Source organism: Bradyrhizobium sp. BWA-3-5, from assembly GCF_032917985.1.
GTDB lineage: Bacteria > Pseudomonadota > Alphaproteobacteria > Rhizobiales > Xanthobacteraceae > Bradyrhizobium.
The window spans coordinates 3328896-3385737 of record NZ_CP136626.1 but is presented as its reverse complement, the minus strand read 5'-3'; the positions used below and the strand labels follow the sequence as shown (position 1 = coordinate 3385737).

Below are 56842 nucleotides of genomic sequence, written 5' to 3'. Positions count from 1 at the left end.
CCGCCATCTGCTTCGCGTTCGCGATCTTTGCGTAAGGCTTCTTGTGAACCTCGGACGCCGTTTCGAGATTGCGGTCATAATTGGTGGTGTAGATCGTCGGAAAGTCGAGTTCGACGATGAGCTTGTGAAGCTGCGAGGCCGCGACGCGATCCGCAGCGACTTTCCAGTTTCGATCCAGCCGGATTCGTAACGGACCCATCCCACCCTGCTTCAGGCGATAGAACTCGGCCAGCAATTGATACCCGTCGCTCATCCCATCGATTACATCGGGACTGAGATCGAGCTCTTTCAGCAAGTGGTCGATCAGGCTTTGCCAATACGGCAACCCCACAGCCATCGAAACGCCTGCACCAACGAATAGGATCGCGTGACGCCGCTTGATTGCATCTGCCAAGAGATGCCTGGGAGATGAATTTCGCTGCTCTAGGTCTGCTTCTGAATTTTTCATCAGTTTCAACAGGTCCGGATTCCTCCGTTCATATTCGCAGTGTGATCAGGACCACCAAGCTTCAGTCCATGTTGTTGGTTCGTAAGGCGGCTCGGTGATTGCATAGGCCGCGAAGCACCGACATATGATGCTCCAGCGAGGAACGTTCGACGCAGATCAGAGTATTCAGCTGAAAGGAGCAAGAGAGCGATGGCTTACGCCCTTTTCAAGGACGACCAGAAATTGAGCCGCACCTTTCCTACAAAGGAAGAGACGCTGAAGAAGGCTGAAGAGGCAGGCTTGGTCGATACGATCAACGACAAGCCAGTCCTCGAGGACAATCTGACCGTCAAGCCGTGCGCACCCGATGCCGAAGGCAAGGGCGACGAGGACCTTGACTGGGCGCCTGACAAGCCTTGACCTGCTGATCGGGCCAATTCCTGCAGGAACGCCCTTATCCGCTCGCCGTTTAAGCGGGATGAAGAAGACTTTGGCTCACGAATTCGCAGCCTTTACCCAGCCTGGCGCGCTAATCGCGATGTTACTGGTATTGCTGATGATGGCAGCCGGCGGCGCGGCAATGGCAATAGCTGCGCGGGGATGGCCGTTATAATTCCTGCAAGAACCAGCCGTCCAGCACACTCGTAACCTCAAACATGGCGCGGTGCGCTCCGCATGAGCGCTCCCGATAAATTGGAACCTTCGTACCTCTGCGCGGTTTCGCCGGTCCGTTGCAGATGAGTTCGGGACAAAATGGCTGTCTGGTTGAGATCGGGTGTCGCAGTTACCGCCACTTGCGTCCTCACGTCCTGTACGGGATGGCAGTCGTCCCTCAACGCGCAGGCCGCTCAATCGGCGGAGATCAAGCGCATCCTTTTGATCTTCTTTGCGATATCCACCGTGATCTGGATCGGCGTAATGCTGGTCCTGTTGTTCGGCCTGATCCGCCGCAAGGCCATCCGCGAGCAGCCGCTCGAGCTCCATGAGGCCTTTGAGCGCCACGCCGGGAGCGTCATCCTCATAGCCGGGATTGCCACAACAATTACAGTGCTTGCTCTCTCCGTCGTGAGCTATGGCGCACAGCGAACCGTATTCGCCAATGACCCCGGCGCGGTGACGGTAAAGGTGACCGGACATCAATGGTGGTGGGAGGTCCAGTACCAGGCCGACAGCCCTCACCTGAGCTTTGCGACGGCCAACGAAATCCGGGTGCCGGTCGGCCAGCCGATGACGATCGAGCTGGAGAGCGCCGACGTCATCCACAGTTTCTGGGTACCGAGCCTGACCGGGAAGATGGACTTGGTTACCGGTCAGCAGAACACAGTACAGTTCACCGCGACAAATCCAGGCATTTACCGTGGACAATGCGCTGAATTTTGCGGCGTACAGCACGCCCATATGGCGTTCACCGTCACCGCGCTGGCGCCGGACGACTATCGCCGCTGGCGCGATCACCAAAACCAGAGCGCGCCAAGCCCGAGCGATCCGCTCAGCATCCGCGGGGAGCAGCTGTTTCGCGGCCGCGGCTGTGGGCTCTGCCATACGGTCCGCGGCACGCTGGCCGGCGGCCAGCTCGGCCCGGACCTGACGCACGTCGCCAGCCGAGAAACGATTGCTGCCGGCACGCTGCCGCGAAATACCGGCAATCTCGCCGCGTGGATCGCCGACCCCCAGCACATCAAGCCGGGCAACCTCATGCCGAAGATGTCGCTGCCGTCGGACGAGTTGATCGCCATCGTTCACTATCTGGAGCAGTTGCAGTGAGCGACCTTGCAAGAGAAGCCGGCGATGTGCGCGACAACGGCTTGGAGCAACCCGAACTCGCGGCGGTCCTGCAGCGGATGTGGCAGACGCCGGCTGGCTGGCTCGGGTCATTGACGTCGGTCGATCACAAGGTGATCGGCAGGCGTTACATCCTCACCGCCTTTGCATTTCTGATTCTCGGCGGTTTACTTGCCGTGCTGATGCGGCTGCAGCTTGCTGGCGCCGAGCGCAGTCTGCTTTCGCCGGACCTCTACAATCAAGTCTTTACGATGCACGGCTCGACGATGATGTTTCTGTTCGCCGTTCCTGTCATGGAAGCTTTCGCCGTCTACTTCGTGCCGCTGATGGTCGGCACGCGCAACATCGCCTTTCCCCGGCTCAATGCGTTCAGCTATTGGATTTTCCTGTTCGGCGGATGCTTCCTGTGGATCGCGTTCCTGTTCAATCTCGGTCCTGACGTCGGCTGGTTCGCCTACGTGCCGCTGTCGAGCCTTCAATACAATCCGACCAAGCGCGCCGATGTCTGGGCGCAGATGATCACCTTCACCGAGGTCGCGGCGCTCGCGGTCGCCGTCGAGATCGTCGTTACCGTATTCAAGCAGCGCGCCGTCGGCATGACCCTCGATCGGATCCCGATCTTCGTCTGGGCGATGCTGGTGACCTCGTTCCTTGTCCTGTTTGCAATGCCTTCGATCATGGTCGCCTCGACGACGCTGATCCTGGACCGGCTCGTGAGTACGCATTTTTACGACACGGCGTCGGGAGGAAACGTGCTGCTGTGGCAGCATCTGTTCTGGTTCTTCGGTCATCCGGAGGTGTACATCATCTTCATTCCGGGCACCGGCATGGTCTCGATGATCATCGCCACCTTCGCCGGGCGTCCGGTGGTCGGCTATACCATCATCGTACTTTCGCTGATTGCCACTGGCTTTCTGTCGTTCGGGCTGTGGGTGCACCACATGTTCGTGACTGGCTTGCCGCAGCTCGGCGCCAGCATGTTCACGGCCTCGAGCATGCTGATTGCCGTGCCAAGCGGGCTACAGATCTTCTGCTGGCTTGCAACGCTCTGGGATGGACGTCCCGTCTACCGCACGCCTCTGTTATTCGTGCTCGGTTTTTTCGTGATCTTTGTCGTGGGTGGTCTCTCCGGGGTCATGGTCGCCTCGGTGCCGATCGATATGCAGGTGCATGACACCTACTTCGTCATTGCGCATTTTCATTACGTCCTGATCGGCGGGGCAGTATTTCCGCTCGTCGGCGCGGTCTACTACTGGTTTCCGAAGATCACGGGGCGGATGCTCGGTGAGACGTTCGGGCGCTGGAATTTCTGGCTCGCCTTCATCGGCTTCAACGTCGCGTTCTTCCCAATGCACATTCTCGGGCTGATGGGCATGCCGCGGCGCGTCTACACCTATACGCCGGAGATGGGATGGGATCATCTGAACTACCTGTCGAGTGCCGGCGCCGCGCTGTTTGCCGTTAGCTTTGCGGTGCTGATAGCCAATGTCATTTTCAGCCTGCGCCGCGGTGAGCTCGCAGGCGACAATCCCTGGGGTGCATCGACGCTCGAATGGGCGACCAGCTCGCCCCCGCCGGCCTACAACTTCTCGCGAATTCCCGTGGTGACCCATCGCGATCCGCTGTGGGCCGACGCCGGCAACCTGCCTGTGGTTGCGGGCTTGAGCGTCGAACGGCGCGAGGTGCTGCTCAGTTCGATCGCGGATGCCGAGCCGCACACCCGCGAGGCATCGCCGGAGCCGAGTATCTGGCCGCTACTCACGGCAATCACCACCACAATATTCTTCATCGGCTCGATCTTCACACCATGGGCGGTGGTCTGGGGTACGCCGCCGATCGCCATCGCGCTGATCGGCTGGTTCTGGCCGACCGGCAGCAAGGAGGACGAGGCGTGAGGCAAACCATCGTCCGCGACGTCAAAGAGATTCCGACTTACGGCTTCGGCTCCCAAACCGGCCCCTGGTGGGGGGCGATGGCCTTCATCGCGCTCGAAGGCATGGGATTCGCCGTGGCGATGGCAGCATATCTTTATTTGTACGCTGTGAACTCCCAATGGCCGCTCAATTCGCCGCCACCTGATCTATGGCCGGGAACGCTCGCGACCGCCGTGTACCTTCTCAGCATCATCCCGAACCTGATCACGGACCGCTGGGCGCGAAGGCTCGATCTGCGCGGCGCGCGGATCGGCCTCGTCATCATGTCGCTGATCGGCCTGGTCCTGCTGGTAATCCGCGGCTTCGAATTCGCACATCTCAACACGCGATGGGATCTCGACGCCTACGGCTCCATCGTGTGGTTCGTGCTCGCCCTGCATACGACGCACCTGGCGACGGATGTTGGCGACACGCTGGTGCTGACAGTCCTCATGTTTACGCATCATGCCACACCGCGGCGGTTCAGCGACGTCACCGACAATGTGTTCTACTGGAACTTTGTCGTGATCGCGTGGCTGCCGCTGTACGTTCTGCTGGATTGGATCCCACGGCTATGAACGCGAGCAGCGCACCGAGAATTCCGCTCTATTGGCTGGGGGTGGCGCTCGGCCCCGCAGCCTGGGGGATCAATCTGCAAGCGATATACGCGCTCACGCCCCACGTTTGTGCCAAGCCAAGCTCGACCACGATCGTTCTTTCGATCGTCATGGCGATTGCTGCAGCCTCCGGGTCGTTGATTTCATTGCGCGCCATCCGCAGCGACGCGGCGGCGGAGTGGACCGAAGCGCAGGGCGGCCGCGCGCGCAACTTCATGGCCTGGCTCGGGGTCGGCAGCGGCGTGATATTTGCGCTTGTTATCCTGAACCAACTGGTCGCGGCGCTGATGATCAGCCCGTGTTTGCGATGAGATCGCTCGTAACCGTCCTGCTGATGCTGGCTGCCACGCCTGCGACCGCCCATGATGTATCGGGCGCGCTCAACTCCGCCTCGGCGTGGAGCTACGATCCCTGGCTGCTGACGCCACTCTATGTCGTCGGCATCGCCTTCTACGTCGGGACGCAAAGGGTCTGGCACGTAGCCGGATTCGGTCATGGCGTGAAGGTCGCGCAAGCTGCCGCATTCTGGACGGGTTGGCTGGTGCTCGCGCTTGCCATCACCTCCCCGCTGCACTGGCTCGGCGAGAGACTGTTCAGCGCACATATGATCGAGCATGAGCTGATGATGGTCGTAGCCGCGCCGCTCATGGCGTACGCACGGATCAATGGCGCGCTGCTGTGGAGCTTGCCTCGGCGTTGGCGACCTTCGGTGGGGCGCCTTGTCACCACCGGCGGGATTGCAGGCTGTTGGCGTGCGATCAGCCACCCCATTACCGCAACTGCACTGCATGGCCTTGCGCTGTGGCTGTGGCATGCCCCTCCGCTCTATCGCCTGGTGCTCGAAAACAGCGCCGTGCACCGCACGCAGCACATCAGCTTCTTTCTCACCGCACTGTTGTTCTGGTGGGTGCTGTTCTACGGCCGAGGCGCGGGCCGCAGCACGCACATCCGCGATGGAATCGGCGTCGCCTGCCTGTTCGTCACCGTACTCCATTCCGGCCTTCTGGGTGCCCTGCTCACGCTCTCACCCCGCCTCTGGTTCCCGCAACAGGGGCTCCTCGCTCCAGAGTTCGGCTTGACGCCGCTGGAAGATCAGCAGCTTGCGGGACTGCTGATGTGGATTCCGATGGGCACGCTCTACACCTGCGCCGGCCTGCTTTTTGCGCATCGCTGGTTGTCGCGATCGAGTATGGCCACCCGCCCAACCGTTCTTCGCGAACAGGAACATTGCCCTACTGATTTTGTTCAACCCGCGTCCGCACAAACCTTCACAGGAGTTTGATACCATGCGCAAGGTTGTCATCCTGGGCGCGCTGCTTGCAATCGTCACTGCAACGTCTGCGGCCGCGCAGGCGCCGAGCAACCCTTCATGCCCGGTGGAACATGATCGCCTCGCCGACATCCTGAAGAAGAGCGTCAAGCCGAGCGGCGGACCGAGCAATGGCGGTCTCGACAACAACGAATGGGCCGCCGTCGTCAACCGCGAGGGGATCGTGTGCGCGGTAGCCTTCAGCGGCAACAAGGCCGACGATCAGTGGCCCGGCAGCCGCGCCATCGCAGCCGAGAAGGCCAACACGGCGAATGCTTTCAGCCTGCCGAACAAGGCGATTGCGACCGCCAACCTCTACGCCCAGGCCCAGCCCGGCGGATATTTGTTCGGCGCCGCCCTGAGTAGCCCGCCGAACCCCGCCACGCTGTATGCCGGCCAGTCTTCGGAATTTGGCACCGCGCAGGATCCCTTCGTCGGCAAGCCGCTTGGCGGCGCCATCGTGTTCGGCGGTGGCCTGGCGCTTTACGACAGCAATGGGGTGGCAGGCGGACTTGGCGTGAGTGGCGACAGCGCATGCGCGGATCACAATGTGGCGTGGCGCGTGCGGCATCTCCTCGGATTGGACAAGGTCCCGGCCGGCGTCAGTCCAAACATGAAGGATGCGATCATTTACGATATTGGCCCGGACGGAAAGAGCACGTCGGGCTTCGGCCATCCAAAATGCGATGGCAGAGAAGACCAGATCGCCGTCGATCTCGGTGCAGGGGTCAATTCGAATGCGGTGAGATAGCAAAACACGGGATCGCGGGGTTTGCGCGTTAGGAACGATCGTCGCCAAAAAGGATTGTAGGTTCCGTCTGGACGGAGCTTCCGTCGGATGTTGCGTGTCCTGCGGAGTACCCTCGATGATCTGGACCTGCCTTCGAGATGCAGCTTTGGCGGCAGTCTGGATAGCGCTGATCCTAATATCCTGGCGGGCGGATCCAGCTTCCGCCCAGGCGCCACCAAACGAACTGGCAGCGCGGATGAAGGATGCCGGCCAGTGGCCGATGGCCGCGCGCGACTATGCCAATACCCGCTACAGCGAACTGGACCAGATCAACACATCAAACGCTTCCCAGCTTCAGATCGCCTGGACATTCTCGGTCGGCGCCGATCGCGGACAGGAGGCTGCGCCGATCATCGTCGACGGCACTATGTATGTCGTCGGCCCGTATGACGGCCCCTATCCGAACCGGGTATTCGCGCTCGATGCCACGACCGGCGAATTGAAGTGGTCCTATGCCCCGCGCCCTGAGCCCGCGGCAAAGGGCGTGGCATGCTGCGACGTCGTCAACCGCGGATTGGCCTTCAACAACGGCAAAGTCTTTCTCAATACGCTCGACAATCACACCGTCGCCATCGATGCGAAGACCGGCAAGGAGCTCTGGCACACGAAACTGGGCGAGATCAACCGAGGCGAAACGATCACGATGGCGCCGGTGGTCGTAAAGGGAAAGGTGCTGGTCGGCAACAGCGGCGGTGAGCTCGGCGTTCGCGGCCGGCTCACCGCGCTCGATGAGGAAACCGGGACGATCAAATGGCGGGCGTATTCGACCGGACCGGACAGCGACGTGTTGATCGGCGATGACTTCAAGCCCTTCTACGACAGTCTCAAGGGAAAGGATCTCGGCGTCACAAGCTGGCCGGCCGATCGCTGGCAGGTCGGCGGCGGCACGGTGTGGGGCTGGATCTCCTATGATGCTGAGCTGAACCTGATCTACTACGGTACTGCCAACCCAAGTCCATGGAATGCCAATCAGCGTAGCGGCGATAACCTCTGGACGACCGCGATCTTCGCGCGCGACCCGGACACGGGGCGTGCCAAATGGGCCTACCAGATCAATCCGCACGACCTCTTCGATCATGACGAAATCAACGAAAATCTGCTTGTCAATCTGGAGATCAACGGCACAACGCGAAAGGTGCTGATCCATCCTGGCCGCAATGGATACATGTATGTGATGGATCGTGCGACCGGTGAAGTGATATCCGCCGACGCCTACGATGACGTCAACTCGTACAAGGGCGTCGACCTGAAGACGGGCCGCATCATTCCCAACGGCGAGAAAACGCCAATCCTTGGCAAGACCATTAACGACATCTGCCCAGCGGCGCCGGGCGCCAAGGACTGGCAACCGTCAGCCTGGTCGCCACGGACCAAGCTGCTGTACGTACCGCACCAGCATCTGTGCATGGATTTCAAGTCCAGCGAGGTCGGCTACATCGCGGGAACGCCCTTTGTCGGGGCTTCCGTCGACATGTATGCCGGGCCGGGAGGTTACCGCGGCGAATTCATGGCGTGGGATCCGGTCGCCAAAAAGAAAGTCTGGGAAATTCACGAGAAGCTTCCAGTCTGGACTGGCACGCTCGTCACCGCGGGCGACGTGACGTTTTATGGCACGATGGATCGGCTGTTCAAGGCCGTCGACGCCAAAAATGGAAACGTGCTCTGGCAGTTCCGCGCCGGCTCCGGCTTCATTGGCCAGCCGGTCACCTATCGCGGCTCCGACGGTCAGCAATATGTAGCGATCCTGTCTGGCGTCGGCGGCTGGCCCGGCGTGGTCGCGAACGCCGAAGTGGATCCGCGCGTGCGTAACGCCGCCCTGGGGTTCACCGGCGCAACACAGGACCTCCCTTTCTATACCGCAGGCGGCAGCGACCTCCTCGTGTTTAAGCTTGGTCCTGCCGGACCAAAGGACGGCAACAATGCGCAGCCGCGTTAGCTCGCTATTCGTGCTTGCGATGTCGGCGTTGCCGCTGTCCGTGCTCGCGGCCAAGCCCGATACTTTACGCGTCTGCGCCGATCCCAACAACATGCCGTTCTCGAACCAGGCAGAAGAAGGCTTCGAAAACAAGCTCGCCGGGATGGTGGCGAAGCAATTCGGCAAAGCCGTTTCCTACACGTGGTGGGCACAGCGTCGTGGCTTTATCCGACAAACGCTGAAGGCCGGGGTTTGCGATCTGGTCATGGGCATTCCCGCAGGATATGACCTTGTGGAAACCACCCGCCCCTATTATCGCTCGACCTATGTTTTCGTCAGCCAGGCCGCGCGCCACCTGCAACTCGATGCCATCGATGACCCGCAGCTACGCAGGCTCACGATCGGCGTGCATCTGATCGGCGCTGACGGCAACAACACCCCGCCCGCGCATGCACTGGGGCGGCAAGGCATCGTCGACAATGTTCGTGGCTTCATGATCTATGGCGATTACCGCGAACCGGACCCGCCGGCTCGCCTTATCGAGGCCGTCGAGAACGGAGAGATCGATATCGCCGCGGCGTGGGGGCCGCTGGCCGGGTACGCCGCGAAACGATCCGGCGTTCCACTGACGGTTACCCCCATTATTGCGAGCGAGCAATTTTCCCCCCAGCAATTCCAGTTCGAAATTGCCATGGGCGTGCGGAAGGGCGATCACGCTCTCCGCGACGGGTTGAACGATTTCATTGACGAACACGGTGCGGAGATCAGGACCTTGCTACAAGACTACGGCGTTCCGCTTGTGGAGCATCGGCATTCTTCGGCAGGAGAGCATCGATGAGCGCACGATTGGCAGCATGCAATCTGGCATTGTTCCTTTTCGCGCTTGCCTCTGCCGCACCACCTGCCCTCAGTCAACAGAGCCTGCCCCAATCGCAGCAGGCCCAGCAACCCGCCGTCGCGGTGCGACCCGATTTCGGCGAGGCAGCCGGGAATTTTCAAGCCGGCCTGTTCATGCAGGTGCCAATCAGCCCGCTCGCACCCGGCGCATCGCCGGCCCGCCCCATCATTAAGAACCCAGCTCAGGGCGATCAGCAGGCTACCACCCGCGGCATGCAATACTTCATCAGCTTCAACTGCAACGGATGCCATGCTGATAACGGCGGTGGCGGCATGGGGCCTGCGCTCAGCAACAACATCTTCATCTACGGCTCGGAGCCGGAAAACATCTATCTTTCGATCTACCAGGGACGTCCGAACGGGATGCCGGCATGGGGCGCCGTTCTTCCCGATGCCGTAATCTGGGATCTCGTCACCTACATCGGAAAGCTGAGCAACGAGCCTAACCGGCAATGGGGACGCACTTTCGCGCAGCAGCCACTGATGCCGGATGTGGAGCAGCTTCCATCACAACAGACTACAACGCCAGATCCATGGTCAGGCACACGGAAGTTCGGGTTCGGACAGAAGCCCTGAGAATGGCACAGGAGTCACGGAGGCCTGGGCCGCATGAGGACAACGCCGCGCAGAGCTTCTTCCGATTGGCGGAAGCGGACGCCTTACAGGGATATCTCCGGTAACCCTGCGCGCCTCGTCGCTGTCCGAGCGCTACGATCGCTTCCCGCCCTCGCCTGCGCCTGCCTCGTGCTGGCAGGCTGTTATGCCAAATCGGAGCAGGGTCCGCCGAATTTCGGAGATGCAAAGCGGGGTATGGCCCTGATCAAGCACTATGGCTGCGGTGGCTGTCATCTCATTCCGCAGATCGCAGATGCAAAGGGGAACGTCGGCCCGCCGTTGCTGCATGTCGGAACGCGCACCTATCTGGCGGGCTTCATCAGCAACTCCCCTGAAAACATGGCGCGGTGGATTCAGAATCCACAAAAGGCCCTCCCAGGGAATGCCATGCCGCAAATGGGCGTGACGCCGCAGGAGTCTCGCGACATCACCGCGTTCCTTTATACGCTCAAATAGTGGCGCGAGGAACCAGCGTACCTCGTCGCCATTGTTTGGGCGGGCGACGACCGATGGTCCCCGTGCACGGCTCTGTTTGTGAACCGTGCCCTCGACTTGGAGCAACCGATGACGCAGCCGACAGAGAAGGAAATCAAAGCTCGCGCTTATGAAATCTGGGAGCGCAATGGCAGGCCTGAAGGCCGCGAAGACGAGTTCTGGCAACAGGCGGAGCAGGAGCTTCGCAATGAGGACAAGTCTTCGCCTTTACGGACTCCGGATACGCTTTAAGCGAACCGAAGTACGCACAGATTCGAACAGGGCGCCTTGACCGGCTGCTGCAGTCGCTTTCGCTCTGAGCAGCCTTGCACAGCGCCATCGTGGAACGAATGCCACCGGCCGTTGTTCAACAGTTTCACCGACCGAGACCTACAACGCTGCGGAGATCGTCATGAAGGCACTGGTTTGGCATGGCACCACCGACGTCCGCTGCGACAGCGTTCCCGATCCCACTATCGAACACGAGCGCGACGCGATCATTAAAGTCACGAGTTGCGCAATCTGCGGCTCGGACCTTCATCTCTACGATCACTTCATGCCCGGGATGAAATCCGGCGACGTGATGGGCCACGAGACCATGGGCGAAGTCGTCGAGGTCGGACCGGCGGCGCGCAAATCGCTCAAGGTCGGCGACCGCGTGGTCATCCCCTTCACCATCATTTGCGGCGAATGCGAGCAATGCAGGCGGGGAAACTTTTCGGTCTGCGAAACGACCAACCGCAACAAGGATCTTGCCGACAAGGCTTTCGGGCACGCCACCGCTGGGCTATTCGGCTACACCCATTTGACCGGAGGTTATCCCGGCGGTCAGGCGGAGTACCTGCGCGTTCCCTTCGCCGATACCACACACATCAAGGTCCCGGACGGGATTCCCGATGAGAAATTGCTCTTCCTGTCGGACATCTTCCCCACCGGCTGGCAGGCCGCCGTGCAATGCGACATCCAGCCGACGGACACGGTGGCAATCTGGGGCTGCGGCCCTGTCGGCCAGATGACCATCCGAAGCGCGGTGCTGCTCGGCGCTAGGCAGGTGATAGCGATCGACCGGCTTCCGGAGCGTCTTTCGATGGCAAAAGCGGGCGGCGCCATCACAATCAACTTCGAAGAGGAGAGCGTTGTTGAAAGGCTGAACGAGCTCACCGGCGGCAAGGGTCCGGAGAAATGCATCGACGCCGTCGGCCTGGAAGCGCATGCGACCGGTTCGGTGGACGCGATGTACGACCGGGCGAAGCAGGCCATGATGCTGGAGACCGATCGCCCGCATGTGCTTCGCGAAATGATGTATGTCTGCCGTCCCGCCGGCACGCTCTCGATCCCTGGGGTTTATGGCGGGTTGCTGGACAAGATTCCACTCGGCGCGGTCATGAATAAGGGACTGACCATCCGGACAGGCCAGACCCACGTGAACCGTTGGACCGACGACCTGCTCAGCCGCGTCCTCGAAAATCAGATCGATCCATCTTTCGTCATCACACATACCGAGCCGCTGGAAAGCGGACCCGAGATGTACAAGACGTTCCGCGACAAACAGGACGGCTGCATCAAGGTGGTGCTGAAACCCGGAATGAACGGAGGGCTCCATGCTTGATGTGGTTGGTAGAAGCGCATTGCCAGTGCGTTCGCAATCGCCGAACGACAGATTGGCACGGGGGCTCGGCTATTTCTCCATTGCACTTGGCGTGGCTGAATTGGTCGCCCCTGCAGCAATCTGCAGGGCAGCCGGCATGAGGGATCTTGAAACCGTCGTTCGCAGCTATGGCGCGCGCGAGATCGCAACCGGCGTCGCTATTCTGGGCAGTCACGATCCTGAGCCTTGGATATGGACCCGGGTAGCTGGCGATCTTGCCGACATCGCAACCGTCGCCGCCGGCGCTCAGCAGGATAGTCATAGCAGGGGAAGAAGCGCGTTTGCGCTCGCCACGCTCGGAGCCGTGGCGTTGGTGGATCTGGCCTGTGCCACCGGATTGCAATCGGAGAAAGGCAACCGGCGCACGGCAACGCGGGATTACAGTTATCGCAGCGGATTTCCACGAGGCCTGCAGGCCGCGCGCGGGGCCGCTCGGGATTTTCAGGTGCCGCCCGACATGCGGACGCCCGAATTGCTACGCCCGTGGGACCGCTAACGGCGCCCTAATCGTGAGGGAGCCGGCAAGACGCCGAGCGATCAAGAACGATTTGGCGACCAGCAGTGACCAACCCGTGGGGCTCGGGTTAGCGTCTTCGGGCTCCGGCAGCACACCTGAGCCAGGCGTCTTGTCCGGATCTGTCAGCTTGGGATCGGCATGCGGCCCGGGACTTGGTAATCTTCTTCTCGGGCTGCCGGCGCTCGGGTTGTTTGTCGTGATCCATCTCGGGCAGTGCACAGGAAACGCTCTCGTTCCTGCGCCGCATCGTGTACGGCACTAGCCAACCTATGTACGCCGCGCGACAACGAGTTCATCTCTTGAGTTCAGCCCGATCGCATGTTCCATGTCGAGTATGCGGGCGTTTTTCGCATGGAGCGCAGGTCATAGAAGCTGCTGCCGGAACCTTCAGGATTTGTATTTAGCGCGAGCCGCCGGATGCCGAACTTGCATGTAGACTGTCTGCTCGTGTCAGGTCGGCAACGACGACAACGTGAGGCTGACATGTTTCGTGGTTGATATGTCCACTACATAACACAGCCCCATGGCCGCTAATGAACGTCGGGCCATGCGCTCCGTGCTTTCCTCGCTATCCGCTGCTTCAAGCGGCGCTTTGGAACGTTCATACAAATCTGGCGTTCCTGCGGAAGTTAGCTGAGTGCACACCAAGGCGTAACCATGAATCGTTCGAAGCGCATCACGGCGTTCTGCTTCTCCGGCAAGACGGACCGTTGCATTGCCTCCAGGTAAGGCCGGCCATGGAGACCGGCCGCCCCTACTCACGACTGCTGCTTCGCCTTGAACGGCTGAACGCGCTCTCGGCTGATGACAGGCAGCGGATCGCCGACCTTCCCTTTAAGCTGGTCAACTACCCTGCCGGCCGCGACGTCGTCTCGCATGGCTACTCGCCATCACAGTGCACCCTCGTGCTGGACGGCTTCCTGTGTGGCCACAAGCCCGCCTCCGGATCCCGCCGTCAGATCACCTCGTTCTTCGTTGCTGGCGACATTGCCGACCTCGCGACGTTGCACCTGCCGGCCGTCGATTACAGCATCACGACCGTCGGACCCGCGGTGGTGGCGTTCGTGCCACATGCAGCGCTCAAGGAAGCAGCGAACGGATCAACGGCACTGGCACAGGCATTCTGGCGGGAGACATTGATGCAAGCGGCCATCTCTCAAGAATGGATCGTCAACCTGGGGCGTCGCGACGCCTTTGCACGGATCGCACATATCGTCTGTGAACTTACCGTCCGCCTGCAAGCCTCGGGGCTGGCGCGCGACCTCTCGTTCGCCATGCCGTGGACCCAGATGGACGTCGCCGACGCCTGCGGCATTTCAAACGTTCATGCCAATCGCGTCATTCAGGACCTGAGGCATTTGGGACTGGTGGATTGGGATTCGCGACGACTAAAAATCCGTGACTGGAACTCGCTGACCCGATTGGGGGATTTCAATGACGACTATCTGCACTATCGGTCAAACACGAACAGAATCTCTTCGCTTGCGAGCCAAAATGTCGTCGACGCTGATCCGATAAGGACAACGCCGTCAACCCCGGTCAGAGGAGTGACGGGTGCTGCCAAAACGGATGGTTGACAGCGCAACGAGCAAGCTCGGCGCGGAACTTCGAAGCACTACCGAACAAACCTTTGTCAGATAGCGAACAGACGAGCTAGACCGCCGACCTCTAGCGTGCAATCGGGGACGGACTAGCATCATGGCGATCGCAATGGAGGGCAGTGCTGTAATGCCTCGAGTAACCTCCCGCAGTTGGACTGCTGACCAGATCAATCTCCTTTGCGCGCTTGTCGAGCGCGGCGTTTCGCCAGCCCGCGCATCCGTTGTGTTGAAGCGTCCGCGGCTTGCTGTTCAAAGCAAAGCGCGTGCAATCGGCAAGCCCTTCGCGGATGCCAGGGTCGTAAGGATGGCCCGGTTGACAAGGGAAACCGACGAACGAAAGGCGATCGAAGCGCGTGAAGCAAAGATCGTTCAATATTGACGGTCGCCCGGCCCTCTCCTTTTAATGCGGAGAGAACGCTCCACCAACCACTTTCGAACTACAGGTCAGCTCCTGATGACAGACGACGCTGCAAAATGCAGTGGCCGGCAGCTGTTGTCGCTGCTGGCAGCATCGTACTGATTAAGCCGACTTGCGCATGCATATCCGATCGAGCACGCTCCGCTCGGCCGCAATGAAATCCCCATGAGTAATGCCGCCGTGCGCGCGCTTCAGATCAGCTTCTTGGCGCCCGCTCGGCCAGAGCCGAACCGACAGCCTCGATGACGTGCGCCCAGTCGCCGGATTGGCGCTGGTGGAACAATCTTGCGCGGGGATACCAGACCGAGGTCCCGGCATGGGCGGGCCAACGCCAGTCGCAATCCCGATGTAGCATCACCCATGGCTCGCAGCCGAGCGCACCTGCCAGATGTACCACCATGGTGTCCACGCTGATCAGGAGATCGAGCTCCCTTAGGCGATACCCGAGCTCCACGATATCGGGCGTGCTGATATCTTTTGCGCCCGGCTGGTCGGGCGCTCCGGGCGCTATGTTAAGTTGCAGCGAGTAAAGCTGGATTTCGTCGCAGCGGAGGCCTTTGAGCAACCGCGCTGGGATGGCTCGGCGCTTGTCCCAGTTCCCGACTTCCCAGACCAGCCCCACCGCAAGCGCTCTCTGTCTGCCGATACATTCCGATCCTTGGCGTGGCGGCAGCGTCAGATAAGGCTTCCGCAGTTCGATGAGATCCCGGCTCGCTCTGAGCGCATGGGGGATTTCCATGATCTCGATGTCGACCTCGAAATCGGCATCGGGCGTGCCGTCATGGAGTGGTATCGCCCGACCGACACCCTCGATCGGTTCGATGAGAGGTATCAGTTCCGGCTGACACCATACTGTGAGCGTCCGGACCCTCTCCGCAAGCGGCGCCAGAAACCGGGCGAACTGGATGGTATCTCCAAGGCCGTGATAGCACCGCACCAGAACCTTCCTGTTGCGCAGTTCCTCGCCTCGCCAGATGCGCTGCAGATGCCGTGGCCCAACATGCTTGTCGCCACTTGCCCAACGACAGCTGGCGAGATCCCGATCGGTGACCACCCACGCTTGCTCGAATTGCCCGGCGCGCATGGCTGAAACCCAGTCACCGTCACTTCCGCGAACATGGCTCATTTGGCGGAACGCCGGACGAACTTGTGAAACCGGCTCAGCTTTCCGTCTTTCGTCCGGTCCTGGTACAGGAACGCGAGTTCGGACTCATCGAACTTGCGAAAGAACTCCTCCCATTCGATTTCTTCCAGACTGTCTTCCTTGGGGCCGAAGTCGATCCGAAGGATACCGGCATCGCCGTGCTCCTCGGTTGCGCGCACGGTAGCCGGCCGGCCATCGCGCTGTTCGACCCATTGCCTTATCAGCTTGTGATCCGTTGTCCTCTCGCCTTCGCTCATTTGCGATCTCCGTTCTACGGTTACGATGTTCGATGATCGTGACGATCGTCTTTGCCTGTGAAACGCCGCAGCCGGTCGTTCGTTCTTCGCAGGGAGCGACCAGCATCTTCTTCATCATCTACTTCTACCGCTCCCTTCGTTCCTGCCGAGACCACCGCCGCGTTAAACCAAGTTAATGTTTTTGATTTTTTCCCCACGAAATCGTTTGTCGTCCTGATGGATCATCGCCAAGGCAGGAACGAACATATCGAAAGCACGTTCGGCCGACGTACTTACGTTTGTGGTCGAACTCCCGGAGGCACTGATCGATGCATTCACGTCTTCAAGAGAGGCGGCGCGTTCGCGTCGGCGTCGTCGGTGTCGGCAATTGCGCAAGCTCGTTCGTTCAAGGCCTTACCTATTATCGTGACGCGCAGTCCAACGAGCCGGTACCTGGACTGATGAATGCAGATCTCGGCGGCTATCACATCAGCGACGTCGAGATTTCGTCGGCGTTCGACGTCAATGCCAACAAGGTCGGCCTCGACGTCTCGAGCGCCATCTTTGCCAGACCAAACAACACCCATCGCTTTGCCAGCGTTCAGGAGTCCGGCGTGATTGTCCGGCGCGGGCCGGTGCTCGATGGCATCGGCCGCTATCTCGAGGATGACGTGCCGATTTCCGACGAACCCGAAGCCGATGTGTCGGATGTACTGAGGAAATCGAGAACCGACGTGGTGGTTTCCTACCTGCCCGTCGGATCGCAAAAAGCGAGCGAGTGGTATGCAAAGCGGGCGATCGAAGCCGGCTGCGGCTTCGTCAATTGCATTCCCGTGTTCATCGCTTCCGATCCCGCCTGGCGGCGCCGCTTCGAGGAAGCAGGCCTTCCCGTGATCGGGGACGATATCAAGAGCCAGGTCGGCGCCACGATTCTGCATCGCGTGCTCACCAACCTGTTCCGCGAACGCGGTGTGCGGCTTGATCGGACCTATCAGCTCAACGTCGGTGGCAACACCGATTTCAAGAACATGCTGGAGCGAGAGCGGCTGACTTCTAAGAAGATATCGAAGACCCAGGCCGTCACCAGCCAGTTCGACGTTCCGCTCGAGGCCGACAATATCCACGTCGGGCCCAGCGACCATGTCCCTTGGCTGACCGATCGCAAGCTCGCCTATATCCGTCTGGAAGGTACCACGTTTGGCGGCGTGCCGCTCAGCGCAGAAGTGCGCCTCGAAGTCTGGGATTCGCCGAATTCAGCCGGCGTGGTGATTGACGCCGTGCGCTGCGCCAAGCTTGCGATGGATAGGGGTCTCGGTGGCGCGCTGACGGGCCCATCCAGCTATTTCATGAAATCTCCGCCGGCGCAATTCACCGACGAGGAAGCGCGCCGCCGGACGCGCGCGTTCATCAAGGACGAGGCTTGAGACCACATGACAAAAGCGATTCAGCTCGTCCGCCACGGTCATCACGGACTGCTCGGCGATCGGCTTTGCGGCAGGATGCCCGGCGCGCAGCTTGACGATCTTGGTTGCCGCCAGATGTCGCGTTGCGCCGAGATGATCGAGCGACCAGCGGTGATCCAGTCGAGCCCGCAACGACGGGCACAGCAATCCGCCTCCATTCTCGCCTGGCACTTCGGCCTGCCGGTAGAGATCGCTCCTGAAGCCGATGAGATCGACTATGGAGAATGGACGTCATGTACCTTTGCCGAGCTTGAACGCGATCCGAGATGGCGTCGATGGAATACGCGGCGCAGTGCAAATCGCCCGCCGGGCGGTGAGAGCATGCAGGCGCTGCAGCGGCGGATCGTTCGCCATCTGGAGCAGCTTCGTGGCATTCGGGCCGATGGCGCAGTTGTCATCGTCAGCCATGCCGAGCCAATCAGAGCGGCTCTGCTGTACTACTCGCGCATTCCACTGAATGATTTCCTCTCGATCGACGTCGCGCCGGCGAGCGTTAGCACGCTTGCGGTGGATGGATCGGGCATTCGTATCTCGCGGATCAATCAACAGGTGCCGGCGTGAGAATTGTCATATTCGGTTTGACCATCTCGTCCTCATGGGCAAACGGTCACGCGACGCTATGGCGTGGGCTCTGCAAGCACCTCGTTCACGCCGGCCATTCAGTCACGTTCTTTGAGCGTGACGTGCCTTACTATGCGGGCGCCCGAGACCTTTTCGAAATTCCGGGCGGACGGCTCGTGCTGTACGGATCCTGGGACGAAGTACGTTCGATCGCACGCAGCAGCATAGCCGAATGTGACGCCGCGATCGTGACCTCCTATTGCGCCGACGCGCTGGCCGCAACCGACCTGATCCTGTCGCAGGATCGTGCCACCCCTGTCTTCTATGACCTCGACACGCCAATCACGCTCGCAAGGTTGCAGGCGGGAGAGCCCGTCCCCTACATTGGGCCGGCAGGTCTCCAGGACTTTGCGCTGGTATTGAGCTTCACGGGCGGACAGCGGCTCTTCGACGAATTCCGCCGCAAGCTCGGTGCGCGGGATATCAGGCCGCTGTACGGCCACGTCGACGCCGACGTTCATCGCCCTGTTGCCGCCAAGCCGCACTATCTGGCCGATCTGTCCTATCTCGGAACCTACTCGGAAGACCGACAATCCGCCGTAGAAGAACTGTTCGTCGCGCCAGCCCGTCTGCGGCAGGATCTCCGCTTCCTGATTGGCGGAGCACAGTATCCACCGGATTTTCCATGGTCCTCGAATATCTATTTCGTCCGCCACCTGCCGCCGTCCGAGCACGCGCCATTCTTTGCCTCCGCGCGCCTGACGCTCAATGTGACCCGTCGCGCGATGGCGGATATGGGATGGTGCCCATCCGGCCGCTTGTTTGAAGCCGCGGCCTGCGGCGCGCCTCTGCTCAGCGATCGCTGGGCGGGGCTGGAGGATTTCTTCGAGCCTGGCGAAGAGATCCTGCTGGCGAGCCAATCCAGCGATACGCTGGCGGCGCTGGAGTTCAATCCGGAACAACTAGCGACGATCGCCAGACGCGCACGCGAGCGAACGCTGGATCAGCATAGTTCGAGCAAGCGCGCCCTCGAACTCGTCGAACTGCTCGAACAGGCGACGAGCCGCAGCCTCTGCCAAATCGAAACTCAGGGAGTATAGCATGTGGGGCATCGTTCCAGCCGCCGGCCGTGGCAGCCGCATTCAACCCCTGGCATTCTCCAAGGAGCTCCTGCCCGTTGGCAGCCGCAGCGAGAGCGGAATGGACCGTCCTTGCGCCGTATCGGAATATCTTATCGAACGCCTGATTCTGGGCGGAGCCGACAAGATCTGCTTTGTTATCTCGGCCGGAAAATCCGACATCCTCGAATATTATGGTGATCGCTACGGCGACGCCGAACTCGCCTATGTTGTTCAGCCACAGGCCTCTGGATTGTGCGATGCCGTGTTCAGGGCGCGCACCGTGGTCGGTCCCCGAGAGGACGTGCTTGTTGGTCTTCCCGACACGGTCTGGTTTCCCAAGAACGCGCTGAGCGCGCTGCCCAATGCCGAGCTCTCATTCCTGCTATTCCCGGTGGAGCATCCGGAATTCTTCGATGCAGTGGTGCTCGATGGCGAGCGCGTGCGTGAAATCCAGGTCAAGCAGGCGGGTGGGAAGTCGCACTGGATCTGGGGCGCCTTCAGGATGTCCGCTACCGGCTTCCATGATCTGCACCTGCTCTGGCGGCAGCGCGGCTGTCGGGACGAATATTTCGGCACGCTGGTGAACGGCTACATCGAGGCCGGCGGGCGCGGCATCGGCGTCAAGGCCGGTGAATCCTATGTCGATGTCGGCACCGTCAACGGCTATCGAGCCGCGATGGCGCTGCTGGCCGATATGCAGTCTAGCCGGGAAAGGCTGGATGCGGCGCCGATCATCGGCATGGATGGCGAAACACGGTCGTCCGCCGGGAACGGAGGCATATCATGACGACCGTGCTCTCCAGGGAGGAAATCCGCCGCCGGGTTGATGCACTCGGTCCCTGGTTTCACAACCTCGACCTGAGGGGCGTCAGCACCGCGCCGTCGCACTTCCTCGGCGACTATCCCCGCGTGAAATGGCGCCGTTTCGCCGGCGTTGTCCCTGACGATCTTCAGGGCAAGACCGTCCTCGACATTGGCTGCAATGCGGGCTTCTACGCCATGGAGATGAAGCGGCGGGGCGCCGATCGCGTGCTCGGTCTCGATACCGACGATGAATATCTGGCGCAAGCCAGGTTCGCAGCCGATGTCAGCGGACTTGAGGTCGAATTCCGCAAGATGTCGACATACGATGTCGGGCAGCTCGGCGAAAAATTCGATCTCGTGATCTTCATGGGTGTTCTATACCACCTTCGTCACCCGCTGCTCGCGCTGGACCTGATTCATGAACATGTCGCGCGCGACCTGCTGCTATTTCAATCCATGCTGCGCGGCTCCAGTGAGGTGGACACCATTGAGCGGGACTACGATTTCTGGACGACCTCGCATTTCGACAGTCCCGGCTATCCCAAGATGCATTTCATCGAACACAAATACGCCGACGACCCCACCAATTGGTGGGCACCGAACCGCGCTTGCGTGGAGGCCATGCTGCGCAGCGCGGGTTTTGCAATCGCCGCTCACCCCGAGGAAGAGGTCTATCTGTGCAGGAGGGCCAGACCAGGCGCGGCGATGCCGGTTGTGCCGCGAGGTGCCGTCCGATGATCGAAGCAGTGAAAATCTGGAACGAGCCCAACAACAAATCGCATTGGGACCTTCAGCTTGATCCGGACTGGGAAAAGTTCGCCGATCTGGCGATCGCCGCTGGAAAGTCCATTCGCGCCGTTCATCCGACGCTACCCCGGGTGCTCGGCGGAATCTCCCCGATCGATCCTTCATTCATTGAAAACATGAAGGCCAAAGGAGTTCTCGATCATGTCGACGTGATCGCCTTGCACGGCTTCCCGCTCGACTGGAACCTGTGGCAGATCGACGAATGGCCGGACAAGCTCGCGGAAATCCAGTCGCTCGTCGCGTTGCCGGTCTGGGTGACCGAAGTCGGCGTGTCCTCGTTCGGCGCAGAGGAGGTGCAAGACTGGGGCGTCCGCCGAACTGCCGAGTTGCTGTGCGGCCGTGCGCCGCGGATCCACTGGTACAGCCTTTATGACCTTCCCTCGACGTGGGAGGCGACGACGCGACACCGGGAAGCCGAGGGATCGTCCTACTACCGACACTTCCACATGGGACTGCTGCGCCAGGACGGCAAGCCAAAGCTCGCCTGCAAGACGTTCGAGCAGTATTCTGACATGATGGGTCTATGCCAGTGGTTTCACTTCGAGGATCACCGTCTCGATGAAGCCGTACGCTGGATGCGCCGCCTCGGCGTAACCCATCTCAGGACCGGGCTATCCTGGGCCGACAGCTTTCGTCCCAATGCGATGGACTGGTTCGACCGGCAGATGGACGCGTTGGCGGAGTTCAAAGTGACGCTGACGTTCTGCTTCACGCCGGAACATCGCGGCATCGCTCCACACCACACCAGCCCACCGCTGGCGCCCCTCGAATTCGCCGAATTTTGCGGCCGCATGCTTGAACGTTACTGCGAGATGCCAGCGGCAATCCCTTCCATGCCGCCGCAGCTCGAACCCGCAAAGGACGCGATATGCGCGCCCTGATCCTCGTCATGGACTCGGTCGGAATTGGCGCTGCCCCGGACGCAGCGGCGTATGGGGACGATGGCGCGGATACGATCGGTCACATTGCCGACGCCTGCGCCGGCGGCGATGCCGATAATGACGTGCGCCAGGGCCCCCTGCATCTGCCACATCTCGTCGAACTCGGCCTTGGCGAGGCCCATCGCCTTGCGACCGGCCGTCAACTTACGGGATTGGCTTATCGCGGCGAGGTACGTCCGCAATATGGATGTGCCAGTGAACTGTCCAAAGGAAAGGACACACCGTCGGGCCATTGGGAGATCGCCGGCGTCCCTGTCCGGTTCAATTGGGGCTACTTTCCAAGGACTGAGCCCTGTTTTCCGCCGGGTCTCATTGACGCCTTCGTGCAACAAGCCGGTCTGCCGGGGGTTCTTGGCAATCGTCACGCCTCGGGCACCGATATCATCGAAGAACTCGGCGAGGCGCATCTGCAGTCCGGAAAGCCGATCTGTTACACCTCGGCCGATAGCGTGTTCCAGATCGCGGCCCACGAGGAAACCTTCGGGCTCGAGCGGCTCTACGAGGTCTGTGCGGTGGCGCGCGGGCTGGTCGATCACCTCAACATTGGTCGCGTGATCGCGCGCCCCTTCACTGGTGCATCCAGCCGGAATTTCAAGCGAACCTCGCATCGGCGTGATTTCGCGGTGCCGCCCCCGGAACCGACCATTCTTGATATCGCCAAGGCGGAACATCGCGAAATCGTCTCGATCGGCAAGATCGACGACATTTTCGCGCATCGAGGAACTGGCCTCAACAAGCGCGGTGACGGCAACGACGCGCTGTTCGATTGCATGCTCGAGGGTTGGGATCATCTGGCAGACGGCGGGCTGTTGTTTGCCAATTTCGTTGATTTCGACAGCGTCTATGGTCACCGGCGCGACGTCGCGGGGTACGCAGCCGCCCTCGAGGCATTCGATGCCCGCGTTCCCGAGCTGATGGAGCGACTGAAGTCCGGCGACCTGCTGGTGATCACCGCCGATCACGGCTGTGATCCGACTTGGCGCGGCAGCGATCATACCCGCGAGCAGGTCCCTGTGCTCGTTTCCGGCGCGCCACGTGGGTCACCGATCGGCAAGCGCCGTGGATTCGCCGACATCGGCGCGACGGTCGCACGCCATCTTGACCTGCCGCCACTCGCGCATGGCTCGCCCTTCTAAAGCGATTGAGCTCACGCGATTCACCCATGTTATTGATCCAGGTTAGCAGAATTTTTGTTTGTACATTTTCGAGGAACGAACATTCCTTGCCCTGCTTCTGATTCATCATGTGATTAGCGCGCGGTCAGCCGACCTGAATTTGCAAAGTGCGCTTTCCACTCCACCGTTGACCGGTTGCAAGACCGTTCTGATGTCGAGCAAGGAGAGCCAGGAATGGCAAGGGTATTGATTACCGGAGGGGCCGGCTTCATCGGCTCACATGCGGCGAGTGCCCTATTATCCGCCGGCTACGAAGTCGGGCTGCTCGACAATCTCGCGCCGCAGGTCCACGGGACGGAACGTCACCGTCCGTCATATCTGAACAGAGACGCCGAGCTCATCGTAGGTGACATCACGGATAGTCTCGCCGTCGAGCGTGCGTTGCGGGGGGCTGATATGGTCCTGCATTTGGCTTCCTGCGTCGGCGTCGGGCAGAGCATGTATGACATCGCGGCTTACGTGCGGACCAATGAGCTTGGCACCGCCGTCTTGCTGGAGGCTCTTTCAAGACGTCCGGTCGAACGTCTCGTGGTGGCATCGTCGATGAGCATCTACGGCGAAGGGCTTTGCCGCTCGATTGATGGCCTCACGCTTGCGCCTGCCGAGCGCCCCGTTGCACAACTCAAGCAGTCACAGTGGGAGCTGACGGATGAGCAGGGGCGCCTCCTCGACCCCATACCGACGCCGGAAACCAAGCAGCCAACGCTCAGTTCGATCTATGCGCTGAATAAATATGCGCAGGAGCGGATGTGCCTGATCATGGGCAAGGCATATGGCATTCCGGTTCTCGCGCTACGCTTCTTCAACGTGTTCGGGCCCCACCAGGCGCTATCCAATCCCTACACCGGCGTATTGGCGATTTTCGCAGCGCGGCTCCTGAACAAGCGTCGGCCGCTGGTGTTCGAGGATGGCCTTCAACGACGCGATTTCGTCCACGTCCAGGACGTCGCGCGCGCCTGCCTGCTGGCGCTGGAGAGCCGCCATGGCGACGATGTTTTCAACGTCGGATCGGGACAGAGCCGAACCATTCAATCCGTGGCATGCGATCTCGCGCGCGTCATGGGTCGGCCGGACCTCACACCTGATATCACGGGCAAATATCGCGCCGGCGATATCAGGCATTGCTTCGCCGATATCGAAAAAGGCCGCGGGGTCCTCGGTTTCGAACCGCAGGTAGCTTTCGATGACGGCCTTGACGAACTGGCCGGCTATCTCGCCGACCAGATTGCCGAAGACCGCGCCGAGAAAGCTACCGAGGAGCTATTGCAACGAGGGTTGGTGGCATGACGGAAACCCTGAACAGGCCCGTTCTCGTCACAGGCGGCTGCGGCTTTATCGGCTGCAACATCGCCGATCGCCTTGCGAGCCGGGGTCGCAACGTAGTCGTCCTGGATAACCTCGTCCGGCCCGGGGTCCGCGAGAACGCGCAATGGCTGAAGTCGCGACACGGCGAACGCATCGCTATCGTTATAGCCGACATTCGCGACCCGATATCGGTCATCGACGCCGTCCGTGATGCCAGCGCCGTCATTCACCTTGCCGCCCAAGTGGCGGTCACCGACAGCATCGCAGACCCCGTCGCCGATTTCGAGATCAACGCACGCGGGACGGTAAACGTTCTGGAGGCTATCAGGCTCCACAATCCATCGGCGCCGCTGCTGTTTGCATCGACCAACAAGGTCTACGGCAGGCTGATCGACGACACCGAGATCGTTCGCGAAGGAGAACGCTACCGACCTGCCAGCCCCGTATTAGCCGATGGCATCTCGGAGAACGCGCCGCTCGACTTCTATAGCCCCTATGGCTGCTCCAAGGGAACGGCCGATCAGTATGTGCGCGACTATGCCCGTGTCTTCGGATTGAAGGCCGTCGTGATGCGCATGAGCTGCATCTATGGCCCGCGGCAATTCGGCACCGAGGACCAGGGCTGGATCGCGCACTTTCTGCTCAGTGCGCTGCGCGGTGAGCGCCTGACGATCTACGGCGACGGATATCAGGTCCGCGACGCGCTTCACGTTTCGGATGCAGTCGATGCCTGGCTTGCCGCGCTGGACCACATCGCGTTGGTCCGAGGCCGGGTGTTCAACCTCGGCGGCGGACCTGCGAACTCGATCAGCCTGCGTGAACTGATCGGGCTGCTAAGCGAGCTGACGGGCCACGAGATTGCCTATTCCTTCTCAGACTGGCGTCCGGGTGACCAGCCTTGGTACGTGACCGATACGCGCGCGCTTCACACCGCGCTCGGCTGGCAGCCGAAGACATCGCTGCAGGACGGCTTGCTCTCGCTACACCAATGGCTTGCCCTCCGCTTCATCGACGCTTCCAAGCGCGAGGCCTTGGCATGACCCGTGTCGCGCTGATCAATCCAAACTGGAGTTTCGACCGGAGCATCTATTTCGGCTGCCGTTCGCCGCATCTGCCGCTCGAACTCGGGATCAGCGGGCACTATCTGCAGCAAGCCGGACATCCGATGCTGTTGCTCGACGCGCACATGTTCGACCTCTCCTTCGCCGATCTCGAAGCCGAACTCCGTGCCTTTCGGCCCGACATAATCGTGCTCACGACGGCGCCGACCTATCTGTTCTGGCGCTGCGCACCGCCAGAACTGCGCGTGCCGCAGGCGCTGGCATTGGCGGTGCGCGATCTGGCGCCCATGCTCGTTGCCGTCGGGCCGCACGGATCGACGACGCCGAGGGCCGCCCTGAAGAAGCTCGCCGTCGATATCGTCGTCATGGGCGAGTGCGAACAGTCGCTGCTGCGTCTTGCGAACGGCGAGCGGGATTTTGCCGGGCTATGTTTCGCCCAAGACAGCACGATCCGTGTCATTGGCGGACCGCAAGCCGCGAGCTTTAGAGATCAGCCTGCGCTCGCTTGGCCCGATGGAATGGTTAGGCGCCACCATCACCACCACCACCGGTTTGAAGCCGAACCGGTCGGCCCGGGCGCCGAGATCGAAGCATCACGCGGCTGTCCCTATAACTGCACGTTCTGCGCCAAAGAGAATTTCCGAAATCTGTACCGCAGGCGGCCAACCGATGTCCTTCTTCAGGAAATCGACCGGCTTGGCGAACAGGGCGTCGAATACATCTATTTCATCGACGAGATCTTCCTGCCCAACGCGGAGCTGCTCGAAGGACTGGTATCTCGCGCATTGAAGTTCGGCGTGCAGACCCGCATCGATCTCTGGAAACCCGACATGCTGGAGCTGCTCGGCCGGTCGGGATGCGTCTCGATCGAGGCCGGCGTCGAGAGCCTGACGCCTGAAGGCCGCGCCGCGCTCGCCAAGAACTGCAAGATGACGACGGACCAACTCGCAGACCGGCTCGTCGAGGCACGACAACATGTGCCGTTCGTGCAGGCGAACCTGATCGAGGTTCCTGAGGATGACGACCCCGTCGTGCAGAGCTGGCGGAGGCGTATGCAGAACGCCGGCGTCTGGGCCAATGATCCCGTACCACTCTACCCGTATCCCGGCTCGCCTGATTACCGAAAGCTGTGGGGCGAGCCGGACGATTTCGCCTGGGAGCGCGCGCACAAACACTATCTAGCGATGTTCGATAAGTTCAGCGACGTCCAGGAACAGCGCCCCGCTCCCCTTAGTGCGCTTGAACTGCAGGTCGCGCCATGAGCCCACCTGCCTCAATCAGAGTTCTGATGACGACCGACGCTGTGGGGGGCGTGTGGACCTACGCCACGGGTTTGGCCTCCGCCTTGGCCGCCATGGAAGTCGAGGTCCATCTCGTGACGATGGGCCCGCCGCCGCAAGGCGAGAAGCGCGGCATGCTGAGCGACAGACGCGTTCGCCTGATCGAGAGCCGCCTCGCCCTCGAATGGCAGGACCCGGCCGGTGACGATTTTTGCAACGCCCGGATTTTTCTTGAGGATCTTGAGGACGCGATCGAGCCCGACATCGTTCACCTCAACAGCTTTCGCGAAGCCAGTTTCGATTGGCTGGCGCCCATCGTTGTGGTCGCCCATTCCTGCTGCAACTCTTGGGGCGTCGCCTGTAACGATACCGCGTGGTTGTCGGAGCCGAGATGGCAGTATTACACGCGCGCCGTCAGCTCTGGCCTGAACAGGGCAACGGCTTGGGTCAGCCCAAGCCAAGCGCTTCATGACGTGATTTGCGACCTTTATCGGCCGGGCTCGCCCGGCGCCGTGATCTGGAACGGCGTGTCCCCGGCCGCCTCGTCTGCCAAGCAAAAACGCCGTTTCATCCTGGCGGCAGGCCGGATGTGGGATTCAGCCAAGAATCTCACAACGCTCGCACGAGCGTCCAACGAACTGGATTGGCCTGTCTTTGTCGCCGGACCGACGCCGAACTCAGCGGCAAAGGATTTCCGCGAACTCACTTTGATAGGCGATCTCTCGCACAACGCCCTGCTCGACCGCATGCAGCACGCCGCCATCTTTGTCAGCCCAGCTTTGTATGAGCCGTTTGGCCTCTCCGTTCTCGAAGCCGCTTCGGCCGGTTGTGCCCTGGTCCTTTCCGACATCCCTACGTTTCGGGAGTTCTGGAGCCAAGCCGCGCTGTTCGTCGATCCGAAAGACGATCGCGCTCTGCACGATGCCCTCGGCAGGCTATGCCGCGACGATAGCGAACGCGCACGGTTACAGCTCGCTGCACGGGAGCGCTCGCAACACTACTCGCTCAACCGAACTGCGGACGCCTATCGGACGCTCTACCGACGCCTGCAGGCCCTGCATCCACGTTCCATTCCAGCCCAAGCGCGGGAGGTGCATGTATGAAGTTCGTATTCTTCTGTCACGCGCTGACGTCCTGCTGGAACAATGGCAACGCCCATTTCCTGCGCGGCATTGCACGTGAGCTGCGGGCGCTTGGCCACGATGTGACGGTTTACGAGCCGGACAACGGATGGAGCCGCCTCAATGCCATCAGAGATGGCGGCATCGGATCGCTGCAGCAGGCGCAGGCGCTACTGCCCGGGATCGATATCAGGCAATACGAAACGGCTCCTGACCTCGATCAGGCGCTCGACGTCGCGGATGTCGTGATCGTGCACGAATGGAATGCTCCGGACCTGATCGGAGATATCGGCCGGCGGCGCATCGAAGGTGCCCCATTCACCCTGCTCTTCCACGATACACACCATCGCGCGGTCACCGCGCCGGAGCAGCTTGATCGCTTTGATTTGCAGGGCTTTGACGGCGTGCTCGCCTTCGGCGAGGTGCTGCGGCAGATCTACCTCAGACTTGGCTGGGCCAACCGCGCCTTCACTTGGCATGAAGCCGCAGATACCGAGTTGTATCGGCCGCATTGCGAGATCGAGCCGACGCACGATGTGATCTGGATCGGCAATTGGGGTGACAATGAGCGAAGCGCCGAGCTGAACGAATTCTTGCTCAGGCCGGTTGCCGAGCTTGGCCTGCGCGCCCGGATTCATGGAGTCCGCTACTCGCTCGACGCCCTACGCGCGATTGAAGCGGCCGGCATCGAGTATTGCGGTTGGCTGCCGGCCCATCAGGCGCCCATTGCCTTTGCCAGCGCCCGCTTCACCGTCCACGTACCGCGAGGACCATATGCCCGGTCGCTGCCGGGCATCCCGACCATCCGGATGTTCGAAGCGATGGCGTGCGGCATCCCCATCGTATCGGCACCTTGGGATGACGCCGAACTTCTTTTCCCTTCCGGATCATATCTGCGTGCCGCAGATGGCACGCAAATGAAAGAGGCCATGCGGACTCTCCTCGAGGATCAGGCACTTGCAGCTGACTTGGTCAAGACCGGCCTCGAGGCTATCCAAAATCGGCACACCTGTCGGCACCGCGCGGCCGAACTGATCGAAATCGTCTCATCGGTACGTGGCGCACGACGCGCCCCGCCAACAGCTCAGTTCGAGGAGGCTATGCCATGAAGATCTGCTTCTTCGGGTCGAGCCTCGTATCGTCCTATTGGAACGGCGCTGCCACCTATTATCGTGGCATGCTGAAGGAAATCGCAGCGCTCGGGCACGAGATCACGTTTTTCGAACCCGATGCCTTTGAGCGCCAGGCCCATCGCGACATTGAAGATCCTACCTATGCACGGGTCAGCGTCTATCCGGCATCGCAAGACGGCTGGCAGCGTTCGCTGGCGGAGGCGAGCCGATCCGCCGATCTCCTGATCAAGGCAAGCGGCGTCGGAGTGTTCGACCGGGAACTGGAAATCGCAATAGCGCAAGCGCGACCAGCCGCCATTCGCATCTATTGGGATGTGGATGCACCGGCCACTCTGGATGCGATCGAGAACGATCCCCACCATCACCTGCGAGATGCCATTCCGCGCTACGATATGGTTCTGACCTATGGCGGGGGTGACCCTGTCGCGTCGGCTTACTGCAAAGTCGGAGCGCGCGGCTGCGCGCCGCTGTATAACGCGCTCGATCCCGAAACGCACTTCCCTGTCGCGCCAAGTGCGCGGTTCGCCTGTGACCTCGGTTTGCTTGCTAACCGACTTCCCGACCGGGAATCGCGCGTCGACGACTTCTTTCTTGATGCTGCAAGACATTTGCCTGCGCAGCAATTTGTCCTCGGCGGCTCGGGGTGGAACACCAAGCAGACTCCGCCAAACGTCCGAAAGCTCGGCCATGTCGGCACCGGCGACCACAACGCCTTCTTCGGATCATGCCTGGCGACGCTCAACGTCAATCGTAACAGCATGGCCAAGTACGGGTTTTCTCCGCCCACCCGGGTGTTCGAAGCTATCGGCGCTGGCGCATGCCTGATCACGGATGAATGGCAAGGGATCGATTGCTTCCTCGAACCAGATCGCGAGGTTCTAGTCGCAGTTGATGGTGCCGAGGTCGCCGAGCATTTGCGTACGCTTGATGGAGGCAGGGGCCGCGTCATTGCCGAGCGCGCCCGCGCTCGCGTTTTGGCGCACCACACCTACGCGCAACGCGCACGACAATTCAACCAACTGCTCGAAGGGATGAGCGCAAGGATCGAGGCGGCGGAATGACTCTCAACATCGTGATCATTGGGCTTTCGGTAACCTCCTCCTGGGGCAACGGCCATGCCACGACATATCGCGCGCTTATCGAGGCACTGACCAACCGCGGCCATGAGGTCACGTTCCTCGAGCGAGACGTTCGATGGTACCGCGACAACCGCGATCTCATCAAACCTTCCGGCTGGAACGTTGAGCTCTATCACTCGCTGCAGGATCTGCCTCGGCGGTTCACCCCGCACGTTCGCGACGCAAACCTCGTCATTGTCGGATCCTACGTTCCAGATGGCGTTGCGATTGCCGAATGGGTAACGGCGCACGCCGAGGGGATAACCGCCTTCTACGACATCGACACGCCGGTGACGCTGGCCGGGCTTGATCAGGGCCTCGAATACCTTTCGGCAGCCATGATACCGCGCTTCGACCTCTACCTTTCCTTTTCGGGCGGGCCGGTGCCCGACATGATCGAAGACAGCTACGGCAGTCCGATGGCGCGCGTGCTCTACTGCAGCGCCGATCCCAACTTGTACCGCCCTCACCGCGCTGAAAAGCAGTGGGAATTGGGATATCTCGGCACCTACAGTGGCGATCGCCAACCCTCCGTCGAGCGCCTACTGCTGGCCCCCGCGAAGGCAATTCCGGATCGACGGTTCGTGGTGGGGGGATCCAAATATCCCACGCATCTCATCTGGCCCGACAACCTCGAGCGGATTGATCATCTGCCTCAGCACGCGCACGCGCCGTTCTACTCGCGGCAGCGATTTACCCTCAATGTCACGCGGGCGGACATGCGTGCATTGGGCTTCTCGCCAAGCGTACGGCTGTTCGAGGCCGCGGCATGCGGAACGCCGGTGATCTCGGATCGCTGGCCCGGCATCGAGACGATCTTCGAACCCACGACCGAGATCCTGCTGGTTTCGGATGCGCGCGAGGTGATCCAGATCCTGCGCGACCTTTCGGAAGAACGCCGGCTGGCGATTGCCGACCGGGCACGGCGGCGGATCCTTGCGGAGCACACACCCGACCACCGCGCCCGGCAGCTCGAAGCCTACTACCTGGAAGCGGCCGGTCGGCGGCAGCGCAAGCTGTCTTGTTCCGCTGCAAGCCGCGGCGCCATTCAGGTTGCCGAGATGTGAACGGAGACGACGTGACCATGCAACCTCGCATCAATGGCCAAAAATATCCCTCCCGCCCTCGCCGCACCATCGTCACCGGTGGCGCTGGCTTCATCGGGTCCCATGTCTGCGATTCGCTGCTGCTGCGAGGCGATCAGGTCATCTGCGTCGATAATCTGTTTTCAGGATCGCTGCGCAACATTCGCCCTTTGCTGAACCATCCACATTTCAGCTTTCTTGAGCATGACGTGAGTGAGCCGCTCGACATCGAGGGTGGCGTCGACCGCATCTACAATTTGGCGTGCCCGGCGTCACCACGGCATTACCAGCGCGCTCCCATCGGCACGATGCGGACTTGCGTCATCGGCACCATGAACATGCTCGAACTCGCCCGGCGCAAGTCAGCCCGTCTGCTGCAGGCCTCGACCAGCGAAGTTTACGGCGATCCGGAAGTTCATCCGCAGCCCGAAAGCTATGTCGGTCATGTCAACGCCATCGGTCCCCGGGCCTGCTACGACGAAGGCAAGCGCGCTGCCGAGACGCTGATATTCGACTACCAAAGGCTTTACGGCCTCGAAGTAAAGATCGCGCGGATCTTCAACACCTACGGGCCGCGGATGCTGGAGAATGACGGACGCGTCGTTTCCAACTTCATCGTACAGGCATTGCGGGGTGAGCCTGTGACGGTCTACGGCAAGGGCACCCAGACCAGGAGCTTCTGCTTCGTGGATGATCTGGTGCGCGGCCTGGAACTCCTGATGGAGAGCCCGGCCTCCTTCACCGGGCCCTGCAATCTCGGCAATCCGCACGAGATCACGATCGAGGCGATCGCACGCGAGGTCCTCGCCTCTACCCGCTCGACATCGCCTTTGCGCTTCGAGCCGTTACCCGAGGACGATCCCAAGCGGCGCAAGCCAGTGATCGAAATCGCGCGCCGCTCCTTGGGCTGGCGTCCGACGGTCACACTGAAGGACGGTCTAAAGGCGACTATCGCCTATTTCCTGCTGCACAACACCGCACCGGAACTCGCCATGGCACCACGCCGCGCCCCGCCACGACGCCCATCCGGCCGCGGCCGGCTTTCGCTCGCCAGCCAACGATAAGAAGGAACTCGAAATGCGGATTGCGGTACTCGGCACAGGTTACGTGGGACTCGTTTCGGCGGCATGCTTCGCTCACGCTGGCCAGCACGTCACGTGCGTCGATATCGATGAAGCGAAGATTTCCCTGCTGCGCAGAGGCAAGGTGCCGATCTACGAACAGGGCCTGCAAGACCTCATCGCCGAAGGTCGCCGGCACCGGCGACTGCATTTTGTGTCGCATGCCGCGGCGGCGGTGTCGAATGCGGATATCGTCTTCATCGCGGTCGGAACGCCGACGCGCGCAAGTGACGGTCACGCCGACCTTTCGCAGGTCTATACGGCGGTCGAGAGCGTTGCCCCCTCCTTGAAGGCGGGCACCATCGTCGTGACGAAGTCGACGGTTCCGGTGGGTACCGCGGACCTGATCGAACATCTGATCCGGAACATCTGTCCGGAGCTGGAATTTGAGGTGGCCTCCAATCCTGAATTTCTTCGCGCTGGCCGAGCTGTGGACGACTTCCTGAGGCCCGATCGCGTTGTCATCGGCGTCGAGAGCGGCTTTGCGGCAGCGCGCCTGCTTACGCTCTACCGCAGCGTCGGTATCGAAAACGAGCGGATACTGCTGACGGATCGCAGATCGTCCGAACTGATCAAGTATGCTGCAAACGGCTTTCTGGCCACCAAGATAGGCTTCATCAACGAAGTAGCCGACCTGTGCGAGAAAGTCGATGCGAGAATTGGCGACGTCGCCAGGGGGATGGGATTGGACCAGCGCATCGGCATCAGATACCTGCAACCAGGTCCGGGCTTTGGCGGCTCCTGTTTCCCGAAGGACGCCCGAGCGCTGGTCAAGATGGGCGAAGATCACGAAGCTCCGATGCGCATCATGGAGACCGTCCTGGCCTCCAACGATGCCCGCAAGCGATCCATGGCTCGGAAGATAGCGGCGATTTGCGGCGGCACCGTACGCGGCAAGACGATCGCGCTGCTCGGCCTTACCTTCAAGGCTGATACCGACGACATGCGTGAGGCCGTATCTATCCCGCTGGCGCAGGCCCTGATCGATGCCGGCGGCATTCTGATGGCCTACGACCCCGTTGCCAACGGCCGCGCAAAGGCTCTCTTGCCGCAATGTGTTCGCTATTGCAATTCGGTCGCTGAAGCGGCTGAGGACGCCGACGCGGTCGTTGTCGTAACCGAATGGCAGCAGTTCGCCGAAATTGATTTCCGAACGCTGCGGCAACGGATGCGGTCGCCTGTCATTATCGACTTGCGCAATTTCCTCAACGAGAAGCAGGTCCAACGCGACGGGTTCAAGTATTTCAGCATCGGTGGCCCGCGCAGGCAGGCGTTCGAAACGATGCAGCCACAGACGAAATCCGAAAAGCCGCTTAGGACGCATGACAGCAAGTGGGTGGCTGCTGATTCCCTTGAAGAACAAATCGCGGCGGCTGAATAGCTCCTATGGAGCGCAATCGCGGTTGATTGCGCCGTCGAGGAACTAACAGTCGCGCACCTTATTGAACACCGGACTCACTGCGAGCAAGGTGTTTACTGGTGCGCCAAACGTCGGAGACCGCGTCGAGATCATCTGACAGTCCCCCGAAGGATGGCAAGCGCCGCGGCTTTATGCGCGCGATCGGCCTCGGAGTGGTCACAGGCGCCGCCGATGACGATTGCTCGGCCATCGGCACTTACGCTAGCGCGGGCGCTCAATTCGGGACATCGCTGCTTTGGACCGCGCCAGTCACCTTGCCGATGATGTTCGCGGTCGTTTATCTGTCGTCCAAGCTTGGGCAGGTAACGGGCAAAGGTCTATTTCACGTCATCAAGGAGAACTATTCCGGCTGGATATTGTGGCCAATATTGATCGCTGTTCTGATCGGCAACACGATTGAAGCGGCGGCCGATCTCGGCGGAATGGCAGCCGCTCTCAACCTTCTCATTCCGCTACCCATCCCATTGATCGTCATTGGCGTAGCCGCCATCATTCTCAGCCTCCAGATCTGGGGCTCCTACAAGCTCATTCGCAATGTTTTCAGATGGCTGGCACTGGTATTGTTCGCCTATATCGGCGCCGCCGTGCTGAGCAGACCCGACCCATGGGACGTACTGCGTGGCACTTTCGTACCGACGATCGAATTTTCCCGGGAGTTTCTGTTCATTTTGGTCGCCATCATCGGCACTTCGCTATCGGCCTATCTTTATACATGGCAGTCGAATGTCGAAGTCGAAGAAGAAATTGCGCAAGGACGCACGAGGCTGGAACAGCGAGAGGGCGCTACTGAGGCCGAGCTGCGCCAGTCTCGCATCGATATCCTGATCGGAATGCTGTTCTCCAACCTGATCATGTACTTCATTATTCTCTCGACGGGCGCAACGCTTCACAAGGCTGGGGAAAAGAACATCGAAACGGCCGCCCAGGCTGCTGAAGCGCTACGCCCTCTTGCCGGAGACGCCGCGGGAATTCTCTTCACGCTCGGGATCGTCGCCGTCGGCTTTCTTGCGGTTCCGATCATGACCACAGGCGCGGCTTACGATCTGTGCCAGGTGCTCGGATGGAAGAGCAGCCTGCATTCCAAACCGCAGAATGCGGGCAAGTTTTACGGCTTGATCGTTGCGTTCACGGTCATCGCGGTCGTCATGAACTTTCTTGGCTTCAATCCGATGAAGGCGCTGGTCTATTCCGGCATCGTCCAAGGGTTTTCCACGCCGCCATTGCTGCTGTTCATCCTGCTGATGACCGGTAGCCGCAGGCTAATGGGCGACAAAGCCAATGGTGCTTCGCTCAAAGCGCTTGGATGGACGACAGTAGCGGCTATTTTTTCAGCCAGCGCCGGGCTGGTCGTCTCTTGGTTCCTGTGACCCGAGCGCCAACACGCAAATAGACCGCGACCTCGTATAGTGCCCAATAACAATGCGATCTAAGTCACCTGGATCAATAGGGTGGTTGTACGTTCCGATTTGCGAAGCTCAGGGTCTTCGGAAGGTGACTTTAACATATGGAGCGGCGTTTCACCATTTCTGCGGTTGGGCATAATAGAGGAGCCAGCCATGCGAAGGTATCTTCAAAGGTATTTCAACAAGCCATACGCGATACCTGCATTGGTCTTCATCTTATGTTTGATTGCACTGATGGTTTGGATGCTGAACCCGCCAACCTCTGTGCGCACCAGTCCCATCTCAACAAACCAACCATCACAAAGGGCAAGGCCGGTTTCAAAACGATCGCCGAGAGTGGGCGCGCTACGGACGAATTAAACGGCCCCGGTGCTGTGACAGCGCCAGGGCCGTCAACCTTGTTGACCAAGATTGTTTCTTCCGGCTGGAGCTTTGGGCGACACATACCGGAAGCTCAAGATCGACTCCTCTGGACGGTTATCGTTCCTAAAGGAGTCAAGGTCGGTCTCGATCGAAGCTTTTGCTGAACACTACCGCGACCATGGCTTCTTCGTCGTGGATGACGAGATCGACGTCAGTTCGGGAAGCCAGGAACTGCACCTGTCTCAAGCCGCGATCGCAGTGATCAGTTGGCTTGGTCTCGACGAGACATGAGCTGTGTCAGATTATCGGCCAGAAACGAGAGCGCCATCTCGGCCGCCACTTTTGGAAGCTTTTCGGTGAGGAAGTCCGCCGCTCCGATGCGGGCGCGTTCATCCTGCCGGCCTCAAGCGAGGCGACTACCTCTGCTGGCAGGCAGCAAAACCTCAATTACGCGAATCGCCTAAAAGAAGAAGCGCTGAGATCCGTCGCGCTTGCTGGCACGCGTGCGAGCCCGCCGATTTCCACTCCGGGCTACGCCACGGCCCATTCGTCCACAAATAGCAGTTTTCCTTGGCGGTGCGTCGGTTCAAAGAAGGCTATGCCGACCACGACTGCAAACGCTCCGCCAGGAAGGGCAAGCATGGAAGATTGGCGAAAGAGCATCAAACGTTTGCTGCGGGTAACAATGTGGGAATAGACGACGCCAAAATTCCTTTAGCGGCAACTACTTATGCCACTTGGTGCGCTCGGAGGGACTCGAACCCCCACGATTTTACTCACTGCCACCTCAAGGCAGCGCGTCTACCAATTCCGCCACGAGCGCTTGGGATACCGGCTGGAGCGATGCGCCGCCGGATCAACGGCGCCGATGTAACAAATCAGGGATGGAGGGACAAGGAAGTTTTGTGCCCGGATAACTACCTGACATCAGGGGATTTCGGCAGCATTTGCTTGACTTCGACGGCGATGCGGTTGCGATCCACCAGAACGACGCCGGAAGCCACCGGCAGGTTGTTGGCGAGGATCTTGACCTCGTCCGCCTCGGTAGCGTCCAGTTCGATGATGGCGCCGCGGGAGAGCCGCATCACCTGGTGGATGGGCATGGTTGTGGTGCCGAGCACCACCATGAGATTGACGCTGACTTTATCGAGGGTCGCCACTTCTGAACCGCCACAGAGGGACTAGATTGCTGTGGTTCCACCTGACCACGTTATGGTTAGCCAATGGTTAATGACCGCCAAAGCCTTGATTTGACGACGTTCGCGCGCGCCCAGGGCGGCGGTGAGGTCGAATGGCGGATTTCGCCCGGTTCCGTCCCCTACCTCGAGGCCGTCGCCGAGATGGAGGCCCGCGCGGCCGCGATCGCCGACGGGAAGGCAACCGATCTGGTCTGGCTGGTGGAGCATCCCCCGCTCTACACGTCCGGCACCAGCGGCAAACCGGCCGACCTGCTCGACCCGCGGTTTCCGCTGTTCACCACCGGCCGCGGCGGCCAGCTCACCTATCACGGGCCCGGCCAGCGCGTGGCCTATGTCATGCTCGACCTGAAGCGGCGGCGGCCCGACGTGCGCGCCTATGTGGCCGGCCTGGAGGAATGGATCATCCGCACGCTTGAAGCCTTCAACGTCCGCGGCGAGCGCCGCGAGGACCGTGTCGGGGTCTGGGTCAAACGCCCGGACAAGGGCGCGGGCTACGAGGACAAGATCGCGGCGATCGGCGTGCGTCTGCGGCGCTGGGTGTCGTTCCACGGCATCGCCATCAATGTCGAGCCGGACCTGTCGCATTTCTCCGCGATCGTGCCGTGCGGCGTCGCCGATCCGCGCTACGGCGTCACCTCGCTGGTCGATCTCGGCCTGCCCGTAACGATGGAAGACGTCGACGTCGCGCTCCGGCAGGCGTTCGAGGAGGTATTCGGCGCAACACACGCTCGGCTGACCGAGGCGACCGCCTGAGATAACCGCCGCGTTGCTACGAGGGCTTCCGCTACGGCGATCGCGGCCACATATCAACGGGCAGGTGTGGCGTACAGAGGAGGTCGCGATGACGTCGCGCAGGCTTCCCTTCGAGAACCGCTGGACCAACAACGCAAACGCGCTGCAATGGAGTTGCGAACTGGAGCATCTGGGCGTGGCGGTCGTCCGGGCGATGCTGGTTGATCACGAACTGCGACATCCCACCCGGCGCTACGTTGTGCAGGATGTTCCGGCCGGTTTTGTCAGGGATTGGCTCGCCTTCCAGGATCGCCGCGCGGCGCGCCAACAGCTGCTTTGGCGCGCCACCGTAATTGCCCTCTCTTTCATTGCGGCCTCCGCAGCGGTGTGGGGCGTGCTCCGGGCGTGAAACACGCCTCGCGGACGAGGCTCAAGCAGTCGCCTTCCGCGGCGCGACCTCGAGCTTTCCCGCGATGTAGCGGCGTTCCTGCGTGAGGCCGCCAAAGCCGTAGGCGTCGCCCTTCACCTCGTCGACATGGGCGTAACTCTCCTCGTGCAGCGGCCCGAGCAGCTCGCCCATCCGCTCGAACAGCGCGGCGAGATAGGCCGCCTTCTCGTCCTTGGTGTTGGTGCCCTCGCTGACGTGAACGTCGAGCCAGAAGCTCGCAAGGCTTTGCGCGGCGAGCGACGTGCCCCCGGCGAACCAGTCGGCGGCGTCGACCGTCTTCACGATGACGGCGGTGACCTTGGGGTCCTTGCGCAGGATTCGCGCGGTGAGATCGCTGACGGCGGAGGCAATCTCGGCCTTCAGCGACGGCGTCTTGCGGACACTGGAATAGGTGACGGTGATAAGCGGCATGGTAATTCTCCTTTAAGGGCCGCGCTGGCATCGCGCCCCCCTGTATCTAGACCCGCCGCCATCATTTTGGTATCTTATCTGTCCTCATATCAATGATAACCAATGATGATGATGCCATGACCATGCTGGACATCGATACGGTGCAGGCGTTCCTCCGCGTCGCCGAGCTGCAGGGCTTTACCCGCGCTGCGGAAGCGCTTGGCACCACGCAGGCCGCCGTCAGCATGAAGCTGCAGCGGCTCGAGAGCGTGACCGGCAAGCGCCTGGTCGAGCGCTCGCCGCGCGCGGTGGCACTGACGGCCCAAGGCGCCGCGTTCCTGCCCCACGCCCGCGCATTGATGGAGGCGCACGACCGCGCGCTGTCGGGCGATGCGCCGGTGCGCCAGCAACTGTCGCTCGGGATCAGCGATCACGCCGCCGGCGGCGAGCTGGTGCCGCTGCTGGAGCACCTGCACGCAATGTCGTCGCAGCTTGCGCTCTCCGTGACGATCGGCTTTTCGCGCCAGATGCTGGATGCCTATGATGCCGGCGAACTCGACGCCGTGGTGGTGCGGCAGGAAGGCAGCCGCCGCGGCGGAGAAAAGCTGGCGGAGGATACGTTCGGCTGGTTCGCCGCCAAACGCCTGGCCTGGCGCCGCGGCGAAAAGCTGCCGCTGGCCACCCTGGCGCCGCCCTGCGGCGTACGCGCCCTCGCCATCCGCGCCCTCGACAAGGCCGGCATCCCCTGGAGCGAGCGCTTCGTCGGCGGCGGCGTCGCCGCGGTGGCCGCCGCGGCCCTGGCCGGCCTCGCCATCGCGCCGCTGGCCCGCCGGATCGCCCCGCCTGGCCTCGTCGATATCGGGCCGGCCGGGGGGCTGCCGCGGCTCCCCTCCTCCAAGGTGATGCTGCACTCGAAAGTGGCCGACCCGGCCAAGCGGATGGCGCTCCGGACGCTGGCGGCGACCTTCAAAAGCGTGGCGGCCGGTCGGTAACCCACCATTTCGTTAAAAAGCCCAACTGCCGTGGAACCAATCGGCGAGACACGCGTTTGCGCCAGTTAAATGGGCAGGTCGGATGTCGAAGAAGGATCAGCAGCAGCAAAGGGATCTGCTCGAAAGCGAACGTAATTTCCGACTCCTGGTTGAAGGTGTTGCCGACTACGCGCTTTACATGCTGGATCCGACCGGTGTCATCACGAGCTGGAACATCGGCGGCGAGCGGATCAAAGGCTACGCTCCCAGCGAGATCATCGGGCAGCACTTTTCCCGCTTCTATACCGACATCGACCGTGCCAACGGCAAGCCGGCCCGTGCGCTTCGCATTGCCCGCGAACAGGGCCGCTACGAGGATGAAGGCTGGCGCGTCCGCAAGGACGGCACGTTCTTCTGGGCCAGCGTCGTCATCGATCCCATCTATGAAGACGGCCGCCTCGTCGGCTTCGCCAAGATCACCCGCGATATCACCGAGCGCCGCGAAGCCCAGCTCAAGCTGGAGCAGATGCACAAGCAGCTGGCGGAATCGCAGAAGCTTGACGCGCTCGGCCAGCTGACTGGCGGCGTCGCGCACGACTTCAACAATCTCCTGATGATCATCAGCGGCAGCCTGCACACGCTGAAGAAGGCGGTCGGCGACGACGTCAAGTGCCAGCGGGCGCTGTCGGCGATCGAGGGGGCGACCAGGCGCGGTGCGTCGCTGACCAGCCAGTTGCTGACATTCGCAAGGCGGCAGAGCCTCAACCCGCAAGCGGTCGACGTCGCCGAACGCATTGATGGCGTGCGCGAAGTGCTCGATGCCGCCGTCGGCAGCGCCGTCACCCTGAAATTCGACATCGATCGCGGCGTCTGGCCGGTCATGGTCGACGTCACCGAATTCGAGACAGCCCTGGTCAATCTCGTGATCAATGCGCGTGACGCGATGCCGGGCGGCGGCGTAATCACAATCTCGGCACGCAACGAGAAAACAGCCGGCGAAGCCAGTACCGGCGGACATGTCGCGATCTCGGTCGAGGACACCGGCGCCGGTATCGCACCCGACGTGCTCGGCAAGATCTTCGACCCGTTCTTCACCACAAAGCCGATCGGCAAGGGTACGGGTCTTGGGCTGTCGCAGGTCCACGGCTTCGCCCATCAGGCCGGCGGCACGGTCAAAGTGGCGAGCGAACTCGGCAAGGGCACCAGCATAACGATGCTGCTGCCGCGAAAGGACGCGGCGGCCGATGCCGAGGATGTCGCGGCTGTCGAAACCAGTGGTAGCGGCACCGTGCTGCTGGTCGAAGACAATCCGGACGTCGCTGCCGTCAGCACCGGCCTGCTCGAACAGCTCGGCTACACCGTCCGCCGGGTGGCGAATGCCGAGGCCGCCTTGCGCGAGATCGAGCTCGACGGCATAGACCTCGTATTCTCCGACATCGTGATGCCCGGCAAGATGGACGGCCTCGGTCTTGCCCGCCACCTGAAGGCGGTGCGGCCCAGGCTGCCGATCCTCCTGACCAGCGGCTACAGCGATGCGGCGCTGAACGTGCGCGGCGATTTTCCCATCCTGCGCAAGCCCTACGAAATCCACGAACTCAGCCAGGCGATCGCGAAGCTGCCGCGCTGACCCGCCTCACAGGATCGCTTCAAAGGCGCTGCGCAGCGTTTCGTGCCGAAACACGAAACCGTTGCTGAGCGCCTTGTTCGGCAATACGCGCTGGCCGCCCAGCAGTAGTTCGCTCGCGAAGTCGCCGCCGACCCGCCGCAGCAGTGCGTCGGGAATGCGGAACAGCGCGGGCCGGCGCAGCCTTCGGCCAAGCTCTTCGGTAAATTTCAAGTTGGTGACCGGCATCGGCGCCGTCGCATTGACCGGGCCGGCAATTTCCTCGCGCACCATCACGTGAGCGATCAGGCGGATCAGGTCGTCGCGCTCGATCCACGACATCCACTGCTTTCCCGAACCGAGCGGCCCGCCAAGGCCAAACTCGAACGGCGTCAGCATTCGCGTGATGAAGCCGCCGTCCGTGCCGATCACGAGACCGATCCGCAGATAGACTACCCGTACGCCATGCGTTTCCGCCGGACGCGCCGCGCTCTCCCAGGCGTCGCAGAGTTCGTGGCTGAAGCAGGCATGCGATTTCGCCGATTCGGTCAGCACCTGGTCCTGCCACAGCCCGTACCAGCCGATTGCCGAACCCGAGACCAGAACCTTCGGCTTGCGTTCGAGCCGTGCGATCAGGGCGATAACGTCACGGGTCATGTTGATGCGCGACTCCAGAATCTTGCGGCGCTTGGCCTCGGTCCACAGCCCGTTGCCGATCGGCTCACCGGCCAGATTGACGATTGCATCGGTCCTGGTGTCGGCGGGAAGCTGGTCGAGGCTCGTGATCAGCGTGATCGGTGGCGGCAGCATGTCGGCTTTCGCGGGATTGCGCACCAGCGCGATCACCTGATGTCCCGCGCCACTCAGGCCGGCAATGAGGCGGCTGCCGATGAAGCCGGTGGCCCCGGTGACCAGCACGGTCTGCCGGGCGGGCAGTTTCTCGACCAGCGCCGCCGCTGGCGCGCTGGTCATGCGCGCAAGACGCTTCGATGCGGTGAAATCGCGCAGGCCGCACAGCGCCGCGCCCATGGCTGCCGCCGCCGCGATCAGGCTGAGCCAACCCGCGTAGGCCGAGGTGACTCCCGTCGGCTGCATCGCCCAACCGATCAGGACCGGCAGCAGCAGCACCAGGATGGCGCCGTAATTGATTGCAAGCAGCGTGTGATTGATACGCTCGCTGGCCGGCAGTTTCCGGCTCATGTCCTCCTCGACGAAATCCATCAGCGTAATGACGATTTCCGCGACCAGAACGGCGATGATGAGCATCGCAAGGATGCCATGTACCTCCAGCCAGCCGAGAACCAGGAACAACAGCGCATAGAACATGTTGCGCACGGCATGGAGCTGCAGCTCATAGCGCTGCGAGGGACGCCAGGCGAGCCGCTCGGTCAGCTCATGGTGATAGAACGTGTCGAACACGCCCATCACGATCTGAACGGCGACCAGGATCCAGAGCAGCGACGTCATGATGCGGCTTCCATGAACACCGCAGACTGACGAATGAGTTTTCCAAGGCGCGGATGAACGATATCGAGCGAGAAGCGGAACTTGGCGCCGCCGAGGTCGGAATGGGTCACGGTGAGATCGCCCGGCGTCAGCAAAGCCGGCAGCGGCAGGCGCAGCGGCCCAATCTGCAGCGAATATCCGACGCTGCGAAACACCAGCGCCTCGTGCTCGACCGAGATCGTCAGCGCCATGCTGACGCCATAGCCGACATATTCTTCCAGCCCGGTCGGCCCGGCGAAACGTTTTGCGGAGTGAATGACCTGCGGAAATCCGTCGCTGCGCGCGCAGATGCGGGTCCAGATCTGGCCGCCGCTCGCTTCCGTCACCGTCACCACCATGGGACCGCCGGTCTCCCGGCACAGCGGCAGAGGCCCGCCGATGACGCGCGCGAGCTGCGCCAGCCACCAGCCGATCGGTGTGAAGGTCGCTTCCTCGATGGTGCCGACATAAACAACGGTCTCGCCGTCGGCAAAGCGTTTTGAGAAGCGCCGCCAGATCGCCAGCGGCAGGCGGCCCCATGCCTCGTCGGGCAGGAGATCATGGAAGCGGCGGTCGTCGAGCAGGATGGTGTTCGAGGCTGAGGTTGCGGGAGACCTTGGTATTCTCGTGGATGCCATCACACACTCCTGCTCGGTCCCTCGCCCTACTTGTTTTTCCCCGCCGGCAAGAAGCTGACGATCTTCTCGCCGAGCTTGATCAACGCGACCAGGCGAGGCCGCGGCACGTTCAGCATCTGCGTGTACCAGCGGTCGACCAGCTCGGTGAAAGCCAGCATCTCCTTCAGCCGCTTCGCGGCGACCGGGCTGATGGCCGGGTCATCGGCCGCGTCGGAAACGCAGGCGCGCAGCGCGTCAACGGCGGGATCGATCTCGCGCTCCTTGCGGCCGGCGGCGATCCGCGCCGCCACTTCCCAGATGTCGGTTTCCGCCTCGAAATGATCGCGGCGATCGCCGAGGATCGGCACCCGGCGGATCAGCCCCCAGGCCAGCAGTTCCTTGATTGAGTTTGACACGTTGGAGCGCGCCATGCCGAGCGTCTCGGCAATGTCCTCCGCCGTCATCGGCGCCTCGGCGAGGTAGAGCAGGCCGTGGATCTGGCTAACGGAGCGGTTGACGCCCCACTCATCTCCCATGTCGCCCCAGTGCAAGATGAACCGCTCGACGACGGCCGGAAGTTTCTTTTTGCCGGTTGTTTCTGTCATAACAGAAATATCTGACGGAACTGGGCGGATGTCAAGGCCTGCGCGATGCCCAGCCCACGCCCGGCGAGGCTTACGTCGAGTTCCGTGGATGGAACCGCTGCGCTCCGTGTTTTCACGGCCGATCCGTTAACCAGCCAGTACCGGTCGCACCCTAGATTCGTCCGCGCGCTCGACCGGCATGAAAACCGGCACGGTCATCAAGGCACGGAATGCCCCATCGATATCCTCCAGAGCCAGGCGGGCCACTGCGGCGGCTAACATCGACGGCCGTGGTCATCATCTTTGCGCTTATCATGACCGCCTCCGTGCTGGGCGTCATGGCCTGGAAGGCGCTCGATGCCAAGAAAGCGGCGGTCGCGAGCGGCGGCGCCGACATCCAGAACCTCGCCCATTCGCTGGCCGAACACGCCTCGCACGCCATGCAGGCGGTCGACATCGCGATGGCCGGAATGGTCGATTTGCTGAAATACCGGAATCCCGAGCCCGACCGGTTCAACCGATACCTTGCGGACACGGCGAAAACGCTGCCGCAATTGCGCGGCATCGGCGTCGCCGACGCCAAGGGCGACTGGATCTATTCGTCATTGCCTGAGATGCCGCGCCACACGATCTCGGACCGCAGCTATTTCGCCTATCATCGCGATACGCCTGACAGCGCGATCCGGATCAGCGAGCCGATGCAATCCCGTGTCGACGGCCAATCTTCCATGATCGTTCTCTCGAAGCGTATCACCAAGCTCGATGGCAGCTTCAGCGGAGTGGTCGCCTCGGCGATCGACAAGGATTATTTCAATGGCTTCTACCGCACGTTTCAACTGGGACCTGACGGCGGCATCAGCCTGATACGGAATGACGGCACCCCGCTGATGCGCTGGCCGGCGTCCGACACAAGCGCAAATCTCTCCAAGACTGACTTGTTCACGAAGCATCTCAAGCAGAGCCCGGCCGGCTACTACAAGATCACCTCCCCCTTCGACGGCATCGTCAAGCACCTCGGCTATGAGCAAACTTCGAACTATCCCATGGTGGTCACCGTCGCCATGTCGGAGGATTGGCTGCTGTCCGAATGGTGGAAGGGGTTGCGGACAGACGCGATCGTCGCCGGCGTGCTGTTGTGCATGATCCTGATGCTGGCCGCGGTGCTTGCACTGCAGTTCCGCTTCCGTAACAAGATCGAACGCACGCTGCGCGAACGTGAGGCGCACTACCGGCTCTTGGCCGACAATATCGCCGACATCATCATCGCAATCGATGCCAACGGTCTACTGCGTTACGTTTCCCGTTCGGTCGAGCCGGTACTCGGGCTACACGCCAAGGACCTGATCGGAAAATCGTGCTTCGCTCTGGTACCCCTGGAGGATCGAGAAAGCGTTATGCAGGCGACGAAGCGGCTTGGCGGCCCTGATAATGTCAGCACGGTCGTGTTCCGGCACTATCGCGGTGATGGAACGCTGGCCTGGGTCGAGAGTAAATTCAAGCTGGCGTTGAAAACCAGCGATCCCAAGCAAATGGAATTTCTCTGCGTCATCCGAGATGTCACCGAACGCAAGCGGATGGAAGACGAGCTGACGCAGCTCAACCGCCGACTCACCCAGCTCGCCGCGACCGATGGATTGACCGGGCTGACCAACCGCCGGACCTTCGACGGTTTTCTGCGGCGCGAATACGAGGCCTGCGAAGAAATTGCGGTGCTGCTGTTCGACATCGACAATTTCAAGGGCTACAACGACAGCTACGGCCATCAGGCCGGCGACCGCTGCCTGCAGGCGGTTGCCAGGGCCATCGGTGGCGCAACCGGCAACACCTCGGGCCTGTCTGCCCGCTATGGTGGCGAGGAATTTGCCGTCGTGTTACCGAACAGCACCGAAGATGCAGCCTTGAAAATTGCCGAAGCCATCCGCCTCACGGTGCGCGCGCTCGGCATTCCCAACACCGCCTCGAGCCGCGGATACATCACCATCAGCGTGGGCGTCGCCACCAAGACGCGCTCCACGATCGACGAGGCTGCGCTGGTCGGCGAAGCCGATACCGCGCTCTATGAAGCCAAGCGCCTCGGCCGCAACCGCAGTGTCGTGTATTCTTCGGTCAACCTGCAATATATCGAGAGCGGCTCGATCCAGCCCGACGGCGAAGTCGCGGGAAGCGAGCCGACGCATCAACACTAAACCTTCGGCAGCACCGTCGGGAAGGCGTCCATCATAGGCCGGCAGGTGAACCAGATCACATCCATGCGACGCGCTCCGCGTTATGAATACCCTGGGCGCTAGACCGCATGGAGGGTCATGATGACCGCTATCGCACGGGCGCTTTCGCGCGTTGTTGGTGCCGTCAATGATATCGATGTTCTGAAGCAGCTCGTGCTGTTCTGCGCGGCCGGCCTGTTCGTTGCACTGCTGATGTTGACTTACGGCCTCGATTTGAGTCCCGGCTTGTTCTAGGACATCCGGTTATGAGCGGGCCGAAATATCTGCGGCGCAGCCAATATCCGCCATCGGAATAAATCGATTTCAAAAACAGCTTATTTCTTCTTGAATTCGAACAGCTCGATCAGGTTACCCGAGGGATCCTCCAGAAGCCTGGCGCGACCGGCCCCCGCCTCGCTGATTTCTCCTCTGAATTTGGCCCCACCAGCGTTCAGCCGGCCAATGAGGCCGTCTATGTCTTTCGTAATGATCATGAGCCGGTTCCAGCCCCCAGGCTCCGGATTGCCGCCGGCCGTTCCTCCGCTACCCGCCCCCGGGGCGCTCAGGTAGAGCGTCAGATCATCGCGTATCAGCGCCGCGAACTTGCCGGGATTGTGCATGTCCACCGAGAACGCGAGTTTGTCGCGATAGAATTCGACCGATCTATCGATGTCCGTCACAATGTATCGGATGGATGCCATTGGCCGCGCTCCGTCTTCGCCGCACAGCTAGGTCAACGCACAAGCCTGCGCTTCCGTTTCACGAGCGCAGTGCTTCGTTCACCTCGTGGGTGCTTTCTCGGCCATATGTCAGATCGTTGGCAGCACCGGGAAGTGCTCGCCTGCCCGCTGCAGCTTGCAGCATTGGGGACCGGCAGCTCCGTCCCGAGCCGTGTCGCGTGCTATTTCGTCGCCATTCGCGCCGGGATCACGAATTCAAGGACGGCGCTTCGGCCCACCGGCTGATGATTGGCGTTGACGGGCGTGATCTCGACCTTGTGCGGCCCCTCGGGAAGACCGGCGATGATGATCGGCCCGCCGCTGGTATCGGCCCAGACCCAGGAGGCACCATCGACTGCCACATGGAGATGCCCGATGCGGGGCGAGACATCAAGCGCGTTCGCGCCAAACACCGGGACGACCTGCAGGTTTTCGGTGCGGTACTGGATGAACACGACGCCCCGGCTCAGCGGCTCGGCCAGCGGGGCATCGACCACGAGTTTCGCCGCGGGCTGCGGCTCGGCGGGCTGGGCGGCGGCGCTGGACGACCACCAAACAGCGATCGCTACGACAATAGCAATGAATGCGTTGGTCATTCCGGTTTCTCCCTATCAGGATATGGCCGAATGCTGCGCGAATTTGGCAATCGAAAGATAGCACGCCGCGATGCGCGCGCGCATCGTGAAGGTCAGATCGTCGGCAGCACCGAGAACTGCTCCCCTGCCCGCCGCAGCCTCAGCATGTCAGGTCCCGCGGCTTCGTCCTGAACCGCGTCGACCCGCGCCGATGACGGTCCGCGCCGGCAGGCCGCGACCATATCGGCCACGACGTCGATCGGCCCGGCGAACACGGCCTCGACGCTGCTGTCCCGGCGATTGCGCACCCAGCCCTCAAGATCGCGCGCGGTCGCCTCATCCTCGACCCAGGCACGATAGCCGACGCCCTGCACCCGGCCGCGGATCGTGACGTGGCGGACCTGCTCGCTCATCTATTTCTTCACGCCCAAAAATGCGGCGCTGCGCGCCTTGGTCTCGCTCTCGCGCATCGCGCGTCCGGTGAGTTCGGCGGACGCGATACCCTTAAGATTCTTCGGCGAGGTGCCCTCGCGCAACGCCTTCAGCGTGTCATAGACGGCCTGCGTCGCGGCGGCGAACGGCGCGTGGCCCTGTAGGGCGATCCGCACGCGCTGGCTCGTGAGATAATCGAGCGCGGTCATCTCCTCGGGCGCGCCGCCGAGCACGATCGGCAGTTTCGTTGCGGCCGATACCGCTTCCAGCTCGCCGCGGCTCCTGATGCCGGTGAAGAACAGCGCATCGACGCCGGTCGCCTCATAGGCTTTCGCCCGCGCGATGGCGTCGTCGAGCCCGGTGATGGAGACCGCACCGGTGCGGCCCATGATGACCAGCGAGGGATCACTGCGCCCGTCGAGCGCTGCCTTCATCTTGCCGACGCCCTCCTCCAGCGAAATCAGTTGCGTGCCGGCCTGTCCGAACGCCGGCGGCAGCAGCGTATCCTCGATCGTCAAGCCGGCCGCGCCGGCGGCCTCGAGCTCCTGAACCGTGCGGCGGACATTGAGCGCGTTGCCATAGCCGTGGTCCGCATCGACCAGCACCGGCAGAGCTGAGGCGCGCGACATCCGGCGCATCTGCTCGGCGAGCTCGGTCAGCGTGATCAGCGCGATGTCGGGATCGCCGAGCACGACCAGCGAGGCCACCGAGCCCCCGAACATGCCGAGTTCGAAGCCGAGGTCTTCGGCAATGCGGATCGAGGTGGCGTCGTAGACCGAGCCCGGCCGGATGCAGATCGGGCCATTCAGGACGGAACGCAGTTTTTCGCGGCGTTGACGGAATGCCATGGTGCCCTCAGTTCTATCCGCCGTCATTGCGAGCCACCCGGTCGGCGCAAAGCGCCGCCGGATGACAGGCTCCGCGAAGCAATCCATCTATCCTCGTGCTGAACCATGGATGCTTCGCTAAGCTCGCAATGAGCGATTAGATCTACGCAAACTCCAGGATCAACGCATCCACCGCCAGCGTCGCGCCGGCTGCGGCGTGAATCTTCTTCACCGTGCCGTCGCGTTCGGCGCGCAGCACGTTCTGCATCTTCATCGCCTCGACCACGGCCAGCGTCTCGCCGCTCTTGACTTCTTGCCCTTCGCTCACGGCAATCGAGACCACGAGCCCGGGCATCGGACAAAGCAGCTTCTTGCCGGTGTCGGCCGCGGACATTACCGGCATCAGCCGCGCGGCGGTAGCCTCGCTTTCGGTGAAGACGTTGACCGCTACCTCATAGCCCTGATGCGCGAGACGGAAGCCGTTCGGGATCGTGCGCACCTGCATCGCGACGAAATGACCGTCGATCGTGCCCTGCCAGACCGGCTCGCCCGGCGTCCAGCTAGAGACCAGATTGTGCGGATTGCCCGGCAGGCCATCGGCGCCGATAAAGCGCACCGCGATGCCATCAGCTTCGCGGGCCACGTCGAGCCCGATTTCATCACGGTCGAGCCACACCGCGCGGCGGCGCTCACGTTGCACCAGGCGGCCGGTTAGCTGCCCCGAAATCTGCCGCTTGCGCTCACCCAATACATGATCGATCGCAGCGCCCACGGCTGCCAGCCGCCGCGCTACCTCGCCTTCCGGCGCGCGCGCTGCGAAGCCCTTCGGGAATTCCTCCGATATGAAGCCGGTCGAGAGCTTGCCTTCGCGCCAGCGCGGATGGTTCATCAGCGCCGACAGAAACGGGATGTTGTGCCTGATGCCATCGACGTAGAACGCGTCGAGCGCGGTCGACTGTGCCTCGATCGCCGCCGCCCGCGACGGTGCGTGCGTGACGAGCTTGGCGATCATCGGATCGTAATGTATCGAGATTTCGCCGCCTTCCTGCACGCCGGTATCGTTGCGGACGGTGACGCCGTCCTGGCTTGCCTCCGCCGGGGGGCGGTATTTCACCAGGCGGCCGATCGACGGCAGGAAGTTGCGGAACGGGTCTTCGGCATAGACGCGCGATTCCACCGCCCAGCCCGTCAACGTGACGTCCTTCTGCGCGATCGACAGCTTCTCGCCGGCGGCAACGCGGATCATCTGCTCGACGAGGTCGATGCCGGTGATCAGTTCGGTGACGGGATGCTCGACCTGAAGGCGGGTGTTCATCTCCAGGAAGTAGAAGCTCTTATCCTGGCCGGCGACGAACTCGACCGTACCGGCGGAATCGTAGTTCACGGCCTTGGCCAGCGCCACCGCCTGCTCGCCCATCTTGCGGCGGGTGGTCTCGTCGAGCAACGGCGACGGCGCCTCCTCGATGACCTTCTGGTTGCGGCGCTGGATCGAGCATTCTCGTTCGCCGAGATGGATCACGTTGCCATGCTTGTCGCCGAGCACCTGGATCTCGATATGGCGGGGATCGACGATGAACTTTTCGATGAAGACGCGATCATCGCCGAAAGATGATTTGGCCTCGGCCTTGGCGAGATTAAAACCTTCGGCGACCTCCGCTTTCGAATGGGCGATTCGCATGCCCTTGCCGCCGCCGCCGGCCGAGGCCTTGATCATCACGGGATAGCCGATCTCGTCGGCGATTTTCACGGCGTGCTTATCATCATCGATGACGCCGAGATGTCCCGGCACGGTCGATACCTTGGCCTTCGCGGCGGCCTTCTTGGATTCGATCTTATCGCCCATCGCGGCAATCGCGCCGGGGTTCGGACCGATGAAGACGATGCCGGCTTTCTCGAGCGCGCGCGGAAACGCCTCGCGCTCGGACAGGAAGCCGTAGCCGGGATGCACGGCCTGCGCGCCGGTCTTGCGGCAGGCCTCGACGATCCGGTCGATCAAGAGATAACTCTCGGCGGCGGCCGGCGGGCCGATCAGCACGGCCTCGTCAGCCATCTCGACATGCAGCGCGTCGCGGTCGGCCTCGGAATACACCGCGACCGTCTCGATTCCCATGCGCCGCGCAGTCTTGATGACCCGGCAGGCGATCTCGCCCCGATTTGCGATCAAAATTCTCTTGAACATGTTCTTCTTGCTTGAGCTCTAGGCGGGATCCTCCCCCGCAATGGGATTGCGGGACGCGGGTAGCCCACCCGTCGTACAGCAAAAATCGATGGAGGCAACGGTCTCGTATCGGCTTGGCTGGGCCAGCTTCCGGCCCTTCACCCCGAATAGGAATTGAACCGCCCGCGCGCGTAGGCGCGGGATACCGCCTTCATCAGCTCGGCGAGCTCCGATTCCAGATATTCATTGGCAACGATCAGCGCCCGGACCGTCGCCCGCATGTTGCCGCCGCAGGCGGAAATAGCCTGATCTACAGCAGCTTCCAGCTCATCCCCCTCTTTGAATTTGGGCTGTGAAGAGGACGACATAGCGACATTTCCGTAGTGAGGACGACACGGATGTTCTTATTTTGTTCTCACGAAGTCAATGGCGCCGTTCGCTGCGGTGGCATAATTGGCGACAGCTTTCCCCAGCCCTCGACAGGTCGATTAGCAGGAGTGTCTAGGTTCAATCACACCGCCTTATGCTAGAAGGCGATCGCGGTGGAAATTGATTTGAAATGAAACAGATGCGGTCACGAATTTTCTTGTTTACGGCGCTACTGGGGATCGTCCTTCCGACCAGCCAGGGTTCGGCCGCCACCGCCATCGTCCGGGATGGCAGCACGCTTCAACTGGGCAATGTCAGCTACCGCCTCGACGGCATCGATGTCCCGGCGATCGACCAACTCTGCATCGACGAACACGCCGATGTCTGGACCTGCGGGATCGAGGCGCGCGATCAACTGAGCAAGCTGATCGACGGCAAGCAGGTCCGCTGCGACGATCTGGGCGCCGATCCAACTTATGAGAAACGACGCATCGGCGTGTGCAAGATCGAGGGCGACACCACCAGCCTGAGCGAATTGCTCGTGCAAAAGGGCTTTGCTTTGAACATCGAGGCGTCCGCGAGCGGACGCTTCAAGCCGGACGAAGCGCGCGCCCGGGACGACCGCCTGGGATTATGGAAAGGCTGCTTTGTCGCACCGCGCGAGTTCCGCGCTGCCAACAAGGATGGAGCTCTGCTCGGCGCGGCATGCCGCACCGATCGCGAACGTGAAATTCGCGAGGCCATCTTCCCCGAAAATCTGGTGATGCCGGCGGGCTGCAACGTCAAGGGCAAATACGCCGTGCGGGCCCGCGTCACCGGGAACCTCGGAATCTATCACCTGCAGGCGTGCCGCTCCTATCCCGGATTGAAGCAGGATCGCTGGTTCTGTTCCGAGGAACAGGCGCAGGCGGACGGGTTCCGCCGGGCCTACAACTGTAGATCACCATCAAAGAGCAAATGAAGCTGGAAAATCCGCCGTCTCCTGTGTGAAAGTGCCGGCAGAGGTTGCCGGCACGCATGACCCCTTCCGATACGACGAACGTCCTGCCTGAAATTGCCGCCGCCGAACGCTTACGGCAGCATCTGCAGGAAATCGCAAACGAGCGTGACAGAGCCCATCGCGACCTGCAGGCGCGCGAGGCGGAGCTCGCGCGCATCCAGCGCATCGCCGGCGTCGGCGGGCTCGAAATCGATTTCCGTGACGGCGTCAAGAATCGCCGATCTCCCGAATATCTCCTGGTGCACGGGCTGCCGCCCGAGGCGGCCAACGAGACCTTTGAGGAATGGGTCAGCCGAATCCATCCCGAGGATCGCGAGCGAACGGTCCAGCATTTGTTCGGCGTGCTGAAGAGCGAGAGCGAGGACTATTCGGCCGAATACCGCATCGTGCGGCCGAATGACGGGACGGTCCGCTGGATCCGCGTCGTCGCCAAGATCGAGCGCGAGATGGACGGCCGCGCGCTGCGCCTGGTCGGCGCCGATCTCGACGTGACAGCGCAAATGATGGCGCGGGAAACCTTGCGTGAAAGCGAGGAACGCTTCCGCCTGATCGCCAACTCAGCGCCGGTGCCGATCTGGGTCACCAAGCTCGATCGCACCCGCTCCTTCGCCAACCAGGCCTATGTCGATTTCCTCGGGCTGCCATTCGAGGAAGCGATCGTGTTCGACTGGCGCAAGCGGCTGCATCCGGACGACCAGCAGCGCGTCGTGCAGGAATCCATCGCCGGCGAAGCCTCGCTGAAACCGTTCGTGCTGGAGGCCCGCTACCAGCGCGCCGACGGCGAATGGCGCTGGCTGCGCTCGGAATCCCAGCCGCGCTGGGACCCGAACGGCAATCACATCGGCTTCATCGGCGTCGCCCACGACATCACGGCGGCGAAGCAGGCCGAGCACGATCTGCGCCGGCTGAACGAAATCCTCGAATTGCGGATCACCGAGCGCACCGCGCAGCTCGAAGCCAGCGAAGCCCAGATGCGGGCGATCTTCGAGACCAGCCACCAGTATCAGGGGCTGCTGAATCAACATGGCGACGTGCTCTATGCCAACGGCACCGCACTTGCCGGCATCCGCTGTGATGCCAGCGCGGTGGTCGGTCAGCCGTTCTGGGATACGCCATGGTTCTCGGCGACGCCAGGCATGCGCGATGCCGTCCACGACGCCTTCATTGCCGCGATGCGCGGCGAAGAGGTCCGGATCGAGATGCAACTGCATCTGCCGATCGGCGACCGCTATTTCGACTTCGCGATGCGCCCGCTGCACGATCGCCACGGCACCGTGATCGGCGCGGTGCCGGAGGCGATCGACGTCACCGAGCGCCGCCAGGGCGAGGAAGCGCTGCGCCAGTCGCAGAAGATGGAAGCGGTCGGGCAACTGACCGGCGGTGTCGCCCACGATTTCAACAACCTCTTGACCATCATCCGCTCGGCGACCGATTTCCTGCGCCGCCGCGAACTGCCCGAGGAGCGCCGCCGCCGCTATATCGACGCGATCGGCGAGACGGTGGAGCGTGCCTCCAAGCTGACCGGCCAGTTGCTGGCGTTCGCGCGACGGCAGCCGCTCAAGCCGCAGGTGTTCAATGTCGGCACCCAGGTCGAATCCGTCGCGCAGTTGATCCGCCCTCTCGTCGGCGCCCGGATCAGGATCGACGTCGAGATATCGGACCTCAACTGTTTTGCGATCGCCGACGTCGCGCAGTTCGAGACGGCGCTGATGAATCTCGCCGTCAACAGCCGTGACGCCATGGACAGCGAAGGCCATCTGACCATCCAGGTCCGCAAAGTGAACGCGATCCCGCCGCTGCGCGCCCAGCCCGCCCGCAGCGGCGACTTCGTCGCCATTACCGTGACCGATACCGGCATCGGCATCCCGTCCGCCCTGCTCGAAACCATCTTCGAGCCGTTCTTCACCACCAAGGAAGTCGGCAAGGGCACCGGCCTCGGGCTCAGCCAGGCGTTCGGTTTCGCCAAGCAGTCCGATGGCGACATCGCTGTCATGAGCGAGCCTGGCGAGGGCGCAACGTTCACGATCTACCTGCCGCAGGCCCCGGCGCCGGCCGATGCCATGCAGGCGGCGGCAACCGGCAGCGAGCCCGCCACGCGCGGCCGCGGCTACCGCGTGCTCGTGGTCGAGGACAATGACGATGTCGGGCAGTTCTCCACCGAACTGTTGGAAGACCTCGGCTACACAGTCCGCCGCGTCGCCAGCGCGGACGCTGCGCTAGCGATCCTGGCCCAGGATGAGTTTTCCGCTGACCTGGTATTTTCCGACGTCATCATGCCCGGCATGAACGGCGTCGAACTCGCCGGCGTCATCCGCGAGCGCTATCCCGGCCTGCCCGTGGTGCTGACCTCCGGCTACAGCAACGTGCTCGCCGAGAGTGCCCATCGCGGCTTCGAGCTGATCCAGAAACCCTATTCGGTGGAGCTGCTGTCGCGGATCTTAAGGAAAGCCATCTCCGAGGCGCGGCCTTAAGGCGTGATCCGAAGAATACCTTACGCCGCCGCCTCGACGGCAGCCTCCCCGAGCAGCGCGCGGACTTCCTCGGCCGGGCGCGCTGCGCTGAACAGATAGCCCTGCATCTGCGTGCAGCCGAGATTCTGCACGGTCTCGCGCTGCTGTGGCGTCTCGACGCCCTCTGCGGTCGTGATGATGTGGCGGTCGGCAGCGATGCTGACCACGGCGCGGATGATCGAGGCCGATGACGAGCTGCGCGTCACTTCCTTGACGAAGGAGCGGTCGATCTTGATCTTGTCGAACGGAAAACGCTGCAGATATTGCAGTGACGAATAGCCGGTGCCGAAATCGTCGAGCGCGATGTGGATGCCGAGGGCGCGGAGCTGGTTCAACGTCGCCAGCGCCGCGTCGTTGTCGGCAATCAGCACGGCTTCGGTGATCTCCAGCTCGAGCCGGCGCGGGTCGAGCCCGCTTTCGGTGAGCGCGGCGGCGACCTTCAGCGACAGCGTGTCGGAACGGAACTGGATCGGCGAGACGTTGATGGCGATGCGGACATGCGCCGGCCACTTCGCCGCCTCAGCACATGCGGTACGCAGCACCCACTGCCCGATCTCCTCGATCAGGCCGGTCTCCTCCGCGACCGGCACGAAATCGGCCGGCGATACCATGCCGCGCAGTGGATGGCGCCAGCGCAAAAGCGCCTCGCAGCCAGTGACGCGGTCGCTGCCGAGATCGACCTGTGGCTGATAGTGCAGCTCGAAACTGCCGTGCGCCAGGGCCTCCCGCAGATCGGCCTCCAGTTCGCGGCGATGATTGGCCTCCTGCTCCATCTCCGGATCGAAGAAACGATAGGTCCTGCGCCCCGCCGACTTCGCCGCATACATCGCAAGGTCGGCGTTCTTCAGGAGGTCGAGCAAATCCGAGCCGTCGCGCGGCGCGATGGCGATGCCGATGCTGGCATCGCTGGAAAGCTGATGGCCGTCGCAATCGAACGGAGTGCGCAGCGCAGAATAGATCCGCGCGACCAGCGCATGCACGTCCGCGGCGCTTTCGATGCCGTTCTGAAGGATGGCGAATTCGTCGCCGCCGAGGCGCGCGATGAAGTCGTCGGGACCGACCGACTGGCGCAGCCGCTCCGCCACGCCCTTCAGGAACTCGTCGCCGATCAAATGGCCCAGCGTGTCGTTGATACGCTTGAACTCGTCGACGTCGATATAGAGGATCGCGAACTGCCGCCCCTCGGTCTCCAGCAGCAACCCTTCGGCGTGACGCTGGAACAGCGTCCGGTTTGGCAAATTGGTCAGGGCGTCGTAATGGGCAAGATGCTCGATCCTAGCCTGGTCGCGGCGGCCCTCGGTGACGTCTTCCAGCGTGGTGGCCCAGCCGCCGTCCGGCGACCGCTTGAAGATCAACCGGATCGTGCGGCCGTCGGGCGTCGAGGTCACGGTGTCCTGAACCAGGCTGCTGTTGGGATCGAGAAAGCGCGCGCAATAGGCGTCGACATCGCCGACGAAGGAGCCGCGCTCCTGGCGATGCCGGATCAGGTCGCGCAGATGGCAGCCGGGTTTGACCACATCGGGCGACAGCCCGAACATGTCGATATAGCGATGGTTGCAGATCACCAGGCGGCCCGTGGAATCGAACAGCAGCAGGCCCTGCGTCATGTTGTTGATGGCAGTGTCGAGGTGCTGGCTCTTCTCGGAAAGCTTCGCCTGCGCGGCGGCATGCTGGCGGCGGAGCTGGCGCACGATCAGGAAGACCATGACGATCACCACAACGATCGCCAGCGCCGCAGCGAAGAATTGTAGCCTGGTCTGCGCCCGCCAGTCGGCCAACGCCGCCTCCGTTCGCGTGGTCGCGACGATCAGGATCGGAAAGTGCTTGAGCGACTTGACCGCGCCGACCTTGTCCTCCGACAGCCTCGCGCTGGTGAATCGCCCCGAGAGATTGCCGTCGACCGCCAGCGCGCGTTGAAAAGCCGCGGTGCCGGCAACATTGAAGCCGATCAGGCCGTCGTCCTTGGGGTAGCGCGCGATAATGGTTCCGCTGCGGTGAATCATCGAGATCGCCGTATCGCTGCCCAGCTCCAGCGATCCAACAAACGCGTCAAAATGCGAAGGCTCGACGCCGCGGCTGGCGAATCCGATGATCTCGCCGTTGCGGCCGGTGATCTTGCGCGCAAACAGCGTGGTCCAGTTCTTCGTCACCTTGCTGGTGACAGGCTCGACGATCACGTCGGGCATCGGCCGCCCCGACTGGAAATCCCTAAAATATTGGCGGTCCGCAATGCTCACATCGGGCACCGGCCACATCTCGGAGGAATTGATTAGCCACCCCTTGGCGTTCCACAGGTTCAGCGCGCCGACATGCGGCAGCGTCGCAAGTTTTGAGCGCAGCATCTCATGCGCGCTCAAGCTCGACATTTTCTGTTCGAATTCGTCGGAGGTATCTATTCCTTCGGCATACATGCCGGCGACGACGTCCTCGTGCA

Annotated in this window: 56 protein-coding genes, 1 tRNA gene and 1 pseudogene (2 of these 58 only partly in view); 42 read left to right on the top strand and 16 right to left on the bottom strand. The window is 61.9% G+C overall.

All coding sequences use genetic code 11. The annotated features are described in order from the left end of the window. Nucleotides 1-448: pseudogene (locus RX331_RS16260) on the bottom strand (SIR2 family protein) (it extends 370 nt beyond the left edge of the window). 189 nt (nucleotides 449-637) lie between these two features. On the opposite strand from RX331_RS16260, the gene RX331_RS16255 reads away from it, so the two are divergent. The 16 genes from RX331_RS16255 (at nucleotide 638) to RX331_RS16180 (ending at nucleotide 14884) form a co-directional block, all read left to right on the top strand. Further along, nucleotides 638-847, top strand: coding sequence for a hypothetical protein (locus tag RX331_RS16255; protein ID WP_317257486.1), 210 nt, complete (start codon nucleotides 638-640; stop codon nucleotides 845-847). 333 nt (nucleotides 848-1180) lie between these two features. Then, on the top strand, nucleotides 1181-2191 hold the full coding sequence (gene coxB, locus RX331_RS16250) for a cytochrome c oxidase subunit II (RefSeq protein WP_317257485.1): 1011 nt from the start codon (nucleotides 1181-1183) through the stop codon (nucleotides 2189-2191). After that, entirely contained in the window at nucleotides 2188-4104 is a 1917-nt protein-coding gene (ctaD, locus tag RX331_RS16245) for a cytochrome c oxidase subunit I (RefSeq protein WP_317257484.1), read from the top strand. The genes coxB and ctaD overlap by 4 nt, the downstream gene beginning before the upstream one ends. Next, entirely contained in the window at nucleotides 4101-4700 is a 600-nt protein-coding gene (locus RX331_RS16240; RefSeq protein ID WP_317258147.1) for a cytochrome C oxidase subunit III, read from the top strand. Before ctaD ends, RX331_RS16240 begins: the two co-directional genes overlap by 4 nt. Then, nucleotides 4697-5050, top strand: coding sequence for a hypothetical protein (locus tag RX331_RS16235; protein ID WP_317257483.1), 354 nt, complete (start codon nucleotides 4697-4699; stop codon nucleotides 5048-5050). The genes RX331_RS16240 and RX331_RS16235 overlap by 4 nt, the downstream gene beginning before the upstream one ends. Further along, complete coding sequence (locus tag RX331_RS16230) at nucleotides 5047-6021, top strand: cytochrome c oxidase assembly protein (protein WP_317258146.1); 975 nt, start codon at nucleotides 5047-5049, stop codon at nucleotides 6019-6021. Before RX331_RS16235 ends, RX331_RS16230 begins: the two co-directional genes overlap by 4 nt. A gap of 4 nt (nucleotides 6022-6025) precedes the next feature. Further along, nucleotides 6026-6799 (top strand): GlcG/HbpS family heme-binding protein, encoded by a 774-nt coding sequence (locus tag RX331_RS16225; protein ID WP_317257482.1) that lies wholly within the window; start codon nucleotides 6026-6028, stop codon nucleotides 6797-6799. A gap of 235 nt (nucleotides 6800-7034) precedes the next feature. Beyond that, nucleotides 7035-8774, top strand: coding sequence for a PQQ-dependent dehydrogenase, methanol/ethanol family (locus RX331_RS16220; protein ID WP_317257481.1), 1740 nt, complete (start codon nucleotides 7035-7037; stop codon nucleotides 8772-8774). After that, nucleotides 8758-9591, top strand: coding sequence for a substrate-binding domain-containing protein (locus RX331_RS16215; RefSeq protein ID WP_410708222.1), 834 nt, complete (start codon nucleotides 8758-8760; stop codon nucleotides 9589-9591). The genes RX331_RS16220 and RX331_RS16215 overlap by 17 nt, the downstream gene beginning before the upstream one ends. Beyond that, the gene (locus RX331_RS16210) at nucleotides 9588-10226 is read left to right on the top strand and encodes a c-type cytochrome (protein ID WP_317257480.1); all 639 of its coding nucleotides are present in this window, start codon (nucleotides 9588-9590) and stop codon (nucleotides 10224-10226) included. Before RX331_RS16215 ends, RX331_RS16210 begins: the two co-directional genes overlap by 4 nt. Nucleotides 10227-10460: 234 nt before the next feature. Continuing rightward, a complete protein-coding gene (locus tag RX331_RS16205; RefSeq protein ID WP_317257479.1) occupies nucleotides 10461-10721 on the top strand; it encodes a c-type cytochrome in 261 nt (86 codons plus the stop codon). Between the two features lie 108 nt (nucleotides 10722-10829). Beyond that, nucleotides 10830-10991: a DUF2934 domain-containing protein gene (locus RX331_RS16200; RefSeq protein WP_317257478.1), complete on the top strand. Its 162-nt coding sequence runs from the start codon at nucleotides 10830-10832 to the stop codon at nucleotides 10989-10991. 160 nt (nucleotides 10992-11151) lie between these two features. Next, on the top strand, nucleotides 11152-12348 hold the full coding sequence (locus tag RX331_RS16195; RefSeq protein WP_317257477.1) for a zinc-dependent alcohol dehydrogenase: 1197 nt from the start codon (nucleotides 11152-11154) through the stop codon (nucleotides 12346-12348). Further along, nucleotides 12341-12883, top strand: a complete 543-nt coding sequence (locus RX331_RS16190; RefSeq protein ID WP_317257476.1) for a cyclase dehydrase — start codon at nucleotides 12341-12343, stop codon at nucleotides 12881-12883. Before RX331_RS16195 ends, RX331_RS16190 begins: the two co-directional genes overlap by 8 nt. A 758-nt stretch (nucleotides 12884-13641) precedes the next feature. After that, the gene (locus RX331_RS16185; RefSeq protein ID WP_317257475.1) at nucleotides 13642-14481 is read left to right on the top strand and encodes a Crp/Fnr family transcriptional regulator; all 840 of its coding nucleotides are present in this window, start codon (nucleotides 13642-13644) and stop codon (nucleotides 14479-14481) included. Nucleotides 14482-14602: 121 nt separating this feature from the next. Further along, nucleotides 14603-14884, top strand: a complete 282-nt coding sequence (locus tag RX331_RS16180; RefSeq protein WP_317257474.1) for a hypothetical protein — start codon at nucleotides 14603-14605, stop codon at nucleotides 14882-14884. 235 nt (nucleotides 14885-15119) lie between these two features. On the opposite strand, the gene RX331_RS16175 is transcribed toward RX331_RS16180, so the two are convergent. Then, nucleotides 15120-16049 (bottom strand): hypothetical protein, encoded by a 930-nt coding sequence (locus RX331_RS16175; RefSeq protein ID WP_317257473.1) that lies wholly within the window; start codon nucleotides 16047-16049, stop codon nucleotides 15120-15122. Further along, nucleotides 16046-16324, bottom strand: coding sequence for a hypothetical protein (locus RX331_RS16170; protein ID WP_317257472.1), 279 nt, complete (start codon nucleotides 16322-16324; stop codon nucleotides 16046-16048). The genes RX331_RS16175 and RX331_RS16170 overlap by 4 nt, the downstream gene beginning before the upstream one ends. A gap of 308 nt (nucleotides 16325-16632) precedes the next feature. On the opposite strand from RX331_RS16170, the gene RX331_RS16165 reads away from it, so the two are divergent. The 18 genes from RX331_RS16165 to RX331_RS16080 all read left to right on the top strand — a co-directional run bounded on the left by RX331_RS16165 (nucleotide 16633) and on the right by RX331_RS16080 (nucleotide 35749). Continuing rightward, on the top strand, nucleotides 16633-17727 hold the full coding sequence (locus RX331_RS16165; RefSeq protein WP_317257471.1) for an inositol-3-phosphate synthase: 1095 nt from the start codon (nucleotides 16633-16635) through the stop codon (nucleotides 17725-17727). Between the two features lie 75 nt (nucleotides 17728-17802). Beyond that, nucleotides 17803-18327, top strand: coding sequence for a histidine phosphatase family protein (locus RX331_RS16160; protein ID WP_317257470.1), 525 nt, complete (start codon nucleotides 17803-17805; stop codon nucleotides 18325-18327). Beyond that, the gene (locus RX331_RS16155; protein WP_317257469.1) at nucleotides 18324-19427 is read left to right on the top strand and encodes a glycosyltransferase; all 1104 of its coding nucleotides are present in this window, start codon (nucleotides 18324-18326) and stop codon (nucleotides 19425-19427) included. The genes RX331_RS16160 and RX331_RS16155 overlap by 4 nt, the downstream gene beginning before the upstream one ends. 1 nt (nucleotide 19428) lies before the next feature. Beyond that, nucleotides 19429-20235, top strand: coding sequence for a sugar phosphate nucleotidyltransferase (locus RX331_RS16150; protein ID WP_317257468.1), 807 nt, complete (start codon nucleotides 19429-19431; stop codon nucleotides 20233-20235). After that, nucleotides 20232-20990, top strand: coding sequence for a TIGR04290 family methyltransferase (locus RX331_RS16145; protein WP_317257467.1), 759 nt, complete (start codon nucleotides 20232-20234; stop codon nucleotides 20988-20990). Before RX331_RS16150 ends, RX331_RS16145 begins: the two co-directional genes overlap by 4 nt. Further along, nucleotides 20987-21940: a beta-xylosidase gene (locus tag RX331_RS16140; protein WP_317257466.1), complete on the top strand. Its 954-nt coding sequence runs from the start codon at nucleotides 20987-20989 to the stop codon at nucleotides 21938-21940. Before RX331_RS16145 ends, RX331_RS16140 begins: the two co-directional genes overlap by 4 nt. Further along, entirely contained in the window at nucleotides 21928-23136 is a 1209-nt protein-coding gene (locus RX331_RS16135; protein WP_317257465.1) for a phosphopentomutase, read from the top strand. Before RX331_RS16140 ends, RX331_RS16135 begins: the two co-directional genes overlap by 13 nt. A 213-nt stretch (nucleotides 23137-23349) precedes the next feature. Then, nucleotides 23350-24462: an NAD-dependent epimerase/dehydratase family protein gene (locus RX331_RS16130; RefSeq protein ID WP_317257464.1), complete on the top strand. Its 1113-nt coding sequence runs from the start codon at nucleotides 23350-23352 to the stop codon at nucleotides 24460-24462. Next, nucleotides 24459-25520 (top strand): SDR family NAD(P)-dependent oxidoreductase, encoded by a 1062-nt coding sequence (locus RX331_RS16125; protein ID WP_317257463.1) that lies wholly within the window; start codon nucleotides 24459-24461, stop codon nucleotides 25518-25520. The genes RX331_RS16130 and RX331_RS16125 overlap by 4 nt, the downstream gene beginning before the upstream one ends. Further along, nucleotides 25517-26803, top strand: coding sequence for a TIGR04295 family B12-binding domain-containing radical SAM protein (locus tag RX331_RS16120; protein ID WP_317257462.1), 1287 nt, complete (start codon nucleotides 25517-25519; stop codon nucleotides 26801-26803). Before RX331_RS16125 ends, RX331_RS16120 begins: the two co-directional genes overlap by 4 nt. Before the next feature lie 26 nt (nucleotides 26804-26829). Further along, a complete protein-coding gene (locus RX331_RS16115) occupies nucleotides 26830-27924 on the top strand; it encodes a glycosyltransferase family 4 protein (protein ID WP_317257461.1) in 1095 nt (364 codons plus the stop codon). After that, nucleotides 27921-29051, top strand: coding sequence for a glycosyltransferase (locus RX331_RS16110; RefSeq protein ID WP_317257460.1), 1131 nt, complete (start codon nucleotides 27921-27923; stop codon nucleotides 29049-29051). The genes RX331_RS16115 and RX331_RS16110 overlap by 4 nt, the downstream gene beginning before the upstream one ends. Further along, entirely contained in the window at nucleotides 29048-30136 is a 1089-nt protein-coding gene (locus tag RX331_RS16105; protein WP_317257459.1) for a glycosyltransferase, read from the top strand. Before RX331_RS16110 ends, RX331_RS16105 begins: the two co-directional genes overlap by 4 nt. Further along, nucleotides 30133-31260 carry a glycosyltransferase gene (locus RX331_RS16100; protein WP_317257458.1) on the top strand — a complete coding sequence of 376 codons (1128 nt, stop codon included), beginning with the start codon at nucleotides 30133-30135 and terminating at the stop codon, nucleotides 31258-31260. Before RX331_RS16105 ends, RX331_RS16100 begins: the two co-directional genes overlap by 4 nt. A gap of 17 nt (nucleotides 31261-31277) precedes the next feature. Next, on the top strand, nucleotides 31278-32342 hold the full coding sequence (locus RX331_RS16095) for a UDP-glucuronic acid decarboxylase family protein (RefSeq protein WP_317258144.1): 1065 nt from the start codon (nucleotides 31278-31280) through the stop codon (nucleotides 32340-32342). A 13-nt stretch (nucleotides 32343-32355) separates the two neighbouring features. Next, nucleotides 32356-33780, top strand: coding sequence for a UDP-glucose/GDP-mannose dehydrogenase family protein (locus RX331_RS16090; RefSeq protein WP_317257457.1), 1425 nt, complete (start codon nucleotides 32356-32358; stop codon nucleotides 33778-33780). 98 nt (nucleotides 33781-33878) lie between these two features. Then, complete coding sequence (locus RX331_RS16085; protein ID WP_317257456.1) at nucleotides 33879-35186, top strand: Nramp family divalent metal transporter; 1308 nt, start codon at nucleotides 33879-33881, stop codon at nucleotides 35184-35186. A gap of 137 nt (nucleotides 35187-35323) precedes the next feature. Beyond that, nucleotides 35324-35749: a hypothetical protein gene (locus tag RX331_RS16080; protein WP_317257455.1), complete on the top strand. Its 426-nt coding sequence runs from the start codon at nucleotides 35324-35326 to the stop codon at nucleotides 35747-35749. Between the two features lie 574 nt (nucleotides 35750-36323). Here RX331_RS16080 and RX331_RS16075 read toward each other — a convergent pair. Then, nucleotides 36324-36408, bottom strand: a tRNA-Leu gene (locus tag RX331_RS16075). A 94-nt stretch (nucleotides 36409-36502) separates the two neighbouring features. Then, nucleotides 36503-36745 (bottom strand): FliM/FliN family flagellar motor switch protein, encoded by a 243-nt coding sequence (locus tag RX331_RS16070; protein ID WP_171712315.1) that lies wholly within the window; start codon nucleotides 36743-36745, stop codon nucleotides 36503-36505. A gap of 63 nt (nucleotides 36746-36808) precedes the next feature. On the opposite strand from RX331_RS16070, the gene lipB reads away from it, so the two are divergent. After that, the gene (gene lipB, locus RX331_RS16065) at nucleotides 36809-37537 is read left to right on the top strand and encodes a lipoyl(octanoyl) transferase LipB (protein ID WP_317257454.1); all 729 of its coding nucleotides are present in this window, start codon (nucleotides 36809-36811) and stop codon (nucleotides 37535-37537) included. 88 nt (nucleotides 37538-37625) lie between these two features. Beyond that, complete coding sequence (locus RX331_RS16060) at nucleotides 37626-37925, top strand: hypothetical protein (RefSeq protein WP_317257453.1); 300 nt, start codon at nucleotides 37626-37628, stop codon at nucleotides 37923-37925. 21 nt (nucleotides 37926-37946) lie between these two features. On the opposite strand, the gene RX331_RS16055 is transcribed toward RX331_RS16060, so the two are convergent. Next, the gene (locus RX331_RS16055) at nucleotides 37947-38375 is read right to left on the bottom strand and encodes a 4-oxalocrotonate tautomerase family protein (RefSeq protein ID WP_317257452.1); all 429 of its coding nucleotides are present in this window, start codon (nucleotides 38373-38375) and stop codon (nucleotides 37947-37949) included. Nucleotides 38376-38491: 116 nt separating this feature from the next. Here RX331_RS16055 and RX331_RS16050 point away from each other — a divergent pair, with 116 nt between their 5' ends. Both RX331_RS16050 and RX331_RS16045 read left to right on the top strand, forming a co-directional pair. Next, nucleotides 38492-39346, top strand: coding sequence for a LysR family transcriptional regulator (locus RX331_RS16050; RefSeq protein ID WP_317257451.1), 855 nt, complete (start codon nucleotides 38492-38494; stop codon nucleotides 39344-39346). Nucleotides 39347-39428: 82 nt separating this feature from the next. Beyond that, nucleotides 39429-40952, top strand: a complete 1524-nt coding sequence (locus tag RX331_RS16045; protein WP_317257450.1) for a PAS domain-containing sensor histidine kinase — start codon at nucleotides 39429-39431, stop codon at nucleotides 40950-40952. Nucleotides 40953-40958: 6 nt separating this feature from the next. On the opposite strand, the gene RX331_RS16040 is transcribed toward RX331_RS16045, so the two are convergent. The 3 genes from RX331_RS16040 to RX331_RS16030 are packed head-to-tail and all read right to left on the bottom strand — an operon-like array spanning nucleotide 40959 to nucleotide 43635. Next, a complete protein-coding gene (locus RX331_RS16040) occupies nucleotides 40959-42395 on the bottom strand; it encodes a TIGR01777 family oxidoreductase (RefSeq protein ID WP_317257449.1) in 1437 nt (478 codons plus the stop codon). After that, the gene (locus RX331_RS16035) at nucleotides 42392-43051 is read right to left on the bottom strand and encodes a DUF4166 domain-containing protein (RefSeq protein ID WP_317257448.1); all 660 of its coding nucleotides are present in this window, start codon (nucleotides 43049-43051) and stop codon (nucleotides 42392-42394) included. The genes RX331_RS16040 and RX331_RS16035 overlap by 4 nt, the downstream gene beginning before the upstream one ends. A 26-nt stretch (nucleotides 43052-43077) precedes the next feature. Beyond that, nucleotides 43078-43635, bottom strand: coding sequence for a GbsR/MarR family transcriptional regulator (locus RX331_RS16030; protein WP_317257447.1), 558 nt, complete (start codon nucleotides 43633-43635; stop codon nucleotides 43078-43080). 293 nt (nucleotides 43636-43928) lie between these two features. Between RX331_RS16030 and RX331_RS16025 the strand changes: the two genes are divergently transcribed. Both RX331_RS16025 and RX331_RS16020 read left to right on the top strand, forming a co-directional pair. Next, nucleotides 43929-45800, top strand: a complete 1872-nt coding sequence (locus tag RX331_RS16025; protein ID WP_317257446.1) for a diguanylate cyclase — start codon at nucleotides 43929-43931, stop codon at nucleotides 45798-45800. A 120-nt stretch (nucleotides 45801-45920) separates the two neighbouring features. After that, on the top strand, nucleotides 45921-46073 hold the full coding sequence (locus RX331_RS16020; protein WP_317257445.1) for a hypothetical protein: 153 nt from the start codon (nucleotides 45921-45923) through the stop codon (nucleotides 46071-46073). An 80-nt stretch (nucleotides 46074-46153) separates the two neighbouring features. Here the strand turns inward: RX331_RS16020 and RX331_RS16015 are convergent, their stop codons facing one another. The 6 genes from RX331_RS16015 to RX331_RS15990 all read right to left on the bottom strand — a co-directional run bounded on the left by RX331_RS16015 (nucleotide 46154) and on the right by RX331_RS15990 (nucleotide 50897). After that, a complete protein-coding gene (locus RX331_RS16015; protein WP_317257444.1) occupies nucleotides 46154-46519 on the bottom strand; it encodes a VOC family protein in 366 nt (121 codons plus the stop codon). Between the two features lie 200 nt (nucleotides 46520-46719). Then, on the bottom strand, nucleotides 46720-47133 hold the full coding sequence (locus RX331_RS16010; RefSeq protein ID WP_317257443.1) for a DUF6130 family protein: 414 nt from the start codon (nucleotides 47131-47133) through the stop codon (nucleotides 46720-46722). A 92-nt stretch (nucleotides 47134-47225) separates the two neighbouring features. Then, a complete protein-coding gene (locus RX331_RS16005; protein WP_317257442.1) occupies nucleotides 47226-47525 on the bottom strand; it encodes an acylphosphatase in 300 nt (99 codons plus the stop codon). Next, nucleotides 47526-48392 carry an oxaloacetate decarboxylase gene (locus RX331_RS16000; RefSeq protein WP_317257441.1) on the bottom strand — a complete coding sequence of 289 codons (867 nt, stop codon included), beginning with the start codon at nucleotides 48390-48392 and terminating at the stop codon, nucleotides 47526-47528. Nucleotides 48393-48534: 142 nt separating this feature from the next. Beyond that, nucleotides 48535-50550 carry an acetyl/propionyl/methylcrotonyl-CoA carboxylase subunit alpha gene (locus RX331_RS15995; RefSeq protein ID WP_317257440.1) on the bottom strand — a complete coding sequence of 672 codons (2016 nt, stop codon included), beginning with the start codon at nucleotides 50548-50550 and terminating at the stop codon, nucleotides 48535-48537. A gap of 137 nt (nucleotides 50551-50687) precedes the next feature. Further along, the gene (locus RX331_RS15990; RefSeq protein ID WP_317257439.1) at nucleotides 50688-50897 is read right to left on the bottom strand and encodes a hypothetical protein; all 210 of its coding nucleotides are present in this window, start codon (nucleotides 50895-50897) and stop codon (nucleotides 50688-50690) included. A 200-nt stretch (nucleotides 50898-51097) separates the two neighbouring features. Here RX331_RS15990 and RX331_RS15985 point away from each other — a divergent pair, with 200 nt between their 5' ends. Both RX331_RS15985 and RX331_RS15980 read left to right on the top strand, forming a co-directional pair. Then, the gene (locus RX331_RS15985; protein ID WP_317258143.1) at nucleotides 51098-51859 is read left to right on the top strand and encodes a thermonuclease family protein; all 762 of its coding nucleotides are present in this window, start codon (nucleotides 51098-51100) and stop codon (nucleotides 51857-51859) included. Between the two features lie 56 nt (nucleotides 51860-51915). Then, nucleotides 51916-54369, top strand: coding sequence for a PAS domain S-box protein (locus RX331_RS15980; RefSeq protein ID WP_410708218.1), 2454 nt, complete (start codon nucleotides 51916-51918; stop codon nucleotides 54367-54369). Nucleotides 54370-54389: 20 nt separating this feature from the next. Here RX331_RS15980 and RX331_RS15975 read toward each other — a convergent pair whose 3' ends face one another. Continuing rightward, nucleotides 54390-56842, bottom strand: partial view of an EAL domain-containing protein gene (locus tag RX331_RS15975; protein ID WP_317257437.1) — the 3' portion only. The gene runs 202 nt beyond the window's last position; the window shows 2453 of its 2655 coding nt (coding positions 203-2655); the start codon falls outside the window, past its right edge — the gene reads right to left on this strand; its stop codon occupies nucleotides 54390-54392.

Coding starts and splice junctions, on each gene's coding strand:
- RX331_RS16090 (WP_317257457.1), top strand. CDS start 32,356: ATGCGGATTGCGGTACTCGGCACAGGTTACGTGGGACTCGTTTCGGCG.
- RX331_RS15995 (WP_317257440.1), bottom strand. CDS start 50,550: ATGTTCAAGAGAATTTTGATCGCAAATCGGGGCGAGATCGCCTGCCGG.
- RX331_RS16135 (WP_317257465.1), top strand. CDS start 21,928: ATGCGCGCCCTGATCCTCGTCATGGACTCGGTCGGAATTGGCGCTGCC.
- RX331_RS16130 (WP_317257464.1), top strand. CDS start 23,350: ATGGCAAGGGTATTGATTACCGGAGGGGCCGGCTTCATCGGCTCACAT.
- RX331_RS16195 (WP_317257477.1), top strand. CDS start 11,152: ATGAAGGCACTGGTTTGGCATGGCACCACCGACGTCCGCTGCGACAGC.
- RX331_RS16125 (WP_317257463.1), top strand. CDS start 24,459: ATGACGGAAACCCTGAACAGGCCCGTTCTCGTCACAGGCGGCTGCGGC.
- RX331_RS16150 (WP_317257468.1), top strand. CDS start 19,429: ATGTGGGGCATCGTTCCAGCCGCCGGCCGTGGCAGCCGCATTCAACCC.
- RX331_RS16210 (WP_317257480.1), top strand. CDS start 9,588: ATGAGCGCACGATTGGCAGCATGCAATCTGGCATTGTTCCTTTTCGCG.
- RX331_RS16080 (WP_317257455.1), top strand. CDS start 35,324: ATGGAGCGGCGTTTCACCATTTCTGCGGTTGGGCATAATAGAGGAGCC.
- RX331_RS16145 (WP_317257467.1), top strand. CDS start 20,232: ATGACGACCGTGCTCTCCAGGGAGGAAATCCGCCGCCGGGTTGATGCA.
- RX331_RS16185 (WP_317257475.1), top strand. CDS start 13,642: ATGGAGACCGGCCGCCCCTACTCACGACTGCTGCTTCGCCTTGAACGG.
- RX331_RS16060 (WP_317257453.1), top strand. CDS start 37,626: ATGACGTCGCGCAGGCTTCCCTTCGAGAACCGCTGGACCAACAACGCA.
- RX331_RS16105 (WP_317257459.1), top strand. CDS start 29,048: ATGAAGATCTGCTTCTTCGGGTCGAGCCTCGTATCGTCCTATTGGAAC.
- RX331_RS16175 (WP_317257473.1), bottom strand. CDS start 16,049: ATGAGCCATGTTCGCGGAAGTGACGGTGACTGGGTTTCAGCCATGCGC.
- RX331_RS16160 (WP_317257470.1), top strand. CDS start 17,803: ATGCCCGGCGCGCAGCTTGACGATCTTGGTTGCCGCCAGATGTCGCGT.
- RX331_RS16180 (WP_317257474.1), top strand. CDS start 14,603: ATGGCGATCGCAATGGAGGGCAGTGCTGTAATGCCTCGAGTAACCTCC.
- RX331_RS16095 (WP_317258144.1), top strand. CDS start 31,278: ATGCAACCTCGCATCAATGGCCAAAAATATCCCTCCCGCCCTCGCCGC.
- RX331_RS16050 (WP_317257451.1), top strand. CDS start 38,492: ATGACCATGCTGGACATCGATACGGTGCAGGCGTTCCTCCGCGTCGCC.
- RX331_RS15980 (WP_410708218.1), top strand. CDS start 51,916: ATGACCCCTTCCGATACGACGAACGTCCTGCCTGAAATTGCCGCCGCC.
- RX331_RS16230 (WP_317258146.1), top strand. CDS start 5,047: ATGAGATCGCTCGTAACCGTCCTGCTGATGCTGGCTGCCACGCCTGCG.
- RX331_RS16255 (WP_317257486.1), top strand. CDS start 638: ATGGCTTACGCCCTTTTCAAGGACGACCAGAAATTGAGCCGCACCTTT.
- RX331_RS16000 (WP_317257441.1), bottom strand. CDS start 48,392: ATGGCATTCCGTCAACGCCGCGAAAAACTGCGTTCCGTCCTGAATGGC.
- RX331_RS16025 (WP_317257446.1), top strand. CDS start 43,929: ATGACCGCCTCCGTGCTGGGCGTCATGGCCTGGAAGGCGCTCGATGCC.
- lipB (WP_317257454.1), top strand. CDS start 36,809: ATGGTTAATGACCGCCAAAGCCTTGATTTGACGACGTTCGCGCGCGCC.
- RX331_RS16220 (WP_317257481.1), top strand. CDS start 7,035: ATGAAGGATGCCGGCCAGTGGCCGATGGCCGCGCGCGACTATGCCAAT.
- RX331_RS16045 (WP_317257450.1), top strand. CDS start 39,429: ATGTCGAAGAAGGATCAGCAGCAGCAAAGGGATCTGCTCGAAAGCGAA.
- RX331_RS16235 (WP_317257483.1), top strand. CDS start 4,697: ATGAACGCGAGCAGCGCACCGAGAATTCCGCTCTATTGGCTGGGGGTG.
- RX331_RS15990 (WP_317257439.1), bottom strand. CDS start 50,897: ATGTCGTCCTCTTCACAGCCCAAATTCAAAGAGGGGGATGAGCTGGAA.
- RX331_RS16005 (WP_317257442.1), bottom strand. CDS start 47,525: ATGAGCGAGCAGGTCCGCCACGTCACGATCCGCGGCCGGGTGCAGGGC.
- RX331_RS16115 (WP_317257461.1), top strand. CDS start 26,830: ATGACGACCGACGCTGTGGGGGGCGTGTGGACCTACGCCACGGGTTTG.
- RX331_RS16190 (WP_317257476.1), top strand. CDS start 12,341: ATGCTTGATGTGGTTGGTAGAAGCGCATTGCCAGTGCGTTCGCAATCG.
- RX331_RS16055 (WP_317257452.1), bottom strand. CDS start 38,375: ATGCCGCTTATCACCGTCACCTATTCCAGTGTCCGCAAGACGCCGTCG.
- RX331_RS16120 (WP_317257462.1), top strand. CDS start 25,517: ATGACCCGTGTCGCGCTGATCAATCCAAACTGGAGTTTCGACCGGAGC.
- RX331_RS16165 (WP_317257471.1), top strand. CDS start 16,633: ATGCATTCACGTCTTCAAGAGAGGCGGCGCGTTCGCGTCGGCGTCGTC.
- coxB (WP_317257485.1), top strand. CDS start 1,181: ATGGCTGTCTGGTTGAGATCGGGTGTCGCAGTTACCGCCACTTGCGTC.
- RX331_RS16100 (WP_317257458.1), top strand. CDS start 30,133: ATGACTCTCAACATCGTGATCATTGGGCTTTCGGTAACCTCCTCCTGG.
- RX331_RS16225 (WP_317257482.1), top strand. CDS start 6,026: ATGCGCAAGGTTGTCATCCTGGGCGCGCTGCTTGCAATCGTCACTGCA.
- RX331_RS16040 (WP_317257449.1), bottom strand. CDS start 42,395: ATGACGTCGCTGCTCTGGATCCTGGTCGCCGTTCAGATCGTGATGGGC.
- RX331_RS16205 (WP_317257479.1), top strand. CDS start 10,461: ATGGCCCTGATCAAGCACTATGGCTGCGGTGGCTGTCATCTCATTCCG.
- RX331_RS16020 (WP_317257445.1), top strand. CDS start 45,921: ATGACCGCTATCGCACGGGCGCTTTCGCGCGTTGTTGGTGCCGTCAAT.
- RX331_RS16010 (WP_317257443.1), bottom strand. CDS start 47,133: ATGACCAACGCATTCATTGCTATTGTCGTAGCGATCGCTGTTTGGTGG.
- RX331_RS16015 (WP_317257444.1), bottom strand. CDS start 46,519: ATGGCATCCATCCGATACATTGTGACGGACATCGATAGATCGGTCGAA.
- RX331_RS15985 (WP_317258143.1), top strand. CDS start 51,098: ATGCGGTCACGAATTTTCTTGTTTACGGCGCTACTGGGGATCGTCCTT.
- RX331_RS16140 (WP_317257466.1), top strand. CDS start 20,987: ATGATCGAAGCAGTGAAAATCTGGAACGAGCCCAACAACAAATCGCAT.
- RX331_RS16170 (WP_317257472.1), bottom strand. CDS start 16,324: ATGAGCGAAGGCGAGAGGACAACGGATCACAAGCTGATAAGGCAATGG.
- RX331_RS16035 (WP_317257448.1), bottom strand. CDS start 43,051: ATGGCATCCACGAGAATACCAAGGTCTCCCGCAACCTCAGCCTCGAAC.
- RX331_RS16200 (WP_317257478.1), top strand. CDS start 10,830: ATGACGCAGCCGACAGAGAAGGAAATCAAAGCTCGCGCTTATGAAATC.
- RX331_RS16110 (WP_317257460.1), top strand. CDS start 27,921: ATGAAGTTCGTATTCTTCTGTCACGCGCTGACGTCCTGCTGGAACAAT.
- RX331_RS16030 (WP_317257447.1), bottom strand. CDS start 43,635: ATGACAGAAACAACCGGCAAAAAGAAACTTCCGGCCGTCGTCGAGCGG.
- RX331_RS16215 (WP_410708222.1), top strand. CDS start 8,758: ATGCGCAGCCGCGTTAGCTCGCTATTCGTGCTTGCGATGTCGGCGTTG.